The sequence below is a fragment of the Clostridium algidicarnis DSM 15099 genome (assembly GCF_002934235.1).
Classification (GTDB): Bacteria; Bacillota; Clostridia; order Clostridiales; family Clostridiaceae; genus Clostridium_L; species Clostridium_L algidicarnis.
Window position 1 is genome coordinate 57,672 of the sequence record NZ_PTIS01000009.1, and the last position, 51,292, is coordinate 108,963.

49 protein-coding genes, 1 riboswitch and 1 other annotated feature (1 of these 51 running past the window's edge) are annotated in these 51,292 nt (G+C 29.7%); of the genes, 39 read left to right on the top strand and 10 right to left on the bottom strand.

The window, feature by feature from the left end; translation table 11 throughout:
- The 18 genes from BD821_RS07700 to ymfI form a co-directional block, all read left to right on the top strand.
- On the top strand, positions 1-513 hold the 3' portion of the coding sequence (locus BD821_RS07700; RefSeq protein ID WP_104409982.1) for a cobyric acid synthase. The gene continues 972 nt to the left of window position 1, outside the view; 513 of the gene's 1,485 nt are visible here — the last part of the coding sequence; the start codon falls outside the window, past its left edge; it ends in the stop codon at positions 511-513.
- A 13-nt stretch (positions 514-526) separates the two neighbouring features.
- On the top strand, positions 527-1,486 hold the full coding sequence (gene cbiB, locus BD821_RS07705) for an adenosylcobinamide-phosphate synthase CbiB (RefSeq protein ID WP_104409983.1): 960 nt from the start codon (positions 527-529) through the stop codon (positions 1,484-1,486).
- 92 nt (positions 1,487-1,578) lie between these two features.
- Positions 1,579-2,682 (top strand): pyridoxal phosphate-dependent aminotransferase, encoded by a 1,104-nt coding sequence (locus BD821_RS07710; protein ID WP_242971476.1) that lies wholly within the window; start codon positions 1,579-1,581, stop codon positions 2,680-2,682.
- Positions 2,683-2,686: 4 nt separating this feature from the next.
- Positions 2,687-4,024, top strand: a complete 1,338-nt coding sequence (locus tag BD821_RS07715; protein WP_104409984.1) for a cobyrinic acid a,c-diamide synthase CobB — start codon at positions 2,687-2,689, stop codon at positions 4,022-4,024.
- A gap of 68 nt (positions 4,025-4,092) precedes the next feature.
- Positions 4,093-4,716 carry a precorrin-8X methylmutase gene (locus tag BD821_RS07720; RefSeq protein WP_104409985.1) on the top strand — a complete coding sequence of 208 codons (624 nt, stop codon included), beginning with the start codon at positions 4,093-4,095 and terminating at the stop codon, positions 4,714-4,716.
- A gap of 58 nt (positions 4,717-4,774) precedes the next feature.
- The gene (gene cbiD, locus BD821_RS07725; protein WP_104409986.1) at positions 4,775-5,863 is read left to right on the top strand and encodes a cobalt-precorrin-5B (C(1))-methyltransferase CbiD; all 1,089 of its coding nucleotides are present in this window, start codon (positions 4,775-4,777) and stop codon (positions 5,861-5,863) included.
- Positions 5,864-5,875: 12 nt separating this feature from the next.
- Positions 5,876-6,478, top strand: a complete 603-nt coding sequence (gene cbiE, locus BD821_RS07730) for a precorrin-6y C5,15-methyltransferase (decarboxylating) subunit CbiE (protein ID WP_104409987.1) — start codon at positions 5,876-5,878, stop codon at positions 6,476-6,478.
- A 12-nt stretch (positions 6,479-6,490) separates the two neighbouring features.
- Entirely contained in the window at positions 6,491-7,051 is a 561-nt protein-coding gene (cbiT, locus tag BD821_RS07735) for a precorrin-6Y C5,15-methyltransferase (decarboxylating) subunit CbiT (protein WP_104409988.1), read from the top strand.
- A gap of 31 nt (positions 7,052-7,082) precedes the next feature.
- Entirely contained in the window at positions 7,083-7,748 is a 666-nt protein-coding gene (locus BD821_RS07740) for a cobalt-factor II C(20)-methyltransferase (protein ID WP_104409989.1), read from the top strand.
- A gap of 19 nt (positions 7,749-7,767) precedes the next feature.
- Entirely contained in the window at positions 7,768-8,520 is a 753-nt protein-coding gene (gene cobM / locus BD821_RS07745) for a precorrin-4 C(11)-methyltransferase (RefSeq protein WP_029452975.1), read from the top strand.
- Positions 8,520-9,503 carry a cobalt-precorrin 5A hydrolase gene (gene cbiG, locus BD821_RS07750; protein ID WP_104409990.1) on the top strand — a complete coding sequence of 328 codons (984 nt, stop codon included), beginning with the start codon at positions 8,520-8,522 and terminating at the stop codon, positions 9,501-9,503. The genes cobM and cbiG overlap by 1 nt, the downstream gene beginning before the upstream one ends.
- A gap of 4 nt (positions 9,504-9,507) precedes the next feature.
- Positions 9,508-10,272 carry a cobalt-precorrin-6A reductase gene (locus tag BD821_RS07755; protein WP_104409991.1) on the top strand — a complete coding sequence of 255 codons (765 nt, stop codon included), beginning with the start codon at positions 9,508-9,510 and terminating at the stop codon, positions 10,270-10,272.
- Between the two features lie 8 nt (positions 10,273-10,280).
- Positions 10,281-11,132, top strand: a complete 852-nt coding sequence (locus tag BD821_RS07760; protein ID WP_104409992.1) for a GHMP family kinase ATP-binding protein — start codon at positions 10,281-10,283, stop codon at positions 11,130-11,132.
- Positions 11,133-11,134: 2 nt separating this feature from the next.
- On the top strand, positions 11,135-11,863 hold the full coding sequence (gene cobJ / locus BD821_RS07765; RefSeq protein ID WP_029452979.1) for a precorrin-3B C(17)-methyltransferase: 729 nt from the start codon (positions 11,135-11,137) through the stop codon (positions 11,861-11,863).
- A 27-nt stretch (positions 11,864-11,890) separates the two neighbouring features.
- Positions 11,891-12,071, top strand: a riboswitch (cobalamin riboswitch).
- A gap of 111 nt (positions 12,072-12,182) precedes the next feature.
- On the top strand, positions 12,183-12,905 hold the full coding sequence (locus BD821_RS07770; protein ID WP_029452980.1) for an energy-coupling factor ABC transporter permease: 723 nt from the start codon (positions 12,183-12,185) through the stop codon (positions 12,903-12,905).
- A 1-nt stretch (position 12,906) separates the two neighbouring features.
- The gene (locus BD821_RS07775; protein ID WP_029452981.1) at positions 12,907-13,179 is read left to right on the top strand and encodes an energy-coupling factor ABC transporter substrate-binding protein; all 273 of its coding nucleotides are present in this window, start codon (positions 12,907-12,909) and stop codon (positions 13,177-13,179) included.
- The gene (locus BD821_RS07780) at positions 13,164-13,859 is read left to right on the top strand and encodes a CbiQ family ECF transporter T component (RefSeq protein WP_104409993.1); all 696 of its coding nucleotides are present in this window, start codon (positions 13,164-13,166) and stop codon (positions 13,857-13,859) included. Before BD821_RS07775 ends, BD821_RS07780 begins: the two co-directional genes overlap by 16 nt.
- A gap of 211 nt (positions 13,860-14,070) precedes the next feature.
- On the top strand, positions 14,071-14,814 hold the full coding sequence (gene ymfI, locus BD821_RS07785; protein WP_104409994.1) for an elongation factor P 5-aminopentanone reductase: 744 nt from the start codon (positions 14,071-14,073) through the stop codon (positions 14,812-14,814).
- Between the two features lie 132 nt (positions 14,815-14,946).
- On the opposite strand, the gene BD821_RS07790 is transcribed toward ymfI, so the two are convergent.
- The 3 genes from BD821_RS07790 to BD821_RS07800 all read right to left on the bottom strand — a co-directional run bounded on the left by BD821_RS07790 (position 14,947) and on the right by BD821_RS07800 (position 17,822).
- A complete protein-coding gene (locus BD821_RS07790; RefSeq protein ID WP_104409995.1) occupies positions 14,947-15,492 on the bottom strand; it encodes an NADH peroxidase in 546 nt (181 codons plus the stop codon).
- A gap of 108 nt (positions 15,493-15,600) precedes the next feature.
- Positions 15,601-17,139 (bottom strand): sensor histidine kinase, encoded by a 1,539-nt coding sequence (locus BD821_RS07795; RefSeq protein ID WP_104409996.1) that lies wholly within the window; start codon positions 17,137-17,139, stop codon positions 15,601-15,603.
- On the bottom strand, positions 17,136-17,822 hold the full coding sequence (locus BD821_RS07800; protein WP_104409997.1) for a response regulator transcription factor: 687 nt from the start codon (positions 17,820-17,822) through the stop codon (positions 17,136-17,138). Before BD821_RS07800 ends, BD821_RS07795 begins: the two co-directional genes overlap by 4 nt.
- A gap of 228 nt (positions 17,823-18,050) precedes the next feature.
- Between BD821_RS07800 and cobT the strand changes: the two genes are divergently transcribed.
- Genes cobT through cobS form a run of 3 tightly spaced genes read left to right on the top strand, consistent with a single transcriptional unit; the run spans position 18,051 to position 20,471 of the window.
- Positions 18,051-19,124: a nicotinate-nucleotide--dimethylbenzimidazole phosphoribosyltransferase gene (cobT, locus tag BD821_RS07805; RefSeq protein ID WP_104409998.1), complete on the top strand. Its 1,074-nt coding sequence runs from the start codon at positions 18,051-18,053 to the stop codon at positions 19,122-19,124.
- An 18-nt stretch (positions 19,125-19,142) separates the two neighbouring features.
- The gene (gene cobU, locus BD821_RS07810) at positions 19,143-19,694 is read left to right on the top strand and encodes a bifunctional adenosylcobinamide kinase/adenosylcobinamide-phosphate guanylyltransferase (RefSeq protein ID WP_104409999.1); all 552 of its coding nucleotides are present in this window, start codon (positions 19,143-19,145) and stop codon (positions 19,692-19,694) included.
- A 21-nt stretch (positions 19,695-19,715) separates the two neighbouring features.
- On the top strand, positions 19,716-20,471 hold the full coding sequence (gene cobS, locus BD821_RS07815; protein WP_104410000.1) for an adenosylcobinamide-GDP ribazoletransferase: 756 nt from the start codon (positions 19,716-19,718) through the stop codon (positions 20,469-20,471).
- 125 nt (positions 20,472-20,596) lie between these two features.
- Here cobS and BD821_RS07820 read toward each other — a convergent pair whose 3' ends face one another.
- Positions 20,597-21,970 carry an aminotransferase-like domain-containing protein gene (locus tag BD821_RS07820; protein WP_104410001.1) on the bottom strand — a complete coding sequence of 458 codons (1,374 nt, stop codon included), beginning with the start codon at positions 21,968-21,970 and terminating at the stop codon, positions 20,597-20,599.
- Between the two features lie 541 nt (positions 21,971-22,511).
- Between BD821_RS07820 and BD821_RS07825 the strand changes: the two genes are divergently transcribed.
- The 3 genes from BD821_RS07825 to BD821_RS07835 are packed head-to-tail and all read left to right on the top strand — an operon-like array spanning position 22,512 to position 25,584.
- Positions 22,512-23,759, top strand: a complete 1,248-nt coding sequence (locus tag BD821_RS07825; protein WP_104410002.1) for a M16 family metallopeptidase — start codon at positions 22,512-22,514, stop codon at positions 23,757-23,759.
- 14 nt (positions 23,760-23,773) lie between these two features.
- Positions 23,774-24,415 carry a recombination regulator RecX gene (gene recX / locus BD821_RS07830; protein WP_104410003.1) on the top strand — a complete coding sequence of 214 codons (642 nt, stop codon included), beginning with the start codon at positions 23,774-23,776 and terminating at the stop codon, positions 24,413-24,415.
- 14 nt (positions 24,416-24,429) lie between these two features.
- A complete protein-coding gene (locus BD821_RS07835; RefSeq protein WP_104410004.1) occupies positions 24,430-25,584 on the top strand; it encodes a transglutaminase domain-containing protein in 1,155 nt (384 codons plus the stop codon).
- 59 nt (positions 25,585-25,643) lie between these two features.
- Here the strand turns inward: BD821_RS07835 and BD821_RS07840 are convergent, their stop codons facing one another.
- The gene (locus BD821_RS07840) at positions 25,644-25,994 is read right to left on the bottom strand and encodes a tetratricopeptide repeat protein (RefSeq protein ID WP_029452995.1); all 351 of its coding nucleotides are present in this window, start codon (positions 25,992-25,994) and stop codon (positions 25,644-25,646) included.
- 297 nt (positions 25,995-26,291) lie between these two features.
- Here BD821_RS07840 and BD821_RS07845 point away from each other — a divergent pair, with 297 nt between their 5' ends.
- The 3 genes from BD821_RS07845 (at position 26,292) to BD821_RS07855 (ending at position 35,079) form a co-directional block, all read left to right on the top strand.
- On the top strand, positions 26,292-30,584 hold the full coding sequence (locus BD821_RS07845) for a 2-hydroxyacyl-CoA dehydratase (RefSeq protein WP_104410005.1): 4,293 nt from the start codon (positions 26,292-26,294) through the stop codon (positions 30,582-30,584).
- 48 nt (positions 30,585-30,632) lie between these two features.
- Positions 30,633-30,853: a binding site (T-box leader), on the top strand.
- A 97-nt stretch (positions 30,854-30,950) separates the two neighbouring features.
- Positions 30,951-33,593 (top strand): valine--tRNA ligase, encoded by a 2,643-nt coding sequence (locus tag BD821_RS07850; RefSeq protein ID WP_104410006.1) that lies wholly within the window; start codon positions 30,951-30,953, stop codon positions 33,591-33,593.
- Between the two features lie 175 nt (positions 33,594-33,768).
- Positions 33,769-35,079, top strand: coding sequence for a bifunctional folylpolyglutamate synthase/dihydrofolate synthase (locus tag BD821_RS07855; RefSeq protein WP_104410018.1), 1,311 nt, complete (start codon positions 33,769-33,771; stop codon positions 35,077-35,079).
- A gap of 79 nt (positions 35,080-35,158) precedes the next feature.
- On the opposite strand, the gene BD821_RS07860 is transcribed toward BD821_RS07855, so the two are convergent.
- Complete coding sequence (locus BD821_RS07860) at positions 35,159-35,401, bottom strand: TIGR03905 family TSCPD domain-containing protein (protein ID WP_104410007.1); 243 nt, start codon at positions 35,399-35,401, stop codon at positions 35,159-35,161.
- A gap of 154 nt (positions 35,402-35,555) precedes the next feature.
- Between BD821_RS07860 and BD821_RS07865 the strand changes: the two genes are divergently transcribed.
- Positions 35,556-36,443, top strand: coding sequence for a YncE family protein (locus BD821_RS07865; protein WP_104410008.1), 888 nt, complete (start codon positions 35,556-35,558; stop codon positions 36,441-36,443).
- 2 nt (positions 36,444-36,445) lie between these two features.
- Here BD821_RS07865 and BD821_RS07870 read toward each other — a convergent pair whose 3' ends face one another.
- On the bottom strand, positions 36,446-36,973 hold the full coding sequence (locus tag BD821_RS07870) for a DUF4364 family protein (RefSeq protein WP_029453000.1): 528 nt from the start codon (positions 36,971-36,973) through the stop codon (positions 36,446-36,448).
- 189 nt (positions 36,974-37,162) lie between these two features.
- On the opposite strand from BD821_RS07870, the gene pdaB reads away from it, so the two are divergent.
- Together pdaB and BD821_RS07880 are read left to right on the top strand one after the other, a co-directional pair.
- Positions 37,163-37,930 (top strand): polysaccharide deacetylase family sporulation protein PdaB, encoded by a 768-nt coding sequence (pdaB, locus tag BD821_RS07875; RefSeq protein ID WP_104410019.1) that lies wholly within the window; start codon positions 37,163-37,165, stop codon positions 37,928-37,930.
- A 134-nt stretch (positions 37,931-38,064) separates the two neighbouring features.
- On the top strand, positions 38,065-38,730 hold the full coding sequence (locus BD821_RS07880) for a single-stranded DNA-binding protein (RefSeq protein ID WP_029453002.1): 666 nt from the start codon (positions 38,065-38,067) through the stop codon (positions 38,728-38,730).
- Positions 38,731-38,795: 65 nt separating this feature from the next.
- Here the strand turns inward: BD821_RS07880 and dapD are convergent, their stop codons facing one another.
- On the bottom strand, positions 38,796-39,503 hold the full coding sequence (dapD, locus tag BD821_RS07885) for a 2,3,4,5-tetrahydropyridine-2,6-dicarboxylate N-acetyltransferase (RefSeq protein WP_029453003.1): 708 nt from the start codon (positions 39,501-39,503) through the stop codon (positions 38,796-38,798).
- Between the two features lie 117 nt (positions 39,504-39,620).
- On the opposite strand from dapD, the gene BD821_RS07890 reads away from it, so the two are divergent.
- The 6 genes from BD821_RS07890 (at position 39,621) to BD821_RS07915 (ending at position 46,890) form a co-directional block, all read left to right on the top strand.
- Positions 39,621-40,769 carry a pyridoxal phosphate-dependent aminotransferase gene (locus BD821_RS07890; RefSeq protein ID WP_104410009.1) on the top strand — a complete coding sequence of 383 codons (1,149 nt, stop codon included), beginning with the start codon at positions 39,621-39,623 and terminating at the stop codon, positions 40,767-40,769.
- 480 nt (positions 40,770-41,249) lie between these two features.
- Entirely contained in the window at positions 41,250-42,182 is a 933-nt protein-coding gene (locus tag BD821_RS07895) for an ABC transporter permease (RefSeq protein ID WP_104410010.1), read from the top strand.
- A 17-nt stretch (positions 42,183-42,199) separates the two neighbouring features.
- Positions 42,200-43,126 (top strand): ABC transporter permease, encoded by a 927-nt coding sequence (locus BD821_RS07900; protein WP_029453006.1) that lies wholly within the window; start codon positions 42,200-42,202, stop codon positions 43,124-43,126.
- Positions 43,127-43,147: 21 nt separating this feature from the next.
- A complete protein-coding gene (locus BD821_RS07905) occupies positions 43,148-44,167 on the top strand; it encodes an ABC transporter ATP-binding protein (protein WP_029453007.1) in 1,020 nt (339 codons plus the stop codon).
- Positions 44,160-45,140, top strand: a complete 981-nt coding sequence (locus tag BD821_RS07910; RefSeq protein WP_104410011.1) for an ABC transporter ATP-binding protein — start codon at positions 44,160-44,162, stop codon at positions 45,138-45,140. The genes BD821_RS07905 and BD821_RS07910 overlap by 8 nt, the downstream gene beginning before the upstream one ends.
- Positions 45,141-45,216: 76 nt before the next feature.
- Entirely contained in the window at positions 45,217-46,890 is a 1,674-nt protein-coding gene (locus BD821_RS07915) for a peptide ABC transporter substrate-binding protein (RefSeq protein ID WP_104410012.1), read from the top strand.
- A gap of 100 nt (positions 46,891-46,990) precedes the next feature.
- Here the strand turns inward: BD821_RS07915 and dapB are convergent, their stop codons facing one another.
- Together dapB and dapA are read right to left on the bottom strand one after the other, a co-directional pair.
- Positions 46,991-47,740, bottom strand: coding sequence for a 4-hydroxy-tetrahydrodipicolinate reductase (gene dapB, locus BD821_RS07920; RefSeq protein WP_104410013.1), 750 nt, complete (start codon positions 47,738-47,740; stop codon positions 46,991-46,993).
- Between the two features lie 11 nt (positions 47,741-47,751).
- On the bottom strand, positions 47,752-48,633 hold the full coding sequence (gene dapA / locus BD821_RS07925) for a 4-hydroxy-tetrahydrodipicolinate synthase (RefSeq protein WP_104410014.1): 882 nt from the start codon (positions 48,631-48,633) through the stop codon (positions 47,752-47,754).
- A gap of 248 nt (positions 48,634-48,881) precedes the next feature.
- Here dapA and BD821_RS07930 point away from each other — a divergent pair, with 248 nt between their 5' ends.
- The 3 genes from BD821_RS07930 (at position 48,882) to hslO (ending at position 51,025) form a co-directional block, all read left to right on the top strand.
- Positions 48,882-49,166 carry an alpha/beta-type small acid-soluble spore protein gene (locus tag BD821_RS07930; protein WP_104410015.1) on the top strand — a complete coding sequence of 95 codons (285 nt, stop codon included), beginning with the start codon at positions 48,882-48,884 and terminating at the stop codon, positions 49,164-49,166.
- 247 nt (positions 49,167-49,413) lie between these two features.
- Entirely contained in the window at positions 49,414-50,157 is a 744-nt protein-coding gene (locus tag BD821_RS07935) for a class I SAM-dependent DNA methyltransferase (protein WP_226104258.1), read from the top strand.
- On the top strand, positions 50,147-51,025 hold the full coding sequence (gene hslO, locus BD821_RS07940) for an Hsp33 family molecular chaperone HslO (protein ID WP_029453014.1): 879 nt from the start codon (positions 50,147-50,149) through the stop codon (positions 51,023-51,025). Before BD821_RS07935 ends, hslO begins: the two co-directional genes overlap by 11 nt.
- The last annotated feature ends 267 nt before the right edge of the window (positions 51,026-51,292 follow it).

A 51,292-nucleotide genomic window follows, 5' to 3' on the forward strand; every position in this document is an offset into this window, starting at 1 on the left:
ATATGTGGTGGTTATCAAATGCTTGGAAACACTATAAAAGATCCTTATTGTATAGAAACTGATGAAAAAGAAGTTAAAGCTTTAGAGCTTTTAGATATAGAAACTATATTTGAAAAAGAAAAAACTATGACTAGGGTAGAAGGATCTTTGATTAATACCTCTAAAAGTAAAAACAATATATATGGCTATGAAATACATCTTGGGAAAACTATAAAATCTCCACAAATCAAACCTATAATAAAGATAAATAAAGTTAATGATAAAGAAGAGGTAGGGTATGATGGAGGAGTTAACTTAAAAGGGAATATAATGGGTACTTATATCCATGGTATATTTGATGCTCCAACCTTTAGACAATATATATTAAACCCTATAAGGAAAAAGAAATTATTACAAGAAAAAGAATCTCCAAGCTATGAAAGCCTTCGTGAAAAAGAATTAGATAAGTTGGCTAAAATAGTAAGAGAAAGTTTAGATATGAATAAGATATATAAAATAATAAATCTTAAATAGCGGAGGTAAAAAGTTGATTTTAATAGATTTAGCTTTGGCTATAATAATAGATTGGATAATAGGTGACCCATATTCATTTCCTCATCCAACCATATATATGGGGAAGGTTATAAAGTTTTTAGAAAACAAAGGGAGAAAAGTAATTAAGGACGAAAAGAAATTAAAAGGTTATGGGTTATTTATAGTAATTGTATTATGTCTTTTAAGCTTTGGAATTCCATATATCATTCTAAGATTAATAAGCAATTACAAGATAATATATCATATAATTAATATATTTTTCCTTTGGACAACGATAGCCGCTAGGTGTCTTCATAAAGAAGGTAAAAAGATACATGATGATTTAATAAAGGATGATATTGAAGCTTCAAGACTTCACCTATCTTATATAGTAGGAAGAAATACAGAAGGTTTAAATGAAAAAGAAATTATAAGAGCAGATATAGAGACAGTAGCAGAAAATACTGCTGATGGAGTGATTGCACCACTGTTTTATGCAGTTCTTGGTGGAGCTCCTTTAGCTATGTTATATAAGGCTATAAATACAATGGACTCTATGCTTGGGTATATGAACGATAGATATAGGTATATAGGATATTTTCCAGCAAAGATTGATGATGTGTTTAACTATATACCTGCAAGAATTACAGGAGTGCTAATGTGTCTTGTATCGCCATTAGTTAATGGAAATATTAAACATTCATTTAAAATAATGATAAGAGATAGAAAAAATCATAAGAGTCCTAATTGTGCTTATCCTGAAGGTGCTGTGGCAGGAGCATTAAATATTAAATTAGGTGGCGCTAACAATTATTTTGGTAAGATTGTAGAAAAGCCTACTATTGGAGATGCAAAAATAGAACTTGAATCAGTACATATAATAGATACTATTAAAATTATGTATTTTAGTGAAGTGCTTTTTTATCTCTTTTACTTAATAATTTATGGATCCTACATTAAGTTCAATTTTTAATTTTAATCAATGTACAATAGTTATAATTACAAAATATTAAGTGGATATGTATTAAGAACTCATTAGTTTTTAGGTAGTAGGAGAGGATAAATTTGAAAATAGATAAACCTGTAGCAAAGCACGGTGGAGATATATATACAGAAGGGTTATTTAAAAACAGAAAGCTTTTAGATTTTAGTTCTAATGTAAATCCTTTAGGGGTGCCAAAGTCGTTTATAAAAAATATGGATAAGGCTATAAACGCAATTGAAAGATATCCTGATATACATTACAGGGAATCAAAAAGGTCAATAAAAGAATATCTAAAAGGTTTAGTAGAAGAGGAAGAAATAATACTTGGTAATGGGGCAGCAGAAATAATACAGCTAGCACTTAGCAATTTTGATAAAATTCTAATAGTTGTTCCATCTTTTATAGAATATGAAGAATGTGCAGAAAAGTCTTCTTCTAAAATAGGATATTCTTATTTAGATAGTAATATGGAGTTAGATTATAAAGATATTAAAAGAAGTGTATTAAATTATGATGCTTTAATACTTGGAAATCCTAATAATCCTAATGGAGGGTTAATAGATAAAAGAAGCTTTTATGAAATATTAGATATTTGTGAGAAAAACTCAATAACAGTTATTGTTGATGAGGCATTTATTGAATTTGCAGGTAATGAATCCTTAAGTTTTGTAGAAGATATTAAAAGTTATAACTGTCTATTTATAATAAGAGCTTTAACTAAGTTTTTTGCACTACCTGGTTTAAGGGTAGGATATGGAGTAAGTAAGAATAAAAAATTAATAGATACATTGAAAAATAAGCAAATTCCTTGGAATATAAATTGTTTTGGAGAACTGGCTATTTTAGAAGTATTAAAAGATGAAGATTATATTAAAGATAGCTTAAATTGGATAGAGTCTTCTAGAGAAATACTTGTAAGATCACTAAAGGATATAGATTTCATAGAGGTTATTTATAAATCTTCAGGAAATTTTTTGTTGTGTAGATTAAAGGGTATAACAGGAAAAAGGCTTTACGAATACTGTTTAAAAAAAGATATACTAATAAGAGTTTGTGATAATTACAAGGGTCTTGACGAATATAATGTAAGATTTGCAGTAAAGGATAGTTATAAAAATTCTATTTTAGTAAAAGAGTTAAAGGCCATAGAAAAAGAGCTAAAAGTTATAGAAAAAGAGGTGTAAGAATATGAAAAGTATAATATTCTCATCTAATAAAAGTGGTGGAGGTAAGACTACAGTAACCTTAGGTATAATAAGTAGTCTTATAAGAAAAGGATACAAGGTTCAGCCATATAAGGTGGGACCAGACTATATAGATACAGCCTTTCATAGTTATATAACTGGAAATAAATCTAGAAACCTAGATTTGTTTTTAACAGGAGAAGACGCAGTAAAACAAATATATGATGAAAATTCCAAAGAAAAAGATTTAGGCATAATAGAAGGAGTTATGGGGCTATATGATGGTAAAGGAATAGATAATATATATTCTACAGCTCATGTAGCAAAAACCTTAAATTTACCTGTGGTTCTTATAATATCTTCTAGTGGGCAAAGTCTTACTCTTTGTGCAGAAATAAATGGTATAAAGAACTTTGATGATGTAAATATAGCAGGCATAATACTTAATAATATAACCGAAAGTTATTATCAAATATTAAAGCTTGCCATAGAAAGGCATTGTGATTTAAAAGTATTTGGATATATACCAAAGGATGAAAATATTAACCTTGACAGTAGACACTTAGGACTTGTTCAAAGCAGCGAAATACATGATCTTAAGGAAAAGATAGATTATATAAGCGATCTTGCTTATAAGCATATAGATATGGAATCTTTACTAGAAAGTTTTAAGGAAGTAACCTTAAGCTACGAACCAATAAGAGATATAAAATATAGTAATATTAATGTATCTATAGCTAGAGATAAGGCATTTTCTTTTTATTATGAAGAAAACATTGAAATATTAAAAAAGGCTTCAAATGTTAAGTTTTTTAGTCCTCTTAATGATGAGTGTATACCAAAGGATACGGACCTTTTATATATAGGTGGTGGATATCCAGAAATATTTAAAGAAGAATTAAGTAAAAATGAGTCTATGAGGATTAGTATAAATAAAGCACTAAAATCTGGAACATTTTGTTATGCTGAATGTGGAGGTCTTATGTATCTTTGTGATTCTATAGAAGGCAGTGAAATGGTTGGTTTCTTTAAGGGCGATGCAGTTATGAACAAAAGACTTCAAAATTTTGGGTATGCTACCCTTAAAGTTACTGAAGGTAATGAATTATTACCAAAAGGATTTACAATGAATTGTCACGAGTTTCATAAGTCTTCTGTAAACTTAGAGGAAGAAAAGATTTATGAATTAAAAAAGATTCTTTACAATGGTAATACAAAGGTATGGAATTGTGGTTATTATAAAAATAATACATTAGGATCTTATGCTCACTTACACTTTTATAACAATATAGATTTTATAGACAATTTATTAAAAAGGGTAAAAATTAAGAAGGATACATAATAAAACTTAAATATGGTAAAGGTAGATTTTTAAATAACTTTTACTAAAAATATAAAGGAAGTGATTAAATGGATTATATAAAGATACCAATGGATATAGAAAAAAAGAGTTTTGAGATAATAGGCAGTGAAATGGGAGAAAGTAGTTTTTCAAAGGAAGAACTATTAATAGTAAAAAGAGTTATACATACTACAGCAGATTTCGAATATAAGGATTTAATATATATAAGAGAAGGTTCTATAGAGAAGGCAAAAGAATTATTAAAAAAGGGCATAACAATATATACTGACACTAATATGGCTTTATCTGGAATTAATAAAAAGGCTTTAGAACAACTAGGTTGTAAGGTAATATGCTATGTAAATAAAGAAGAAACCTTTAAGTTAGCTAAGGAAAAAGGAATAACAAGATCTATGGCTGCGGTAGAAACAGCTTTAGACGAGGGAGTAGAATTCTTTGTTTTTGGGAATGCACCTACAGCCCTATTTAAACTTAAAGAACTTACAGAAAGTGGAATTGGAAAAGCAGCATTTATTATAGGAGCACCTGTAGGGTTTGTAGGGGCTAGTGAATCAAAGGAAGAAATAGAAAAAATGGATCTACCTATGATAACTATAAGAGGTAGGAAAGGTGGAAGCGGTGTGGCTGCATCCATAGTAAATGCACTCTTATATATGATAACGGAAAGATAATGTTATCTTATCTAATATAGAAGTGGTATAAAATGAGACATTTAAAGAGGTGAAAAGATTGCTTGACCTATATGTTAATTTTAATGGAAAGAGTCTAAGGTGTGGATATACAACAGGTTCCTGTGCTGCAGCTGCAGCTAAGGCTGCAACTTTGATGTTATTTAACAATAAAGACAATATTTCTATTATAAATATTGATACACCAAGATCTATGAAGCTTAATATACCAATTGAAAAGTTTAATAGAGGAGAAAATTATGTAGAGTGTTGTGTTTTAAAGGATGGTGGAGATGATCCAGATGCCACAAATGGAATGGAAATTTGGGCTAGGGCTACTTTAAAAGACAGTGGTTACATTTTAAAGGCTGGAAAAGGTGTCGGTGTAGTTACTGAAATAGGTCTACCTATAGAAAAAGGTGGCTTTGCTATAAATCCAATACCAAGAACTATGATAGAAAAAGAAGTTAAAGCTGTACTTCCGAAAGGTTCTGGTGTTGAGATAACTATATTTGTGCCAAAGGGAGAAGAAATATCACAAAGAACATTTAATCCAAGGCTTGGAATAGTAGGTGGTATATCTATATTAGGTACCACGGGTATAGTAACACCTATGTCAGAGGATGCTATAAAAGAATCTATAAAGATTGAGCTAGAACAAAAAATTAAAAAGGGAAGCAAAGTTTTGGTTTTAGTTTTTGGTAACATAGGGGAAGAAGAAGCACTAAGTGAAGGATATTCCTTGGAAGATATAGTTATAATATCAAATTATATAGGTTTTGCCTTAGACATATGCATGGAACATTCTGTGAAAAACGTATTAATAGTAGGACATATAGGGAAGCTTTCCAAGATATCTGCTGGATGTTTTCAAACTCACAGCAGGGTTTGCGATGTAAGGCTTGAGGTTTTAGCTCTAGAACTTGCATTAATTGGAGCAAATAAAGACTTAGTAAATCTTATATATTCTCAAAAGACCACAGATGGTGCTATTAAGTTAATTCCAGATGAATATAATGAAGTTTATTATAACATAGGTAAAAAGATTAAAAATAGAGTAGAAACTTATTGTTATAAAACATTAAAAGCAGAAGTTATAATGTTTTGTGATACAAAAAATAGAAAAGTATTGTGTAAAATTCATGATTAGTGAGGTGAAATAATGGTTTATGTAGTAGGCATTGGACCAGGTCATAAGGATTATATATTACCAAAGGCCATAAAGGTTTTAAATGAAAGTGATATTATAATAGGCTTTAGTAGGGCATTAGACGGTATAGATGTTTCAAAAGATAAAAAGATTGGTATAAAGTCTTTAAGTGAAGTTTTAGATGTTTTAGAAAAGTATCATGGCAAAAACATATCTATAATTGCCTCAGGAGACCCTTCTTTTTATGGAATAAGTGACTTTATAAATAGAAACTATAAAGGAGAAACTAATATAATTACTGGCATTAGCTCAATTCAATACTTTGCATCAAAAATTAATAAAGCCTTAGACCGCGCATACTTAGGAAGCGTTCATGGAAGGGAAGAGGACTTTATAAATAAAGTTAAAGAAAATAGTCGTTCTTTTTGGTTAACAGATAGGAATAATACTCCTTCTAGTTTATGTAAGAAACTTAATGACAATAATATTAAAGCAAAGGTTTATGTAGGTGAGGATCTTTCCTATGATAATGAAATTATAACTATAGATTATAATTATAATTTATTAGATAAAGAGTTTTCTTCTCTATGTGTGATAATGGTAGAATCATTTTAGGAGGATTTAAATATGGCATTTATAAAAGATGAAGAATTTTTAAGAGGCGATTGCCCTATGACAAAAGAAGAGATAAGAATATTAAGCATAGCAAAACTAGATATTAACGAAGAACATAGGGTTTTAGATATAGGGGCTGGTACAGGTAGTGTTACTATTCAAGCAGCTAAAATGTGCCTAAAAGGACAAGTTATAGGCATAGAGAAAGATCCAGCAGCTCTAGAGGTTATATATAAGAATATAGATAAATTTAAAGCTTCAAATATAAAAATTGTAGAAGGTGAAGCTCTTAAGGTTTTTAATGATATAAAAGGAGAATTCAATAGAATATTTATAGGTGGTAGTGGCGGAAACATTGAAGAGATTATAATAAATTATTCAGCATTACTTAAAGAAGATGGTAAGATGGTTTTAAACTTTATAACTATAGATAATTTATACAAATCAATGAATACATTAAAATCTTTAGGCTTTAAGGTAGAATGTAGTCAAATATCCGTAAGTAAGACTAAGGGAAAAGCTTCTATGTTATTTGCAAATAATCCTATTTTCATATTAGAGGCTACAAGATAAAGTATAATTAGGATTTTTAGGAGGAAAGAGTATGGCTAAATTGTATGGGGTTGGAGTAGGACCTGGAGATAAAGAGCTACTTACTATAAAGGCTATGAATATTATTAAAAATGCAAAAGTTATTGTAGTTCCAAGTGCTATGTCTGGTGGTAAGAGCATAGCTCATGAAGTTGCTGAAGATTACATAAGTGAAGATGCAGAAGTTTTGGTAAAACATTTTCCTATGGGATCAAAGGATCAAGAAGAAAAGATTTATGAGGCATTTAAATCGATTGAAGAAAAGCTTATAGAAGGTAAGGACGTAGTTTTTTTAACTATAGGGGACCCTTTTGTATATAGCACTTATATATATTTATTAAAGTATGTAGAAGAAAAGGGGTATGAAACTGAGACTGTACCTGGAATAACATCTTTTTGTGCTTGTGCAAGCATTGCAAAACAGCCTTTGGTAATTGGTGATGAGCCACTTTTAATATTACCGGCCAATAGATTAGACGCTATAAAAGATGAAAAGTATATAGTTATAATGAAGGTTTATAAGATAGAAGAAGAAGTTATAAACCTTTTAGAAGAAAAAGGTTATGATTATGTATACATAAAAAGAGCTGGAAGAGAAGGGCAAACTGTTCTTAAAGATAAGGCTGAGATATTAAAACAAAAAGAATATATGTCATTAATAATTGCAAACAAAATATAATTTAAAAGGAGAAAATAATATGGTTTATTTTATTGGCGCAGGCCCTGGAGATGTAGATCTTATAACTGTAAAGGGAAGAGAAATACTTTCAAAAGCAGATGTGGTAATATATGCAGGATCTCTTGTGAATTCCGAGCACTTAAAATTTTGCAAGGAAGGTTCGAAGATATATAACTCAGCTTCTATGACCTTACCTGAGGTTATTGAAGTTATTAGAGAGTTTCATGGAGAGGATAAAACAATCGTAAGGCTTCATACAGGGGACCCAGCTATATATGGAGCTATAAAAGAGCAGATGGATGAGCTTGAAAAGTATGATATTGAGTATAAAGTTATACCAGGAGTAAGCTCTTTTTCAGCGGCAGCCGCAGCTATAAAAAAAGAATTTACATTACCATCTGTAAGTCAAACCGTTATATTAACAAGGGTTGAGGGAAGGACTCCAGTTCCAGCTAACCAAGACTTAGAAATACTTGCAAGGACTAATGCTTCTATGGCAATATTCCTTTCTATATCTATGATAGATAAGGTAGTAGCTAAACTTAAGAAAGGTTATGGCAGGGGAGATGTGCCTATTGCAGTAGTGGAAAGAGCTACATGGGAAGATGAAAGAATTTTGCTTGGAACGTTAGACAATATATCAGAAAAGGTTAAAGAAGCTAATATAGTTAAATGTGCACAAATTTTAGTTGGTGATTTTATAGATTGTGATTATGAAAAGAGTCTTCTTTATGATGAGAGTTTTTCTCATATGTATAGAAAGGGAAAATAATGAAGCTTGCTATAATAACTTTTACATCTAAGGGAAAAGCTATTGTAAATAAGTTGAAAGATCATATATCATTAGATCATTATTATAAAAAAGATGAAGAAGATTTTGATGTTTATAAATTAACTAAAACATTGATGCAAGATTATGAAGGTATAGTATTTATAGGTGCTATAGGTATTGCAGTAAGGGCAATAGCACCTAATATTAAAACTAAGGATAAGGATCCAGCGGTGGTGGTAGTAGATAACGCAGGTAAATATGTAATAAGTGTTTTAAGTGGACACTTAGGTGGAGCTAATGATCTTTGTATAACACTTGCAGAAATATTAAAAGCAGAACCTATAATAACTACAGCCACTGATAACTTAGGAAAAGTAGCTCCTGACACCATTGCTAAAAATAACAACTTAGTTATTGAAGATTTAGACAAAGCTAAGGTTATATCCTCCTTGTTAGTAGAGGATAAGAAGATATACTTTAAAGATGAAAGATCTTTTATAGATATACCTAAAGGATACACAAAAGATTTATTACAAAGCCTAGGGTCTGTTATTATAACTAATAAAAATAAAGTGGAATCTTATAATAAGCCTTGTTTAAAGCTTATTAGACGGGATATAGTTTTAGGAATTGGCTGTAAAAAGGATTATGATCCTAAAGAGATGATGGATAAGGTTTTAGAAAAATTAGAGCATTATAATATTGATAAAAGAGCAGTAAGATATATATCTACAGTGGAAGTGAAAAAGGATGAATTTGCAATAAATCATTTAGGTAAAGAGCTAAAATGTGATATTAAAATATTTACCTTAGAGGAAATAAAAAAGGTTCATCATAAATATCCAGGTAGTGATTTTGTAGAAAAAACAATTGGAGTTAGATCTGTAGCGGAACCTGTGGTAGAGCTTACAGGAGCTACAGCCTTTACAAAAAGATTATCCTTAGAGGGTATGACCTTATGCATAGGAGAATTGGAGGGATAGTGTAATGATAGGATTAATTTTAGGTACTTCTGAAGGAAAGAAATTATTATCTTTAATAAATAAGTATACGGAAGATATATTTGTGTCTACGGCTACTGAATATGGTGGCGAATTATTAAAGGAATATAAGTATAAACATATAAACACTAAACCTTTAGATAAAGATAAGCTTGAAGCTATGATGATAAAATATAATATAAAAATATTAATAGATGCTTCACATCCTTATGCTGAGGTAGTTACGAAAAATGCTATGGAAGTTTGTGAAAAGCAAAATATAACTTATATAAGGTATGAGAGAAAATCTACAATAGATAAATATAAAGATTATCATAAGCTTATATTAGTAGAGGACTATCAAATATTAGAAGAAGAACTAAAGTATTTAAAGGGAAACATATTAAATACAACGGGAAGTAGAAATATAAATAAGTTTACCTCAATGAATATAGAAAATAGAATAATTCATAGAGTGCTACCTACTACAGAATCCATAGATATTTGTTTAAAGTCAGGAGCTACTGTAGAGAATATAATTGCTATAAAAGGACCCTTAGATAAAGCTTTAAATAAAGCTTTTATAGAGGCTTTTGATGCTAAAATTATAGTTATGAAGGATAGCGGAGTTCAAGGTGGAACTATAGAAAAGATAGAAGCTGCAATAGAACTAGATTTATGGGTTGTTGTTATAGGGCGTAAAGACAAACCAAATTGTATTTGTTTTAATGATGAGACTAAGCTTTCAGAGTACCTAAGCTCTATTCTATAGGAGTATTTATGAATTATGTAAGCAAATATCCTGGTAGTCTTGGGGAAATATTTCAAGGAAAGATGAAAGATAGGGATTTGCTCTTATCCTTTCCTTGTGATATTTATACTGAGGTTACCTTAAAAGAAGAAAAAAGAAAAGATTTAGATAATAATAATAATAAATGCTATGAATTTTTAAAAGCTGCCCTTAAAATTTGGGGATATGAAAGGTTTTATGAAGACTTTATAATAGACATTAAATCAGATATACCAAGAGGAAAAGGATTTGCTAGTAGCACTGCAGATATATGTGCCTTATATAATTCTTTGTTAAAGTGTTTTAACAAAAGTTTTTCAGAGGAAGAACTTATAAAGTTAGCTGTAGCTATAGAGCCTACAGATAGTATAATATTTAAAAAGGCTACATTATTTCAATATAAAGATGGTAAATTTTCTTTAGAACTTGGGAATTATATGGAGTTTTATGTTATGGTATATGAAGGGAAAAGATTAATAAATACCATAGATTTTAATAAAACATCAATAGGTGATTTAGCTAAATTAGATTATTTAGAAAAAGACCTAATGGAAGCTTTTAATAAGAAAAGTATTAGAAAGTTAGCAAAAGTAAGTACAGATAGTATTGTTTTAAATGAAGGAAGACTTCATTACTCCATTTTAAATGATGTTATTAAAATATGTGAAGACACTAAAGGCCTTGGGATAATAGGGGGTCATAGTGGAGACATTTTAGGTATAATATATGAAGATGAAGAAGGTCTTAAAAAAGGTTTAGACTTAAATATAAAGATTATAGATTATAGATGTTATGGAATAAAGACGTTAGATTCTATTGATAGATATAGAAAGAAGGGATAAGTATGAAAAAGTTATATGTAATTGGAATGGGCCCAGGGGGAATTGAACATATGTCAATAAAGGCACGAAAATCCTTAGAGGAAAGTGAAGTTATTGTAGGTTATGTAAAATACATAGATATGATTAAGTCCTTAATTGAAGGTAAAGAAGTTTATGCAACAGGAATGAAGGGCGAAGAGGAAAGATGTAAGCAAGCATTAAGTATGGCAGAAAGTAAGACTGTGTCTATAGTTAGTACTGGAGATGCCGGAATATATGGTATGGCTGGACTTATACTAGAGTTATGTAAAGAAGAAGATATGGATAGTGTAGAGGTTGTACCAGGTATAACAGCGGCTTCAGCTGCTGCATCTATGGTAGGCGCACCTTTAATGCATGATAATTGCAATATTAGTTTAAGTGATCTTATGACACCATATTCACTAATTAAAAAAAGAGTAGAACTTGCTGCAAATGCAGACTTTGTAATTTCATTATATAATCCTAAAAGTAAGGGGAGACCAAATTATCTAAGAGAATGTATAGATATAATAAAGACTTTTAGAAAAGGAAGTACACCTGTAGCTATTGTGAAAAATGCTCTTAGAGATGGTGAAGAAAAGGAGATATTTACCTTAGATACTTTCGAAGATACTAATGTAGATATGTTTACTATTGTAATTATAGGAAATAGTGAAAGTTATATAAAGGGAGATAAGTTTCTTACACCTAGAGGATATCTGAGTAGATAGGTAGAATAGTTTATAGGATATAATTAAAAATTTAATAAAAGTTTAGGTGCTTTTTTTAGTAAAGGTGAAAAGGGAATGTGGTAAAAGCCACAGCAGCCCCCGCTACTGTATTTGAGTACAAACCTTACATGCCACTTCTTTAAATGAGGGAAGGGTAAGGGGAGGATGATTCATAAGCCAGGAGACCTGCCTAAACCAATAAACAAACTTTCGGAGGGAAGGTATTAGAAAAATCAGAGTAATTAATGATTTTGTATACTAATGACGCCCTTAGGGCGTCATTTTTTGTATAAATATAAATTTAATAGGAGGAAAAGAAATGAAGAAAAAGAGTGTTTTTATCTTATCGTTACTAATGTTTTTGGGAGGTACCTATATGGCAAATGCAATGCATATTGTAGAAGGATTTTTAAGTCCTTTATGGTGTGTGGTTTACTTTGCATTAAGTGCACCATTTTTCATACTAGGGCTCAGGGATATAAAAAGTAAAACAAAAGATAACAAAGATTTAAAGATGTTATTAGCCTTAGTTGCAGCCTATGCATTTGTACTGTCAGCAATGAAGCTACCGTCAGTTAGTGGTAGTAGTTCTCATCCTACAGGTACAGGACTTGGAGCTATCTTATTTGGACCTTATGTTATGAGTGTTGTTGGAAGTATAGTATTACTGTTCCAAGCAATATTTTTAGCACATGGTGGTATTACAACTTTAGGTGCTAACGTATTTTCTATGGGTATTGTAGGACCTATAATATCTTATGTTATTTATAGAGCACTAAAAAATAAGAATAAAAGATTAGCTGTGTTTTTAGCAGCAGCCTTAGGAGATTTAGTCACATATATAGTTACCTCATTACAACTAGGACTAGCATTCCCAGCCACAGATGGCGGAGTTTTAGCCTCTTTTATAAAGTTTATAGGAATATTTGCTATAACACAAATTCCACTTGCTGTAATAGAAGGAATTTTAACTGTTGGTATATTTGAATTCATTGAAAAGCATTCTAAAGAAGAATTAATATCATTAGGCGGGGTGAAATAATATGAAAAAGAAAATGATAACTATGATAGTTTTATGCTTCATCATAATAGTAGGAGCACTTGTAATTGGAAGAAATGGTGAATTTGAAGGGGCTGATTCTATGGCTGAAGAGGCTATAATGGAAATAGATGCTTCTTATGAACCATGGTTTAGCCATATATGGGAGCCACCATCAGGGGAAATAGAAAGCTTCTTATTTGCATTACAAGCAGCTGCAGGTGCTGGATTCATAGGTTACTATATTGGTAGAAAAACTGTATGCTCAAAGAAGTAATACTTCTTTCTAAAGTCAATGATAAATCAATAGTAAATCCTTTAGAAAAGATATTTATATCATTAGGTGCTATTATAATTTTAGGATTTAGCAAAAGCTATTTACCAATAATAATAAACATAATATTTTTTGGATTTATGCATTTTAAAAATAAGCATTATTTTAATATAGTAATGAAATTTTCATTAGGTACAGCAGCATTTGCTTTAATTTCGTCCATAACCTTTTTCTTTGATTATGGGGCTAAAGCTACCTTTTTAATAATAGCTAAGTCTTTTTCTGGTGGGCTTTGTGTAGGTTATTTATCACTTACCACCCCTATGGATGATATTTTGAATCTGCTTCATAAATCTAAATACTTACAGGACTTTTGTGATATAGCAAAAAGTATGGAAAGATTTATATTACTTTTAGAAGAGGAACTTATTATAATGACTAGTTCAGTTAAAAGTAGAAATGGATTTGATACCTTTAATCTTAAAATTAAAAATAGCGCTAAAATAGCTGGATTACTTTTTGTAAACACACTTAGAAGGTGGGATAATATAAAGGATGCTATAAATAGCAGATGTTATAATGGAACTTTAAATTATACCGCAAATTACAATAAGATTAATGTGAGGCATATGTTATTTATAAGTATGTATTTACTTTTTGTAAGTGTAATTATGATTATTTAATATTAAAAGGCTTAAAAGATATAATATATTTTTTAAGCCTTTTAGTTTTTTAAAAAGGGTTTTGTATAATTATAACTATGTAAAAATATTTTTTTCTGATATACTAAACAGAATATAGTATAAATGTATTAAATATAATGAAGACTTTTAGTATTAATCTTAAATTAAGATTGATATTAAAAGTTATTATTCTGAGAGAAAAGGTGAATTAATGAATATACTTAAGGGCAAAATAGCAGTAGTAACAGGATCTTCAAAAGGTATAGGAAGAGCTATAGCTAAAAAACTTGCTACAGAAGGGGCCTTAGTTGTAGTGAATTATAAGAGTGATGATGCTTCAGCTATGAATGTGGTAGATGAAATAAAATATGCAGGTGGGTATGCAATTAAATATAAGGCAGATGTATCAAAATATGATGATGCTAAGATACTTATAGAAGATACTGTTAAGACTTTCGGAAAGATAGATATACTAGTAAATAATGCTGGAATTTCTAAGGTGGGATTATTTACTGATATGGAAGAATGTGACTGGGATTCTTTAATAAATACAAATCTAAAAGGAATGTTTAATACTTGTCATACAGCTGTAAAGTATATGATAGGTGAAAAGTCTGGTAGTATTATAAATATATCTTCTATATGGGGAAATGTTGGGGCATCTTGTGAAGTTATTTACTCAGCTTCAAAGGGTGGTGTTAACTCTTTTACTAAAGCATTAGCTAAGGAACTTGCACCATCTAATATAAGGATAAATGCTATATCACCAGGGGTTATAAAGACTACAATGAATAATTGGCTTACAGAAGAAGAAATAATTGCTTTAAAAGAGGATATACCAATGGGTGAATTTGGAGAACAAGAAGATGTAGCTAATCTAGCATGTTTTTTATGTTCTGATGAATCAAAATATATTACAGGTCAAATAATAACCCTAGATGGAGGACTTGTATAAATTTATATAAGCAATGGCTGATATTTATATAAATATGTATGATTATGATAAAAGATAAGAAGCCTTTAGTAAAATAAGGCTCCTTATCTTTTATTTTTAATATTCACTTTATGTGGTATATACTAATTTATCTTATTTAAAATATCTATTTAATAATCCTTTGAAAGCCATTCCATGTCTAGCTTCATCCTTACACATTTCATGAACTGTGTCATGTATTGCATCTAGATTAAGTTTTTTTGCAAGAGTTGCTAAGTCTTTTTTGCCTTGGCAAGCACCGTGTTCTGCATCTACTCTTACTTGAAGATTAGTTTTTGTATCAGCAACAACAACTTCTCCCAATAATTCAGCAAATTTAGCAGCATGTTCTGCTTCTTCAAAAGCTATTCTTTTGTATGCTTCTGCAACTTCAGGAAATCCTTCTCTGTCAGCTTGACGACTCATAGCAAGGTACATTCCAACTTCGGTACATTCTCCAGTAAAGTTAGCTCTTAAACCTTCTATTATTTCTTGGTCTACATCTTTAGCAATTCCAATTCTATGCTCATCTGCCCAGGACATTTCACCTTCAACTTTTTCTACAAACTTTGAAGCTGGAGCTCCACATTGAGGGCATTTTTCTGGTGCAGTTTCACCTTCGTAAACAAATCCACAAATTGTACAGACAAATTTTTTCATAAAACCATCCTCCTATATTATGTTAATTAATATTATGTCAATATGTTGACAATTATTATTATATAATAGTTACTATATAAAATCAAGATATTTTTGTTAAAACATTAATTAACATTTCATAGAATCTATTTCTAAAGAAAAATAAAAACAAACCCCATCTAATTTATTAAAAGCACCATATACACTGTTATGCTTTTCTAATATATTTTTCACTATGTTAAGACCAAGTCCTGTACCACCTTTAGATCTATCTCTTGACTTGTCAATTTTATAAAATTTATCCCATATATTATTTAGTTCTTCCTTTGGAATATTAGAATTTGTATTAAATACTTCAACAAATAAATAATCCTTAGTCTTATAATCATTATCAATATTCGAGTTGTAAGGTTTTTGCTCTATTCTTGAACATATACTTATACTACCTTTTTCAATAGTGTTTTTTATGGCATTAGATATAAAGTTATTTAAAACTTGTTCAATTCTTATTTTATCACCAATTACTAAATTATCACTAACGTCTACTGCAACATTAATGTTTTTAGTTTCCATTAATCCTTTGAACTTTTTTAAAGCATGATTTATTAAAGGCTTAATATTAAAGGAATCTATATGTAGATTAAAGGAACCAGATTCTAGTTGAGAAAGATCTAGCATGTCATTTAGAAGACTTTCCATATTGTGAGCTTCATCTATTATCACATCAACATAAAAGTCTTTTTGATCTTCTTTTGCTATATTATCTTTTAAACCTTCAGCATACCCTTCTATAAGGCTTATTGGGGTTTTTAGTTCATGAGATACATTAGCTATAAAATCTTTACGCATATTTTCAATACGCTTTTCTTTTTCAATGTCATCTTTAAGTTTATTATTATACTTTTTTAAAGCATTTAATGAATTATTAAGGTTTAAAGATAAAAAGTTTAAAGTTTTTGCAAGATTTCCTATTTCATCTTCCCTATCTACTGTACATTGTTCAGAAAAATCTAAGTTAGCCATTTTAAAGGCAGTTTTATTAATATCTTTTAAAGGTTTTGATATTAAATTTGAATATATAATAGATAGAAATACTATGCCTAAGACACCTAGAAAAAGTGCATAGGGATAAAAGTCCTTTATTACTAAAGAAGCTTCTTTAATGGTTTGAAGAGGTGACACAGAAATTATTATATTATCATTAATACTTTCAAGTGATATTGGGGCTAAGCATACAATATTTTTAATATCCTTATTCTCACTAGCAAATATATTTGCTGTAACCTTACCTTCATTAAGAGTAGAAGAAAAATCTGTGGTCTTAGATGATTTTTTAAAGGCTTCTTTTAGCATCTGAAGGACTATATCATCCATTTGTTTATTAGGATCAGATAAAAACATAATTTCACCCTTATTTGAAAATATAGCAATTTTAGCATTGTTATTTATCTCAAAATCTTGCATACTTTTAAATAATTCTGGCTTATTATCATAATTATAGGAATAGGCTATTTTAAATTTAGTTATTTCTGATTTTAGGGTATTCATTTTTTTATTTATATAAAACTTTTCAAAAAATATAGATTGCAAGGAAAGTATAAGTATTAAAATAATACTTATAAATATAGAGGTTATAACAAATAATCTTAAAGTTAAATTTTTTTTCATATTTTCACCTCAAATTTGTATCCACTTCCTCTTACAGTAGAAATAAAAGAAGATTTTTCTTTTAATTTTTCCCTAAGCCTTTTAATAGTTGTATCTACAGTTCGAGGATCTCCATAATAATCTATGCCCCAAACATTATCTAATATTTTATCTCTACTTAAGGATATACCTTGATTTTGCATTAAATATAACAATAGATTATATTCATTTGGTGTTAGATAAATTTCTTCTTCATTTACATAAACTTCATGTGAAGCTGTATTTATTACTAATCCATGTATGTTCTTATAAGTGATATTATTGTTTTCTAAAGATGTGCTTCTTTTTAATAATGATTTGGCCTTAGCTACTAATATCTTGGGGTTAAAGGGTTTAGTTACATAATCATCCGCACCAAGATCATAGCCAAGAAGCTTATCATCATCACTAGATCTTGCAGTTAAAATTATTATAGGTATATAGGATATATCCCGAATAGACTTACAAAGGGTAAATCCGTCCATTAGAGGCATCATTAAATCTAAGATAATTAATGAGATATTCTTTTCATCTTTTTTAAAAATATTAAGGGCAGTAATTCCGTTATCAGCTTCTAGTATATTAAAATCCTCTTTCTCGAAATAATCTTTTAAAAGCATTCTCATTCTAATTTCATCTTCAACTATTAAAATTTGTTTTTTCAAAATGGCTCCTCCTTTACAGTAGTATTAACATATATTATTATTATACTGTTAACTTAATCTACCTACAAGAATAATGAATTTAATGATAAGTGAGCTTTTTATGTTAAATAAACATGAAATTATAGAGAATTTATAATTTTAATATTCATTCATTATCATTACAAAGAATAATCTTTGCATTACGAAGATAAAAATGAGATAATTTAATTTGACTATAGGAGGTATGCTATGAATAAAGCAAAATTAAATCAAATAATAACGTCTATTGAATCCGCAGATAAATTAGCTTTTAGAGATGCTATGACATATATAGATAATTTAACAAAGCCAATTGGAAGTCTTGGATATATGGAGCTTATGGCTTCTAAAATAGCAAGTATAAAGGGATTTATGCCAAAAGAACTAAAAAATAAAAAAATAATAATTATGTGTTCTGATAATGGTGTTGTAGAAGAAAATATAAGCTCTTGCCCAGAAAAGACCACAGCTTTAGTTACTGAAAATTTTACAAAAGAAATTACAGGAGTTAAAGTTCTCTCAAATTATTATGGGTCAGAACTCACTGTAGTGGATGTTGGAGTAAATCATGATTTTAACAATCCTAAGATAATTAATAAAAAGATAGGTTATGGAACTAAAAATATGATGAAGGGAAGAGCTATGTCTATTGATGAAACTTTAAAAGCTATAGAAATAGGCATGGAAATAGTTGAAGATTTAAAAGATAAGAATGTAGATATAATAGGTACAGGTGAAATGGGTATATGCAATACTGCTACTAGTGCAGCTGTATTTTGTGCATTAACAGATTCAAATGTTGATAAAATAGTTGGTAAGGGTGGCGGGGTTACAGAACTTCAGTATGAAAATAAAAAGAGAGTAATAAAAAAGGCAATAGAAATAAATGATCCCAATAAAGAAGATGTAATAGATGTATTAAGCAAGGTTGGTGGATATGATATTGCGGCATTGTGTGGATGCTTCTTAGCTGCAGCAAGATATAAGATACCAATAGTTATTGATGGCTTCATATCTTCTGTTGCAGCACTTTGCGCTTATAGGTTAAATCCTTTTTGTAAGGATTATATGTTTCCGTCCCACCTATCAGCAGAACCAGGAGCTTCTTATATAATGCAGGAACTTGGACTTTCACCTATATTGAATTTGAATATGAGACTTGGAGAAGGATCTGCCTGTCCTATAGCTTTTAGCATAATAGAAGCATCTTTATACACAATGAATAATATGGGGACTTTTGAGGCGGCAAATTTAGATAAAAAAAACTATGTAGATATAAGATAGTATTATAAGGAGGTAAATATGGGAAAGGTAACTTTAGTAACTGGAGGCAGTAGAAGCGGAAAAAGTACATTTGCAGAAGATATTTTAAAAGAAGAAGATGAAGTATTATATATTGCTACGGCTATAGTAACAGATGATGAGATGAAAGAAAGGATAGATAGGCATCGAGAGTCTAGAAATCATAAATGGACAACTTACGAAGGGTTTAAAGATTTACATATAGCAGTTAAAGAAAACAATAAGCCTTATATACTTTTAGATTGCGTAACAGTAATGATGACAAATTTACTTTTTAATAGAGAAGAAAATTTAGAAGAAGATATTTCAAGAGAAACCTTAGATCTAATATATAAGAATATAGAAAATGAATTTAAAATGCTCCTAGATGAAGTAAAAAAAGGAAATAGTAATTTAATTATGGTAACTAATGAAGTTGGTATGGGTCTTGTACCAGAATATAAATTAGGAAGAATATTTAGAGATTTTGCTGGCTGGATAAATCAATTTTTAGCTAAAAATAGTGAAGAGGTTTATTTAGTTACTTGTGGAATACCTTTAAAAATAAAATAATAATAGGATGTGTATGACTTTATGGAAGAAGTAAAAAGCTTTTTACTTATGATACAATTTATGACAAGGATACCTATAAATAAAGCTCTTCCTTGTGAAAATAAAAATTTTAAGAAGGCTTCAGCTTATATACCTTTGATTGGTATAATAGTTGGAATGTCACAATTTATAGTTTATAAGTTGTTATTTAATTTAATACCTGCAGAGTTTCTATCCGTAATTATGATAATAGTATATGTATTTATAACAGGTGGATTTCATTTAGATGGCCTTGGAGATACCTGTGATGGCTTTTTTGCATTTAAAGGTGGAAAAGATAAGATAATAGAAATAATGAAGGACAGTAGGGTTGGTACCTATTCTACTATAGCAGTAATTATAGATATTTTAATTAGATATATTGCTTATGTTAAAATAATAAATATAAACTCTGGATATATAATAATTTTAGCACCATTTGTGGGAAGGGTATCTCTTGCACTCTTAGCATATGTAGGCAAGGGTGCTAAAGAAGAAGGATCAGGAAATCTTATTATAAATAATATTTCAAATAGGGAGATGGGCATAATATTTATAATAGTTGCTATATTTTCTTATGTGACTAGTGGATATTTGCATGTGACTTATGAAATCTTACTTTTTGGTATATCCTGTATAGTTACTTTATTATTTTATAAGCTATGTAAAGATAAAATTGAGGGTATAACGGGAGATAATTTAGGTGCCATTAACGAGATAGTAGAACTAGTAGCTCTAATATTTTTGCTGTCCATATAAAAATGAGGATATTCTGCATTAGAATATCCTCATTTTTATATTTTATGTATCAATGGATTTCAATATTTTTATAATATATGTTTCCAAAAACTATTAAAAAAGATTAAGTAAATACAGATATCTTATTATAGTTCTAATTGCTGGCAAGAATTTAAAGGAGAATTATATTGGAAATTTTTTAGTTCCTGAAATATATAGTTCATACCTTTAATTATCTTATCCTCATTTACATTACACAGGCTTATTCTTAGAGAAGGTACGTGGTTGAATTCTTTAAGATAAAAGTGGGAACCATCTCTAATAGATATATCTTTTGTACTCATTATATTTATAAATTCTTCTATATTAGTATTAGGTAATTTTATTAGAGAGAACATTCCATTGTTTGGAACCCTGTGTTCTAGATTAAAATCTAAAAAGCCTTCTAATTCATGCTTAAGAAGCCTCATTCTACTGCCATAAAAGCTCTTAAGTTTATAAATATAGTTATTATAGTGTCCACTATCTATAAAAGAACTTAACGCTCCTTGCATTGGTACTGTGGAAACTAAATCAAAGCTTACCTTATAATTACTAAACTCATTTATAATTTTTTGAGGTATTATGCAAGCGGCTAATCTTATGCCAGGTATTAAGGTTTTTGAGAAACTTTTAATATATATGACTTTTTCATTTTTATCATATTTATATAGAGCATGACAAGAATCATCATTTAAATCGCTTAAGTAATCATCTTCAACTATATAAACATCATACTTATTTGCAAGATATACAATTTGCTTTTTATCATCCTCAGATAAAGAAGTACCTAATGGATTGTGCATACGGGGCATAGTGTAGAAAAATTTAATTTTTTTAGTTTTAAATATGTACTCTAGTTTATTTAAATCTATACCATTAAAATCTCGCTCTATTCCAATAACATTAAATTTATTAATATCAAGCCATTTTAAAAATATATTATATGTAGGTTGTTCTACTAAAATAGACTCTTTATCTTGGCCTAAATTTAAAACAGATAATATTGAAAGAGCTTGCTGGGCTCCAGAGGTAATAAAAATTTTATCAAGAGAGCAGTCTAAGTTAGATTGTTTAAATAGTGAAAGAACACTTTCTTTTAAAGGTGTAAAACCAGAGGATAAAGAATATCCAAAAATATTATATTTATATTCCCCTATTGCCTTTTCAAATGACTTTTGAAAAGTTTCATAAGGTAAAATTTTGCTATCTGGCTCTCCAGAAGAAAAATCTATATTGTTTGATTCGTTTGTATTATAATATTTCAACTTGTTGTCTACTACAAAGTATCCGCTTTTAGGTAAGGCATATATAAGGTTTTGCTTTTCAAGCTCAGAATAAGCTCTTATAACTGTAGAGTTACTACAACTAAATTTTATAGCAAGAGCTCTTATAGAAGGTAATTTACCATTAAAGTTGCCAATTTCTATTTCATGATTTACGTAATTTATAATAATTTCGTATTTTGTAATAATACTCACCCATTTCTGTTTATATAAATATTTTGGAATATAAATATTTTAAAACATATACAGTTTTAAACATGAAAATACAGTTTTTATTATTTATAAAGTATATCATATAAAAACAAAGTTTTGTACTAGTTTATAATAGATTTGTATAGCTACAAACCTTTTTATATAAAAAATAGGTTTTATTAAATTTATTTTAAGTAGTTATATATACTTCTAGAAGCTTTATATATTTTTTAAAACTTAAAAGAAGAATTATTACTAAAATCTAGCCAGATATATTATAATAAGATAATATGTATATAAAATTAATAATAATAAATGTATTTAAAAAAATAATAAGTTTTATATCAGTTAAGGAGGCACATTATGAGTTCTTACGAAGAATTAAGTAATTATTACGATACGATATTTGAAAAAAGTGATATTACGTTAAAATTTTTATGGTGGCTTTAATAAGTCGGCGTATACTTATGATTCCTATGCTACAGTAGTAAGAGCAATTAAAGACTAAATATAATAATGATAATAGGGATGGGGAGATATTTTAATGAAAAAACCATTTTTTGATGCTAAAGATACCTTACTTCAAAATGGACTAAGGGTGATTACAATAAAAAAGGATACCCAAATTATGTCTATACAAGTAGGAGTAAAAATTGGGTCCATGTATGAAACTATAGAAGAAAAAGGCATCTCTCATTTTATTGAGCACATGCTATTTAAAGGAACTAAATTTAGAGATAACGAAACACTAAATAATGACTTAGAGTTCTTAGGTGGAGAATATAATGCTTATACTGATTATAAATCTACAGTTTATAGTATAAGTGCTTTAGAAGAAGAAATTACAAATTCTTTAGATTTATTATCAGATATGGTTATGAATTCTACATTTCCTTTAGATGAAATAGAAAGAGAAAGAGGAGTAATACTATCTGAGATTAAAGGTTCATTAGATGATGTTGAAAATTTATCCTTCAAAAAGTTAAATGAAATAGCATTTGATAATAGTCCACTTAAGTGGGAAGTTAGTGGTGATGAAAAAAACATTAATTCTTTTAATAGAGAGAATCTTATAGACTTTTATAATAAATTTTATACACCTAAAAATGCTATTATAGTTATGGTGTCATCTTTGCCCCATGAAGAAGCATTAGAAAAGATAGCTAATAAATTTTTAGATTGGGAAGGGATTAATGTAGAAAAAAAAGTTATATTAGTAGAAAATAATAAGCCTATAATAAAGACAACTATTAAAAAGGATTTAGAACAAAGTTCTATAGCTTACTTATATACATTTCATGATTTACCAAAGGAAAAAGAACTTTCTTTAAAAATATTAAATCATAAACTTGGTGAAAGTTCTAATTCTATTTTATTTAGAGAGCTTAGAGAAAAACTTGGATTAGCCTATGATGCATATACGGACTTAGATATGACGTCAAAGATAAGAACTATGTGCATTTATACCTCAGTATCAGAAGAAAATATTGATAAGGCTATAACAACAATTGATAAATGTATAGAAGATATTAAAAATAAAAGGATAAAAATTAATGACAATACCGTAAAACTTATGAGTAAAGTTCATAAAACAGCAGTAGTGTCTACAATAGAGGATTCTATGGATCTTGGAAGCTATGTACTGTTTCAAGCGCTAGAAGAAGATAATATACAAAGATATTTAGAAGATATGGATGCTTTAGAGAAGATAAATAAAGAAAGCATATATGAGGTAGCTAATATAGTATTAAAAAATCCGACTATACACATATTAAAAAATGAAAAAGAATAAGGTGAATTAAACAAATGGAAGGTAAAATAACTTCGATTCAAGTGCAAAGTAGAAATAAAGATAGGGTTAATATATTTGTAGATGAAGAATTTGCATTAGCCTGCTTTGCAGAGGTTGTATATAAACAAAACATAAAAAAAGGTGATAGAATTAACCTAGAACAGTTAAATGAAATATTATTTAAAGAAGAGTTTTCTAAGGCTAAAAACTATGCATTAAGGCTAGTAGAAAAAGGATTAAAACCAGAAAAGGCTGTAAGAGACAAACTTTTCAAAAAGGAATATAGTAAAGAAACAATAGATAAGGTAATAGAATTTTTAAAAGATTATACACTTATTGATGATAAAAGATATGCACAGGGGTATGCAAAAGAAAAGATAAAGTCTAACGGAAAAAATAAAATAAAGTATGGGCTTTTAAGTAAAGGAATTAAAAAAGATGTAATAGAAGTTGTTCTTGAAGATATTTATGATGAAGATAAAGATAGAGAAATAGCAGAAAAGATTGCAATTAAAAAGTTTAATTTAATATCCAAAAGAGAAACTGATAAATATAAAATCAAAGGAAAGCTATACCAGTTCCTAATAGGAAAAGGATACTCAAGTGAATGTATTAAATTTGTAATAGAAAAGATATTTAAGGATAATAGTTTATAAAAGGAGATAACCTTATGTTGAAAAATCCAATTACACTGCTAATTGTCCTAATATTTTTATATCCTGTTGTAAAAGGGGTAATATTTAAGGTCAATTACGAAAATTTAAAATCTGATTTAAAAAACATGGAAAAGACAATATCCTTTTTGCTTTGTTTTCCTATTTGGGTGAATGTTAGAGATATTATAAATAAATTTATGAATACAGTAATTACAAAGCTACCTTATAATATGACTTACTATATTGATAAATATAGTAAGTTATATTCCATAATAGTTTTTCTGATTAGTATATTTTTAATTTATAAGTTTCAAATGCTTATTTATAATATTATAAATAAAATAATATTTAATCCTATAATTATATCTTTAAAAGATAAGGAAGGCTATAGAAAGTCATGGGTTAATAGATTGATAGCTATGATAATATCAATACCTAAAGGTGTTTTTTATGCTCTTTTAATTACAAGTACTATACATGTTTTATCTTATTTTTATCAAGAGGATAAGTTTCAAGATTATGTACAAAGTTCAAAGTTATATAATGATATAAATGAAAAAACATTAGAACCTGTTATAAATTCAAAGTTTTTAGGTAAGATTCCAAACACAATAAAGAATTCCTTTAAAGTAGAGGTTAAATATGATGAACCTAATCTTACAAAAGAAAAAGGCGGTAAACCTAATACCTTGGTTTACTATAATGGGGTTACATTAAAAGATGGAATAAAATCTAACGATGCTATAGATGAGTTTTCTGTAAACCTTACTAAAGGACACACTTCAGATAAAGCTAAAGCAAAAGTTATATATAATTTTATTGGGACCAATATAGATTATGATTATGAAAAAGCTGATAAAATATATACTAATAATTTTAAAATAGAATCTGGAGCAATACCTACTTATGATACTAAAAAGGGGATATGTTTTGATTTTTCTTGTCTTTTTGTAGCTATGTGTAGAGCTAATAATTTAAAGGTTAGGCTAGTGACTGGGGAAGGCTACAATGGAGTAAATTGGGTAAGCCATTCTTGGAATGAGGTATATATTAAGGAAGAAGATAAGTGGATAAATATAGATACTACTTTTTATAAAGGTGGAAATTATTTTAATAGTAAAAAGTTTGACTTAGACCATAGAGGAGAAAATATAATAGGTGAATGGTAGGGTGCCTTTAGTTATAAAGGCACCCTTGGTTAATCAATATACTTTTTTAAAACACAAGATCATTTAAAGTGGGTATTTAAAATTAAGTTTATGGCTTTATTACAATCTTCATCTTCGTGATTCATGGCCCAAGAGGTATTAAAATATAACAAGGATTTAGGGGTATTGCCAATCATAGAATAGCAATAGGCAAGATTAAAATAATATTTACTATCTTGCTTTAAAGTAAGGGCGGACTTTAGGTGTAATATTGCTTTTTCGTATTCTTTTAATTTAATAAGACAAACCGCTGAATTATAATGAGCACAAGCCTCATTTTCTTTGTTTTCAATAGCCTTCTTATATAGATTTATTGCTTGCTTGTAGGAGTGGCTGTTGTATAATTCATTTGCTTTTTGAAAATAACTCATTTTAATCCTCCAAAATATATATTTTAGTGTATATAATAAATTAAAGATTATATTTACATTCTTAACTAATAAATCATATAATATACAAGAAAAAAGCTTTATTAAATTTGTAGTGAAAATTACATTATAATATAATGAACTATTCTAGAAATAAAAGCGAAAATAATATATAAAAAAAGGCAAATAATAACCTAAGATAATTGACTAGGTTATTGCGTAATGATATGATTTCTAGATAGAGTTATTTAGTGTATGCATACAGTTTTATAATTATTTAAGGAAAGAGTTGATATAGATATGAAAGATGTATTACACATTGGTCTAGATGTAGGATCTACTACAGTAAAAGTAGCAATTATGGATAAAAACTATAATTTAATATATGGTGATTACAGAAGGCACTATTCAGATATTAAAAATTCAATCAAAGAAATTTTGACTAGTATAAAAGATGAGTATAAAGATAGCTTTGTTACTATAAATGTTACAGGATCTGGTGGACTTTCAGTTTCAAAGTGGTTAGATATAGATTTTGTTCAAGAAGTTGTTGCATCAACAACAACAGTAGAAAGATTGATTCCAGAAACTGATGTAGCTATAGAACTTGGTGGAGAAGATGCAAAAATCACCTACTTTAAAGGCGGAATAGAACAAAGAATGAATGGAACTTGTGCAGGGGGTACTGGTGCTTTTATAGACCAAATGGCTTCACTTTTGCAAACAGATGCTACAGGATTGAATGAATTATCCAAAAATCATCAACTCATATATCCCATAGCAGCTAGGTGTGGAGTATTTGCAAAGACAGATATTCAACCACTTTTAAATGAAGGTGCTAGAAAAGAAGATTTAGCAACTTCAATTTTTCAAGCAGTAGTAAACCAAACTATAAGCGGACTTGCTTGCGGTAAACCTATAAGGGGAAATATAGCATTTTTAGGCGGACCTTTATATTTTTTATCTGAATTAAGAGACAGATTTAAAGAAACATTAAAACTAGAAGATAATCAGGTTATATTCCCTGAAAATTCACAGCTATTTGTAGCTATGGGAGCAGCTTTATATTCTGGTAAATCTAAAATAATTAGTTTTTCTAAGATTATAAAAGGATTAGATGTGTTAGATACAAATCAAAGTCATGAAGTTGAAAGGTTGATGCCTCTTTTTAAAGATAAAGATGAAAAAAAAGCTTTTGATGAAAGACATAATTTAGCAGCTACCAAAAGAGGGGACCTTTCTAAATACAAAGGAAACTGCTATTTAGGAATAGATGCAGGATCTACAACAACTAAGCTTGTATTAATGGGGGAAGATAAAGAAATATTATATTCTTTTTATGGAAGTAATAAAGGAAATCCATTAAAACTTATTACAGAGATATTAAAAGATATATATACTAAAATCCCAAAAGAGGCTAAAATTATAAATTCAGCAGTTACTGGATATGGTGAAGGCTTAATGAAGTCTGCATTTAAAATAGATATTGGAGAAATAGAAACTATTGCTCACTATAAAGCAGCAAATAATTTTCTACCAGGTGTAGAATTTATATTAGATATTGGTGGACAAGACATGAAATGCCTAAAAGTTAAGGACGGGGTTATAGAGAGTATACTTCTAAATGAAGCTTGCTCTTCTGGTTGCGGATCCTTCATTGAAACTTTTGCAAAATCATTAGGACTTACAGTAGAAGAATTTGCAAAGGAAGCACTTGAATCAAGAGCGCCTGTAGATTTAGGATCTAGATGTACTGTGTTCATGAATTCTAGAGTGAAACAAGCTCAAAAGGAAGGGGCTACTATAGCAGATATTTCTGCAGGACTTTCCTATTCTGTTATAAAAAATGCTATTTTTAAGGTAATAAAGATTAGAGACCCTAAAGATATGGGTGAAAAGATAATTGTTCAAGGTGGTACTTTTTATAATGACTCAGTTTTAAGAAGTTTTGAGTTAATTTCTAATAGAGAAGTTATAAGACCGGATATAGCAGGTCTTATGGGAGCTTATGGAGCCTCTATAATAGCTAAGGAAAGACATATAGAAAATCAAGAAAGTACTTTGTTAAAAGAAGAAGAACTTTTAAACTTTAAAGTGGAAAGTACTATGAGAAGATGTGGACTTTGTGCAAATAATTGTTTGCTTACAATAAATAGTTTTCCAAATAACGAAAAATTCATATCGGGTAATAGGTGTGAAAGAGGGGCAGGAAAAGAGAGTTTAAGTACAGAACTTCCTAATTTATATGAATATAAATATAAAAGATTATTTGATTACAAATCGCTACCACTAGAAGAAGCAAAAAGGGGAAGAGTGGGGATACCGAGAGTTCTTAATGTTTATGAAAATTATCCATTTTGGCATAAATTCTTTACGGAACTTAAGTTTAGAGTAGAATTATCTCCAAGATCTTCTAAAAACATACTAGATTTAGGAATGGAAACTATACCATCAGAATCAGTTTGTTATCCAGCAAAATTAGTACATGGACATGTTATGAGCCTTATAAATAAAGGGATTGATTTTATATTTTATCCATGTATAGCTTATGAAAGAAATGAAATTAAAGAGGCTAATAACCATTATAATTGCCCTATAGTTACATCTTATGGTGAAGTAATAAAAAACAATATGGATGTAATAAAAGAAAAAAATATAAATTTCAAAAATCCATTTTTATCTCTTGAAAACAAAAAACGACTTGCAAAAAGGCTTTATGATGAATTAAAAGAGTTTTCTATAAGTTATGCAGAAGTTATATCTGCAGTGGACAAGGCCTGGGATGAAATGGACAACTTTAAGCAAGATATAAGAATAAAATCGGCAGAAGCACTAGAATATATAAAAAGAACAGGCAAAAAGGGTATTGTTTTAAGTGGAAGGCCTTATCATATAGATCCAGAAATAAATCATGGTATAGCTGAACTTATAAATACCTATGATATGGCAGTGTTTACAGAGGACAGTGTAAGTCATCTAGGAGAGGTAGAAAGGCCACTAAGAGTAGTAGATCAATGGATGTATCATAGCAGGTTATATGCAGCAGCTAGTTTTGTTGCAACACAGGACTCATTAGAACTTGTTCAATTAACTTCCTTTGGATGTGGACTTGATGCAGTTACAACAGATCAAGTGCAAGAAATATTAGCTAAAAAAGGCAAGATATATACATTACTTAAAATAGATGAAGGAAACAATCTAGGAGCTGTAAAAATAAGATTAAGATCTCTGAAAGCTTCTATGGAAGAAAGGGAAAGATCCGGATACGTACCAGTAATTAGCAATGAAACTCAAGAGAGAATACCATTTACAAAGGAAATGAGAAAAAATCATACTATATTAGCACCGGAAATGTCACCTATCCATTTTCAATTTATAGAAACAGCCTTTAGGGCTAGTGGGTATAATCTTGTAATACTACCGACAGTAGATAGTGCAGCTGTAGAAGAAGGCTTAAAATATATAAACAATGATGCTTGTTATCCTTCTATAATTGTTGTAGGTCAGTTAATACAGGCCCTTAAGTCCGGAAAATATGATATTAACAATACATCTATTATTTTAAGCCAAACTGGGGGAGGATGTAGGGCAACTAATTATATCGGATTTTTAAGAAAAGCTCTTAAAGAAGCTGGATTTAAAAATGTTCCTGTAATTTCATTAAATGCAGGAGGGCTAGAAAAGAATCCTGGTTTTTCTTTAACTCCAGGGTTAATTAACAAAGGCATTATGGGTATAGTTTATGGAGACTTATTAATGAGAGTTTTATATAAAGTAAGACCTTATGAGAAAATCAAGGGGTCTTCTAATGAGTTATACAATAATTGGGTAAAAAAGATTAACATTAATGTATCAAATGGAAATCATAAAGAGTTTAGACAAAATATTAAAGATATAGTATATGACTTTGATAATTTAGAAATAAATCATGTAGTGAAGCCTAAGGTTGGTCTTGTAGGTGAAATATTAGTTAAGTTCCATCCTTCAGCAAACAATAATGTGGTAGAACTTATTGAAAAAGAAGGTGCTGAGGCTGTTATGCCAGACTTGTTAGATTTCTTTTTGTATTCTTCCTATGATCAAGATTATAAATATAAATATCTTTCAGGGAGTAAAATATCTCAAGTACTAGGGAATGCTGCTATAAAAGCTATGGAATATTACAGAAAAACCTTAAGAGAAGCATTAGAGGAAAGTAAAAGATTTGAACCGCCAAAACATATAAAAGAACTAGCTTTTAAAGCTTCAAAGATAATATCTTTAGGTAATCAAACAGGAGAAGGTTGGTTTTTAACAGCAGAGATGATAGAACTTATAGAAGGTGGAACACAAAATATAATTTGTATGCAGCCTTTTGCATGTCTACCTAATCATGTAACTGGTAAGGGAATGATAAAAGCACTTAAAGCAAATTATCCAAAAGCTAATATAGTGGCTGTGGATTATGATCCGGGAGCTAGCGAAGTAAATCAACTAAATAGAATAAAATTAATGCTTTCTGCAGCTTTTAAGAATCTTGAAAAACCAATTAAACCAAAGGAAATAGAGGAAATAGAAGAAAAGCAATTAGCAGATCAATGTAATAAATTATAAAGCTTGACACTAGAGGTATAAGTAAGATAATATAATTATTAAAATGAATATGTTGCAGTGATAAAGAGGAGTAAAGAATATAGTGCTTTAAGAGAGAAAGACTCATAGGTTGAAAAGTCTTTTATGTTACTTATTCTTGAAGGTAGCTTTTGAGCATTTTTGCTGAAAATTTAGTAAGCAAAAACGGTGCTTTGCCGTTATTATTTAAGAGCCATTTAGTTAACTGCTAAATGGGAAAAAAGGTGGTACCACGAGTCTTCGTCCTTTTATAGGAGGAGGCTCTTTTTTTGTATTCAAAAACAATTAAAATCAGATTTTATCTATTACACAAAATATTAGTTTGGAATTTAAAAGGAGGATATAATTATGGATGAGAAGAAAAACTTAGAGACGAAATATAGTCCAAAAGATTTTGAAGAAAAGATATATAAAAACTGGGAAGAAAAAGGATACTTTACTCCTAAGGTGGATCTTAACAAAAAGGCTTATACTGTAATAATGCCACCACCTAATATTACAGGAAGGCTGCATCTAGGTCACGCATTAGATAATACACTTCAAGATATGATTATAAGATTTAAAAGAATGCAAGGGTACAATGCTCTATGGCTTCCAGGAGAGGACCATGCAAGTATAGCAACTGAAGTTAAGGTGGAAAATGAATTATTAAAAAAAGGTATCAAAAAGAAAGAGATTGGTAGAGACGCTTTTTTAGAAAAGGTTTGGGAATGGACCGATGAGTATAGAGATAATATTAGATCACAAATTAAGAAAATGGGATGTTCTGTAGATTTTACTAGAGAAAGTTTTACCATGGATGAAAGACTAGATAAAGCTGTAAAACATGTTTTTGTAAAACTTTATAATGAAGGTCTTATATATCAAGGAAATAGAATTACTAACTGGTGCCCAAAATGTGTTACTGCTATTTCAGATGCTGAAATTGAACATAAGGAACAACAAGGTAACTTCTGGCACATAAAATATCCTTTAGTTGGAACAGATAGATTTTTAGAAATAGCCACTACAAGACCTGAAACAATGCTTGGAGATACTGCTGTTGCTGTAAACCCAAAGGATAAAAGATATAAAGATATAGTAGGGAAAATGTTATTATTACCTTTAGTAAATAGAGAAATTCCTATCATAGCTGATGAATATGTAGATATGGAATTTGGAACTGGAGCTGTTAAAATAACACCAGCACATGATCCAAATGATTATGAGGTAGGTAAAAGGCATAGCTTAAAAGAAATAAGGATAATGGATGATAAGGGTAATATAAATGAGTTCGGAGGAAAATACGAGGGCCTTGAAAGATATGAAGCTAGAAAGGCTATAGTAGAGGATTTGAAAAAAGAAGGATACCTAGTTAAGATAAAGGAACATGTACACAATGTAGGATTTCATGATAGATGTGGTACAGTGGTTGAACCTATAATATCAAAACAGTGGTATGTAAAGATGGAAAGTTTAGCAGCGCCTGCTATAAAGGCTGTAAAGGATGGCGAAACTAAATTCATACCAGAAAGATTTGAAAAGACATATTATAACTGGATGGAAAATATACAGGATTGGTGTATATCAAGGCAACTTTGGTGGGGTCATAGAATTCCAGTTTGGTACTGTGAGTGTGGCGAGATAACAGTTAGTGAAAAAACTGTAAATTGCTGTCCTAAATGTGGAAGCCATAATTTAAAGCAGGACTCTGATGTTCTAGATACTTGGTTTAGTTCAGCCCTTTGGCCTTTTTCAACACTTGGATGGCCAGAAAAGACTGAAGACTTAGAGTACTTTTACCCTACAGACACCTTAGTTACAGGATATGATATTATATTCTTCTGGGTAGCTAGAATGGTGTTTTCAGGAATACACAACCTTGGAGAGGTACCTTTTAAAAATGTATTCATCCATGGTATGGTAAGAGATTCAGAAGGTAGAAAAATGTCTAAATCTCTTGGAAATGGTGTGGACCCTTTAGAAGTTATAGATGAGTATGGTGCAGATGCATTAAGATTTATGCTTGTTACAGGAAATGCTCCAGGAAATGACATAAGATTTTATCCTGAAAGAGTTGAGTCTGCAAGAAACTTTGCAAATAAAATTTGGAATGCATCAAGGTTTGTTATGATGAACTTAGATGAAGAGTTAATGAATGAATATAAAGATTCTAAAGAATATACTTTAGCTGACAGATGGATATTATCTAAAATGAATTCGCTTATAAAAGAAGTAACAGAAAATATGGATAAGTTTGAACTTGGAATTGCTCTTCAAAAGGTATATGATTTTATATGGATAGAATTTTGTGATTGGTATATTGAGCTTGTGAAGCCTATACTTTATGGTGAAGATAAAAAACAAAAGGCTACCACATTAAATGTATTAAAGAAAGTTTTAACTGTTTCATTACAACTACTTCATCCTGTAATGCCTTTTATTACAGAAGAGATATATATTCACTTAGATAGTGAGTATGAGTCTATAACTATATCTCCCTTTCCTGAGTATCAGGAAAGCTTAGTAGATGATAAGGCTGAAACTCAAATGACTTATATAGTAGAGGGTATAAAGTCCTTAAGAAATGTAAGGGCTGAGATGAATGTTATACCATCAAGAAAGACTAAAGTTCTTGCTTATGTATTAGACGAAGCTAAGGAGGCCTTTGATAAGGGTAAGACTTACTTTGAAAAGTTAGCTTCTGTAAGTGAAGTTGAAATAATAAAAGATAAGGAAAATCTTCCTGAAAACTTAGTTTCATTAGTAGTTAAAGGTGGAGAACTATTCATACCTTTACTAGATTTAGTTGATAAAGAAAAAGAACTAGAAAGATTAAATAAGGAAAAAGATAAACTTAAATCTGAAATAGAAAGAGTTCAAAAGAAACTTTCAAATGAAAAATTTGTGTCTAAGGCTCCAGAATCTGTAGTTGAGGAAGAAAAAGCTAAGGGAGAAAAATATAAATCTATGTTAGAGGCTATTTTACTTAGAATTGAAAGTTTAAACTAAAATTATAAAGGACTTAAGTATAGGTTCATATAAAGACATTTTAAAAGTTAACAAAACTTTTAAAGGTAAGAAAATGAAAAAACATTTTCTTACCTTAGGTCTTTAATTAATATAAATATTTTACATAAGCTTAAAGGAGTTGAGATAGTTGACTTGGAATAATGCAGTAGATTTTATGAGTTATGAAGAAGCTAGAAGTTATATAGATGACACAGCGAAGTTTGGAAACAACTATGGATTATCGCGAACAGAAAAGATTTTAGAACTTCTTGGAAATCCTCATAAAAAGATAAAATGTATACATGTAGCAGGTACTAATGGAAAAGGATCTACTACAGCAATGATAAATGAAATGCTTTTCAAAGCTGGGTATAAAGTAGGAATGTACACATCCCCATACCTAGAGGAATTTGAAGAAAGGATGCAAATTAATAAAGAAAATATTTCAAAAGATAATTTAAGAAAAATAATATCAAAATTAGCGAAAGTAGTAAATGAAGTTATTAAATTAGGTTATGAGCATCCTACAGAATTTGAGATAATAACTTGTGCTATGTATTTATATTTTTATTTAGAAAAGGTTGATTATGCTGTAATTGAGGTAGGACTTGGAGGAAGACTTGATTCTACTAATGTTATAACACCCTTAATATCAGTTATAACATCTATAAGTTATGATCATATGGATATATTAGGATCAACTTTAACAGAAATTGCCACAGAAAAAGCAGGTATAATTAAAAAAGGAATACCTGTAGTATGTTATCCTCAAAATGAGGAAGCTTTAGAAGTGATAAAAAACAAATGTAAAAAAGAGGGATCGGAACTTGTATTAATTAAAGAAGATTCAGCTAAATTAATAGAGGTTATAGAAAAAGAAAATTCATTGACTCAAGCTTTGGAAATAAGTACTAAAAAGGATACTTATTTTATAGAATTATCTCTTTTAGGACAACATCAGATATTAAATGCTTCACTTGCTGTTTCGGTTATAGAAGAACTTTGTAGCATTGAAAATATTGAAATAGAAAGTAATACTATAATTAAGTCTCTAAAAGATGTTAAGTGGCCAGCTAGGCTTGAAGTTGTAAAGTATGATAAAGGTAAGGTAATTATAGATGGAGCTCATAACATAGATGGGATTATGAAGCTTAAAGAGAGCATAACCACCTATTTTAAATACGACAAAATGATTTTAATATTAGGAATCCTTGCGGACAAGCAAGTTGATGAAATGCTAAGTGTCATAGCACCTATGAGCAAAAAGATCATAACAGTAACTCCACATAGCAAAAGGGCAGAACTAGCCTTAGAATTAAAAAATCATGTAAAAAGGTACAATGAAAATTGTGAGTCAATAGAAGATTATAAAAAGGCCTACGAAAAGGCTTTAACATATGCATCTCCAAAGGATATTATAGTAATTTCGGGATCCCTTTATATGGTTGGAGATATGAGAAAGATAATAAAAGATAAACATTTATAAAGGCAATTAGTATTAAAATTTAAAAATAAAGATGTGGTTATATTCGCCTAGATAAGAATATAACCACATCTTTTTATCTTTATAAAACTAATGTTTCTATTGCGTTAGAAAGTTGATCAGGGCAAGAAGTGCTTTTTTTACCACATTTTATTCCCTTTAGTTTTTCTATTACCTCAATAGGTGTCATACCTGAAACTAAACTAGAAATTCCAAGAGCGTTACCAGCACAACCACCTTCAAAATTAACATTAGTAATTTTATTATTTACTATCTCAAAAGATATGCTTTTTGAGCAAACACCGCTAGTCTTATATTTATACATAATTATAAATCCCCCTAATTATATCTAATGTAGTAGTTATTAAATTAAATTATTTTTGAATACTACCCAATTGTTATAAAGCACATATAATAACTATTATATCAAAAAGATAAGGCGATGAAAACTATTACTATAGGAAAGGAGTGGTGCTATTATGGATTATCTCTATATATGCAATACAGGATCTGATTCTGTTTCTAAAGTATGTCTAAAAGACTTAAAGGAAAGAAAAATTAATATTAAAAGGCAAAGTGAACTAGTTGGACCACATGGGATATGTCCATGGAAAAGCTATGTAATAGTAGCTAATAATTACAACGATACAATATCTATATTAGATATTACAGAAGATAAAGAGGTGGCAAACTATTATATAGGGTCTCATTGTAATGATTTAAAGGTATTTAAGGAATATGCTTATGTGATTTGTGGGGAATCTAATACTTTAGTTATATTTGATTTAATAAGTAGAAAAGTTATAAGAGAACTTCCTTGTGGAAACATGCCTCATAGTATTGATATATGTAAAAACAGTGGTGTAGCTGCGGTGGCTAATATGGCGGGGCATGAAATATCTATTATAGATTGTAATAAAAATGAGGTGATAAAAACCATAAATCTTTTTGAATCTTATCCAACAAAAGTAATACTTAGTGAGGATGGAGAAAATATAATAGTATGTGAAAGTAATATGGGCATTGATAGAAATGGAAGAATAAACATTTTAGCTATAAATCAAGGCAAATCTGTAGCTACTGTTGAAACCGGCAGATGTCCTGTAGATATGTCAGTAGACTTTAAAAAGAATTTAGGATTTGTATCTAATTTTTCTGAAGGAACTATAAGTATTTTAGATTTAAAGCATATGGAAGAGATAAAAAGGGTATATCTAGGTGGAACACCAAGGGGAATATTGCAACATAAGAAATTTTTATATGTAGGAGACAACTATAATAATGTGCTTATTAAATATGACATATATAAGGGCAATAAAAATGCCATTACCATAGATAAAGAACCTAATGGAATGGCATTAGTATAAACTTAACTGTTTATAAGAAGTTGCATTATTTTATTATATATTTCAGAAGAATTTGATTTCCATTTATCACAAAGTGACATAGCTTGCTTATTTGAAGTAACATTTATTTTTAAATCCATAAGCATAAAGTCGTTTTCTATAGCTTTTAAGTCTACTATAAAGTTACCATTGTCGTCAATGGTATAGTCAGAAGTTAGGGTAAGTTCTCTTTTTATGGTGTCTAATCTTTCTTTTATATAAGCCTCTATAACTTCTGTTTTAGAAGGAGATATTCTATCTTGAAACATAGATAGTACCTTTTCTCCTTTAGCAGACAATACTAAGACTTTTTTCTCATTTTTTTTATCGTAGCTAATAAAAGACGATGAAATTAATTCTGTTATATATTGTTGTAGTGTAAAGTAGTTTATAAAACCATTTTCTAGAATCATTTCTGTTAATTGACTATTAGATATAGGTATCTTTATACTTTTCAATATATATAGCACCATTAATTTGTTTTCCGCTAGTTCTAAAGTGCTTTCATACATTACTATTCCCACCCTCCCTTTATAAATGAAAGTGTACTTATATATTATAGCATAAAAAGCATTTAAAATCTTTATCCCTTTATTATTTTAAAATTAAAAAAGATATTTTAAACTTCTGAATATATGTGAGTTAACATTAATATTAATTAATATAGAGAGGGGTAGGGGAGGTTTAATATGGAGAAGGTTATTAAGAAAAAAATAATTAAGAAAGGGATAATTTCTTTGATTTTAGTAACTGTAGTAATTTTCACTTATATTACTTTAGGTAATGGAAATTTTTTAGTTGATTCAAAAGTTCAGAAAAAGGTGCCTATATATTCAGTAGAAACCAGTGAGAAAAAGATTTCTTTCACCTTTGATATAAGTTGGGGGTTAGACAATGTGGAAGAAATACTAGATGTATTAGATGAATATAATGTAAAGGCCACATTTTTTGTTGTAGGTGGATGGATTGATTATGATTTAAAAAATGCAGAAATGGTGAAAGAAATACATAAAAGAGGTCATGAAATAGGAAATCATAGTAACATGCATCCAGATATGAGTAAAATATCTAAAGATAGAATTATAAAAGAGTTAGAAGCTACTAGTGCTAAGATAAAAAATATAACTAATGAAGATGTAAAACTTTTTAGATGTCCTAGTGGAGCGTATAATAATCTTCTAATTGATACAGCGCAAGGGCTTAATTATTATGTTATTCAGTGGGATGTAGATAGTATAGATTGGAAGTCAGAGGGGTCTGAGATTGAATATAATAGAGTTATAGATAAAACTAAAGCTGGATCTATACTTTTATTCCATAATGATGCAAAATATACACCTAAAAATATTCCAAGGATTATTCAATACTTTAAATCTAAAGGTTATGAAATAGTGAAGGTTGGGGACCTTATATATAAAGAAAATTATAAGATTGATAGTTTAGGAGTGCAAAAGCTAATGAATCAGTAAAATAATTAAGATGAAGATTTAAGTAAATGTAATATAAATGAATGTGTATTGTAGAAAATAGTAATAATTGTATGCGTAGTAGAATATTTTAGTTATATAAGATGATAAAAAAACAAAGGGAGAGAGGGGCTAATATGGATAATTTGATGTTGAACAATAAGATTTATTTAGAGGGGAAGATTGTTTCGGATCTAGAGTTTAGTCATGAAATGTATGGAGAAGGGTTTTATATATTTTATTTAGAGTCTACAAGACTAAGTGATGCAAGTGATATTTTGTCTATAACTATATCAGAAAGACTAATGGGTGGTATAAAATTTGAAATTGGTACAGAAGTGGCATTAGAAGGACAACTAAGGTCTTATAATAAATTTATAGATGGATGCAATAGACTTATATTGACGGTATTTGCAAGGAATATAGAGCTTTGTCTTGAAAAAAGTAAAAATCCTAATGAAATATTCTTAGATGGATTTATATGCAAGGAACCAGTATATAGAACCACTCCTTTTGGTCGTGAAATAGCAGATATATTAATAGCGGTTAATAGACCCTATAATAAATCTGACTATATACCAACAATAGCTTGGGGAAGAAACTCAAGATTTTGCCAAACCTTGAGTGTTGGAGATAACATAAGGATTTGGGGAAGACTTCAGAGTAGGGAATATCAAAAAAAAGTATCTGAAAATGAATATGTGAAGAAGGTAGCCTATGAAGTATCCACATCTAAAATGGAGAAGGTTGTTAAAGAGGATTCGGACGTGGATGAATCAAATCATGATGAAAAAGTAGTTTAAAAAATCACTGCTAAGGTAATTCTTATATGTTTACCCTAGCAGTGATTTTTATTTGTGAAAATTAATTATTTTCTAAGATCATCTAAAAGTTTGGTTTTATCTTTAGTTTTATCATCAACAACTTTTATAATTTTAGCTGGAGTGCCTGCAACAACTACATTTTCAGGAACATCTTCAACTACAACTGAACCAGCTGCAACTACAGATCCTTTGCCTATTTTAACGCCTTCTAAGATAACAGCATTTGCTCCTATTAATACATTATCTCCAATTTCACAAGGTGTTTTACTTGGTGGCTCTAAGACACCTGCAACTATAGCTCCAGCTCCAAGGTGGACACTTTTACCAAGCTTTCCACGGGCTCCTACTACAGCATTCATATCTACCATAGAACCTTCGCCTATTTCTGCGCCTATGTTAATAATTGCGCCCATCATTATAACTGAATTTTTGCCTATAGAAACTTTATCTCTTATAACTGCACCTGGTTCTATCCTTGCATCAACTTCTAAAAGGTTTATAAGAGGAATTGCAGAGTTTCTTCTATCGTTTTCCATTCTAAAGTGTTTAATTGTTTCTTTATTGTTTAATATGAAATTGGAAATCTCATCACTTTCACCAAAAAGTATATAAATTCCCTCAGAGCCATACCATTCTATAGTTTCAGGAAATGTGCCAAGGGTACCATTTACATAAGTTTTTACCGGCGTAGATTTTTTTGATTCTTTTATGTATCTTGCAATTTCATAAGGGTCAGTTAAATCATAGTTCATATAATTAAATCATCCTTTCAAACTTTGATGTATTTTTTTCTTTAATATAATATAATAGATTATATCATATTATATCATATTATATAATTATTATTCTGAGAAAAGAGGGTAATCTACATGAATGAAAACCTTAAAAATGTTGAAGTTTCGGGTATAAGGAAGTTTTTTGATAAGGTAACAAAAGTTGAAGGAGCAATATCTTTAACATTAGGGCAACCTGACTTCGCGGTTCCAGTGCCTATAAAAGAGGGCATAATAAAGGCCTTAAATGAAAATAAAACTAAATATACACCTAATAATGGAATTCCAGAGCTTAGAGAAAAGATAAGTAAGTATTTATCTACAATGAATATTCATTACGATAAACAGGAAATTTGTGTTACAGCTGGAGGAAGCGAAGGCTTATTTTGTCTTTTTACAGCTATATTAAATAAGGGTGATAAAGTACTTATACCATCAATAGCGTATCCCTCTTATGAAGCCATATCAAAAATACTAGGAGCAGATGTTAGCTATTACAATTTAAAAGAAGATTTATCTATAGATATAGAAGACATCAAAGAAAAATTAAAAAAAGATAATATAAAGGCCATGGTATTATCTTTCCCATCTAATCCAACAGGTACAGTTTTAAGTAAGAAAGATTTAAAAGAGTTGCATGATACATTAAAGAAAAGTTCAACTATAATAATTTCCGATGAAATATATAGTTCTATAAATTTTGAGGGAAATTATTATTCTATATCTCAATATGAAGATATTTTGGATAGAGTTATTTTAATAAGTGGATTTTCTAAAATGTTTTCTATGACAGGCCTTAGAATAGGCTATGTATGTGCAAAAGAAAAATACATTAAAGAAATTACTAAGATTCATCAATATAATGCATCTTCTGCACCGTCAATTGTACAGTGGGGTGTATATGAAGGATTTGAAGAGGGTATGGAATATGTAAAGATTATGAGAGATGAATTTAAAAAAAGATCTGAATATGTATATGATAGACTGATATCTATGGGGGTTGAAAGTAATCTACCAAAAGGAGCCTTTTATATATTTCCTTCAATAAAAAAATATGGACTAAGTAGTGAAGATTTTTGCTTAAGGTTACTGAAAGAATCAAAGGTAGCATTGGTTCCGGGGTCTGCATTTGGACCAGCTGGAGAGGGCTATGTAAGAATTTCTTATTCATATAGTATGGATACCTTAAAAAAGTCTTTAGATTTATTAGAAGTGTGGCTAAAAAATAATTTTAAACACATTTAAAAGGTGAGTAAAGGAGATAACCTTACTATTCTAGATTTGTTTCTAGGTAGTAAGGTTATTTGCTTTATATTAACAAAATGTATATGAGCATACTTTTTAGTATTTATATAAAAGAATATAGAATAATTTGCAAATTAAGTGAGTATATAATTAATAGAATTTAAAAGTATATAAGAAATGTAATTGACATAAAAAATAAGTTGTGGTAATATTATAAAAAATGAAACGCACATTTAATTATTAATCAATTATCAGTAAACTAAATCAAACCTATAGATTAAACCTATAATTAAAAAAATCAATGAAATTACCTTTCAAAAATAAGTGTAGTATACTTCAGCCTATGTATACGTCAATAAATTACCTAACATGCTATTTAAGTATTTACTATATATAATCCTACAAAGATTAGTCTGAATATTGTGACATATGAGAGGGGGCGCAACATTAGATTTAAACTTAAAGAAGGGGGGAAATATCTTGATAAAGTATATTTTAAAAAGGTTATTTGCAAGTATTATAACTATTTGGATCGTTATTACGTTAACTTTCTTTTTAATGAGATTAATGCCAGGAGGACCCTTTGATGGGGAAAAAAAGGTACCACCACAAATTAAAGCTAACTTAGAAGCAAAATTTGGGATGGATAAGCCTCTTGGGACGCAGTATGTAATATATATGAAAAATCTTTTAAAAGGAGATCTTGGTCCATCTATGAAATATGAGGGTAGAACCGTTAGATGGGTTATTGGTTATTCATTTCCAACCTCAGCTAAGCTAGGTATTGTTGTAGTTATAGTAGCTTTGGCTTTGGGGGTTTATATGGGGGTAATCTCAGCTTTGAATCAAGGGAAATGGCCTGATTATCTTTGTATGATTTTAGCTACCTTGGGTGTTACTGTGCCAAGTTTTGTAATGGCCACATTGCTCATACTGGTGTTTTCAGTTAAATTAGGGCTTTTACCAGTAATAGGGTTTGGAAGTGCTAAAAACTATATAATGCCTGTAATAGCACTGGGTGGATACTCCATAGCATTTATAGCAAGGCTTACAAGGTCTAGACTAATAGAGGTGGTGCAGCAAGATTATGTGAGAACAGCTAAAGCTAAAGGATTAAGTAGAAATACTGTTATATACAAGCATGCTTTAAGAAATTCATTAATACCTATTGTTACTTATTTAGGACCACTAGTTGCTGGAATACTTACAGGAAGTTTTGTTGTTGAAAGAATATTTGGTATACCAGGACTTGGTGGAGAATTCGTAAATTCCATTAATAATAGGGATTACACCACTCTTTTGGGAGTTACAGTTTTTTATAGTGTCTTATTAGTTGTATGTAATTTTATTGTTGATATTTTATATGTAATCATAGATCCAAGGATTAAGCTTGATAATTTAAAGACTGAATAGTTGGGGGGGTGACTAATATGGAGATTAATGAAAAAATAGATATAGAAATGTTCAATAAGGTTTCTGATGAAGAAAAGATAAAAGATGAGATAGTAAGGCCAAGTGTTACCTATTGGCAAGATGCGTGGAGAAGACTAAAAGCAAATAAACTTGCAATAGTATCTTTAGGTTTTATTATAGCAATTACCCTAGGAGCAATTTTTGTACCTATGTTTTCTAAGTTTGATTATTTCAGTAATGATTTTAGCGTGGCTAATCAAAGATCTAGTTCAATTCATTGGTTTGGAACAGATCAATTTGGAAGAGATTTATTTGTGAGAATTATGTATGGAGCTAGATATTCTTTAACTATAGCTTATGTAGCCTCTTTTCTTAATTTTGTTATAGGAGTTTTATACGGAGGTATTGCAGGATATGTGGGGGGAACTGTAGACAGTGTAATGATGAGAATTGTAGATATTATATATTCTATACCAATGATGATATATGTAATATTGCTTATGGTTATTATTGGACCTGGACTTAAAAGTATAATAGTGGCGCTTGCTATTTCGTATTGGCTTTCAATGGCTCGTATTGTAAGAGGAGAAATATTACAGCTTAAGGAACAAGAATTTGTTCTTGCAGCTAGAGTTCTAGGAGCTAATGGGAAGCGTATATTATTAAGACACCTAATACCTAATAGTATGGGATCTATAATTGTAACACTAACCTTGTTAATTCCTTCAGCAATATTTACTGAGGCCTTTCTAAGCTTTGTGGGACTCGGAATTCCAGCACCAAAAGCATCTTGGGGAACTTTAACTTCTGAAGCACTTCAAGGGTATACCATATATCCTTATCAGTTAATATTTCCGTCACTAGCCATCTGTTTTACTATATTAGCTTTTAACCTTTTAGGAGATGGACTTAGAGATGCTTTGGATCCAAAATTAAGAAAATAAGCTGATTAAGGGGTGATATATATGGAAAACTTATTAGAAATAAGGGACTTAAAAACTAGCTTCTTCACCCATGTGGGCGAGGTTAAAGCTGTGGGGGGCATATCTTTTAGTTTGAAAAAAGGTCAGGCAGTAGGGATAGTAGGTGAGTCTGGCAGTGGAAAAAGTGTAAGTATGATGTCCTTAATGAGACTTTTGTCTGATAACGGAAAGATTATAAATGGTGAAATAATATTTGATAATAAAGATTTAGTGAAACTAAAAGAAAAGGATATGGAAAAAATAAGAGGAAATGATATAGGGATGATATTTCAGGACCCGATGACTTCCTTAAATCCTGTTTATACCATAGGAAAACAGGTAATTGAACCTTTAATGAAGCATAAATCAATGACTAAAACTGAAGCTTACAATACTGCATTAAAGATGTTATCAATTGTTGGAATACCAAGTCCTGAAAAAAGAATGACACAGTATCCTCATGAGTTTTCAGGTGGAATGAGACAAAGAGTTATGATAGCTATGGCCATGGTGTGTGATCCAAAATTATTGATTGCAGACGAGCCTACAACAGCTCTCGATGTAACTATACAAGCTCAAATACTTGAACTTATGAAAGATCTTAAAGAAAAGATTAATACATCAATTATATTGATAACTCATGACCTTGGAGTAGTTGCTGATGTGTGTGATGATATAAATGTAATGTATGGAGGACTTATTATTGAAAAGGGCAGCAAAGAGGATATTTTTTATCATCCAAAGCATCCATACACTTGGGGATTACTTAGGAGCATTCCAAATCCTAAAGCTCAGTTAAAGGAAAGGTTAAAACCTATTGATGGTCAGCCGCCAGATTTATTAAAGCCTCCTGTAGGATGTCCTTTTGCCCCTAGATGTGAATATGCCATGAAAATATGTTTAGCTAAAAGGCCTCCATTTTTTAAGATTAACGAATATCATACTTCGGCCTGTTGGTTAAATCATCCAAACTCTATTAAAGTAATGGCACCAGTTGGTAGGGAGGCGATCAAAAATGTCTGAAAAAAAAGAAGTGTTATTAGAAGTAAATAATTTAACCAAATTCTTTCCAGTTAAGAAAGGAAGTTTTTTAGGAAGTAAAAGCTATGTTAAGGCTGTAGATAGGGTAAGCTTTAAAATTAATAGAGGAGAAACTTTAGGTCTTGTAGGAGAATCAGGTTGTGGAAAAACTACTCTAGGGAGGACTGCAGTTAGGCTTTATGATACTACAGCAGGAGAAATAATATATAAGGGAGTAGATTTAGCTAAATATAGTCAAAAACAGATGTTACCATATAGAAGAAAATTGCAAATGATATTTCAAGATCCTTATGCCTCCTTGGATTCAAGAATGACAGTAGGAGATATAATAGGTGAAGCTATAGATATACACAACCTTGGAAAGGGAAAAGAAAGGTTGGATAAGATCAGAAGTCTTTTAGATAAGGTTGGGTTAAATGGAGATCATATAAGTAGGTATCCACATGAATTTTCAGGAGGGCAAAGACAAAGAATTGGTATTGCAAGAGCTCTTGCAGTAGAACCAGAATTTATAGTTTGTGACGAACCTATTTCAGCATTGGATGTATCTATACAAGCACAGGTTGTAAACATGCTAGAGGATTTACAAAAGGACTTAGGCTTAACCTATCTTTTTATTGCTCACGATTTATCTATGGTTAAGCATATATCTAATAATATAGGAGTAATGTACTTAGGAAGACTTGTAGAGGTTGGAGAAAGTAATGAACTTTATGATCATCCTCTTCATCCATATACTCAGGCTCTTCTTTCTGCAATACCTATACCTGATCCAAAAGCATCTGCAGCACAAAGGAGAATTGTTTTAAAGGGAGAAATCCCATCGCCAATAGATCCGCCTCCAGGATGTAGATTTAAAGGAAGATGTAAATATGCAAAACCAATATGTTCTGAAGAGGACCCAGATTTAAAAGAAGTCCAAAACAACCACTTTGTTGCATGCCATCTATATTAATCTCTATTAATTTTAGGAGGTGACGTTAAGAAGGGTTAATGGATTATATAAAATTTATTATAAAGGGGGAAGGAAAATGTTAAAAAGGAATACTAAAATAATAGGTTTATTACTAGCTTTTGCTGTAGGTTCAACTATATTTGCAGGATGTTCTAAAAAAGAAGAAGGGGGCGTAGATAAGAAAGCAGATCAAGTAATAGTTTATAACCTAGGAGCGGATCCTAAAACTTTAGATCCAGCTTTGAATGCCGCAGTAGATGGTGCTACTGTATTGTCAAACGCCTTTGAAGGATTAACTAAATTAGATGATAAAGATGCTCCGGTAGCTGGAGTAGCTGAAAAGTGGGATGTTTCTAAGGATGAGTTAGAATATACATTTCATCTTAGAAAAGATGCAAAATGGTCTGATGGAGAGCCAGTAAAAGCTTCTGATTTTGAATATGCATGGAAGAGAGCATTAGACCCTAATACTGCAGCAGAATATGCGTATCAGTTATATTACCTAAAAAATGCTGAGTCTTATAATAGTAAAGAAGCTAAAGATGGCAAGGCAAAGGCTACTGTAGATGAAATAGGGGTAAAAGCTGTAGATGATAGTACCCTTAAAGTTACACTTGAATATCCAACAAAATACTTTTTATCACTAACAGCTTTTCCTACTTATTTCCCAGTAAGAAAAGATATAGTAGATAAAAACCCAACAGCCTGGGCTAACGAAGTAAGTAGTTATATTTCCAACGGGCCATTTAAAATGTCAGAATGGAAACCTAAAGATACTATAACTTTTGTAAAGAACGAAAATTACTGGAATGCAAGTAAAATTAAATTAGATAAAATAGAGTATAAAATGATTGATGAGGCTACAGCAGCGTTGTCAGCATTTAAGACTGGCCAATTTGATATAATAGAATCACCGCCAGCTCAAGAACTACCTAACCTTTTAAAAGATGGCACAGCTAAGATATATCCTAGTCTTGGAACTTATTTCTACTGTTTAAACTTGTCTGATAAGGCTGAAGGCGTAGATAAAGAAGCAGCTAAAGCTTTAAAAGATCCTAAGGTTAGAAAAGCTTTAACATTAGCTATAAATAGAAAAGACATAGTTGAAAATGTAACTAAAGGTGAACAAATACCTGCAGTTAGTTTTGTACCTAAGGGTATAAAAGAAAGTGGAGATAAAGATTTCCAAAACAAAGAATATTACAAACCAGAAGGAAATATAGAAGAGGCTAAAAAGTTATTAGCTGAAGCTGGATATCCAGAAGGAAAGGGATTCCCTACAATACCTCTATCATACAATACTAATCAAGGGCATCAAAATATAGCTCAAGCAGTTCAAGATATGTGGAGAAAAAATTTAGGTATAGAAGTAGAATTAAAGAATGAGGAATGGAAGGTTTTCCAAGAATCTAGAAACAATAAAGATTATATAATTGCAAGACATGGTTGGATAGGAGATTACTCAGATCCTATGACATTTTTAGATATGTGGTCATCAACTTCTGGAAATAATGATGCAGCTTATAATAATCCAGACTATGATAAAGCATTAAATAATGCGAAAAATGAATTAGATCCAGCTAAAAGAATGGCATTTTTACATGAAGCAGAGGATATATTAATGAATGATATGCCTATAGTACCTATTTATTACTACACAAATATTATATGCCAAAAAGATTATGTTAAAGGTGTAGTAAAATCACCTCTAGGTTTTGTATTCTTTGAAAATGCTTATGTAGAAAAATAAAAGATAATAAAAATATAAAGAGCACTAAAAAGTGCTCTTTATATTTTTATTCTTTTCATTATAATAAATTAGCTGGGAATTTTACTACAAAATCATGAATTTAAAGATCTATCATATCATCCATATTATATAAACCTTTATACTTATTAGAAATAAACTCACAAGCTCTTAATGCTCCAAAAGCGAAGACATCTCTTGAAATTGCTTTGTGATTAATTTCTATTACCTCGCCAGAACCAGCAAAAATAACATCGTGATCTCCTACAATATTTCCACCTCTTATAGAATGCATACCTATTTCTTTAGGATCTCTTTTTTTATTGCCTTCTCTACCATGAATAAGTTCTGTTGAATCTTTAATTGATTCTTGTATGGTATGAGCTAATAAAAGGGCTGTGCCACTAGGGGAATCAACCTTTTGATTATGGTGCTTTTCTATAATTTCAATATCAAAATTTTCATATAAAAAAGGAGCAATATTTTTTAGAATATTATTTATTACATTTATGCCTATACTCATATTAGCAGATCTAAATATAGGAATATAGTTACTATATTCATTTATTAAATCAATATCTTCCTTTGAGTATCCTGTAGTGCATAAAACTAAAGCCATTTTTTTTGACCTTGAATATTTAAGAATAGACTTTAAGGCTTCTTTCCTAGAAAAGTCTAGTATTACATCGGCAGTAATATTACAATCCTCAATACTAGAAAATACAGGATAAGAACACTTAGAATCATTTTTATCTATACCTGCAACGAGATCAATATTTTTAAAGTCGCTTAGGCAGCTAGTAACCACTTTGCCCATTTTGCCATTACAACCATTTAGTATTAATTTAACCATAAAATCTCTCCTTATTTCAACAAACCATATTTATGCATTTCATTTTCTAAAGTTTTTAAATTATTGTCATCCATAGAACATAGAGGTAATCTTAAATCTCCTACATTCAGGCCCATTAAATTAAGGGCAGTTTTTACTGGAATAGGGTTTGTTTCTATAAATAAAGAATTAGTTAAATCTAATGATTTAAGCTGAACATCTAAAGCTTCATCTACCTTGCCATCAAGGTATAGATGACACATATCATGTACATCTTTTGGAATTATATTAGCTAAAACTGATATTACACCTATGCCTCCTAATGACAATATAGGTATTATTTGATCGTCATTTCCAGAATAAATATCTATTTTATCTTTGCAAAGAGCCTTATATTTAGCTACTTGAGAAATATCACCACTAGCTTCTTTAACTGCAACCACATTTTTAAGTTTTGCAAGTTCTAATAATGTAGTAGGTGAGATATTCATACCAGTCCTGCTAGGAACGTTATAAAGTATTATAGGTGTATTCACCGCATTGGAAATAGCAGTGAAATGAGCTATAAGACCTTTGTTATTAGTTTTGTTGTAATAAGGTGTTATAACCAAAAGGCCATCTACACCTATTGATTCAGCCCATTTACTCATTTCCATGGAAGCTTTTGTATCGTTAGTACCTGTACCTGCAATAACAGGAATTCTCTTATTTATAGTATCTACTGTAAATTTTATAACTTCTTTTTTTTCTAAGGTAGACATAGTCGAAGCTTCACCAGTAGTGCCACAAATAATTATGGCATCTGTATTAGAATCTACATGCCATTCTAGTAATTCCTTTAATTTATCAAAATCTACGCCTTTTTCATTAAATGGTGTAACAATAGCTACTCCAGAGCCTTTGAATAACGCCATAAAGATCCCTCACTTTTTATATTTATTAGTATAAAAGATATATCTTTTATACTTTCTTTATATTACATTATATAGTTAATAGTGATAAAAATATATACTTTCTTTTGATTTTAATGCTATTTGTACACTTTGACAGTTAATTTTAGTAGCATATAAAGTATAGGTTAAGGTAAATTCCGTTATGAATATATTTTTTGTATTGGGAAAAGCTAATATAGAAAATATATACTTAAAAGGGGAGAAATCATATGGGAAAACCTGAATTGAAAAAGGTTATAAAATCAAAAATAAAATCTAACAAAGAACTTAGCACTGCAGAAAAGTTAAGAGAAGAATTAAAATACGAAATAGCAGAAGAGTTAGGTCTTAAAAATAAAGTTACATCATTAGGCTGGTCATCACTTACCTCAGAAGAAACTGGTAGAATAGGTGGTATAATGACTAAAAGAAAAAAAGAAATGAAAATACCCACTAATAAAGAAATACTGGAAAACCTAGAAAAGGATAGGATATTGGAAAGGTTGAAGAAATAAAAAGATAAAATATTAAAATGTAGTTGACTAAATAACAAATTATATATGATAATGATTAATATGATTTTATATAATACAGATGATAAGACTTACTTAAATAAATTGTTTGTAGTATTGATTAAATATAAAAAGATAGATGGGGAGGAGTTATAATAAAACCTAGATTATATAATAATTAGAATAAGTATTAATTTTTATATATTATATAAGTTTTAAATAACGCATGAATATGGAGAGTTACACAAAGATGTCCGAAGTTTATGATAAACTTATAAAGGAAGATGTAGACTATAACTTATTTTCGGATAAAATAATGGAAGTGGTAGAAAAATTAAATATAAACAAAGGGGATTATCTTGATGTGGGTTGCGGAACAGGCAATTTATCACTGATTATATCCCCTAAATTTAAATATACCTGGCTTGTTGACTACTCATCATCTATGTTATCGGAAACTTTTAACAAGTTTAAAGATAAAAACTTGAAGCCAACGATAATATGTCAAGATATGTGTGATCTAAACCTTAAGCATAAATTTGATCTTATTACCTGCACCTTAGATGCAGTGAACTATATTATAGAAGAGGGAGATCTTCAAAGGTTCTTTAATAACATATATAAGCATCTTAATGAAGGCGGAATATTTATTTTTGACATAAATTCGTATTATAAGTTAAGTAATGTTTTAGGAAACAATACATTTGTATATGATGAAGAAGATATATTTTATACATGGGAAAATAGTTTTGAAGAAGACATACTAGATATGTACCTTACATTTTTCTTAAAAAAGGATAATTTTTATGAAAGATTTGAGGAAACTCATTTTGAAAGGGCTTATAGCGATTCAAAAATAGAAGAGATGCTTCATAATGCTAATTTAATGGTAAAGGACAAGCTAGATTGTTATTCAACAAAAAAAATAGATGACTACACAGAAAGAATAGTATATGTAGTTAAAAAGAATATGGAGGAACAAAATGGAAGATAGATTGATTAGAGGTATAGCAAAAGATGGTATGATAAGAATAATAGCTGCAAGTACTACGAATCTTGTAGATGAGGCTACAAAAATACATAATTGTACGCCTACAGCAGCAGCAGCCCTTGGAAGACTTTTAACAGCAGGGACACTTATGGGGGTAATGTCAAAATCAAAGGAAGATAAATTAACTCTTCAAATGTCAGGAGGGGGACCTGCTGAAAGTTTAACAGTTACAGCCTATAGTGATGGAACTGTTAAAGGATATATAGGTAACCCTAATATTGATATCCCTCTTAACGATAAAGGAAAATTAGATGTAGGGTCAGCTATAGGTAAAAATGGTAATCTTACAGTAATAAGAGACCTAGGGCTTAAAGAACCCTATGTAGGACAAGTGCCTATATACACAGGTGAGGTAGGAGATGACCTAGCTTATTACTTTACAGTTTCAGAACAAACACCCTCTGCTGTGGCTTTAGGCGTATTAGTAGATACTGACTACAGTATAAAAGCTTCCGGTGGATTTATAATACAAATGATGCCAGGGGCGGATGAACTTGTAGCGGACCTTCTAACATATAGGTTAGAAGAAATAGATTCAATAACAGAAATGTTATCAAAAGGGATGAACATTGAAGAGATAATTAAATATATATTTGAAGACATGGATTTAAAAATTATTGATTCTCTTACACCAAAATTTAATTGTGATTGCTCTAGAGAAAGAGTGGAAAAAGCATTGATTAGTATTGGAAGGAAAGACTTAGAAGAAATATATGATGATGGAAAAACAGAAGAGCTTAAATGTCACTTTTGTAATAAAACATATTTATTCAAACATGAAGATATAGGAGAATTACTACAAAATATATAATCACAAAAGCAGTTATGTTTCATATATATAAGATATAAATATATTTATATCTTATATATATGTACAAAACAATAAACTTATAAAGTTATCATAATTTATACATAAATATAGAACGTGAATCTATAAATATATCCATAAATACAAAAATAGATCAGAAATAGAAAACTGTAAAGTTAGAGTATAATTTTAGTAGGCAGAACTAGTATAAAAAACTATATAAATAAAAGGAGATGCAAAAACATCTCCCCAATACATAAATTATCCATT

Coding starts and splice junctions, on each gene's coding strand:
- BD821_RS07740 (WP_104409989.1), top strand. CDS start 7,083: ATGGCTAAATTGTATGGGGTTGGAGTAGGACCTGGAGATAAAGAGCTA.
- dapD (WP_029453003.1), bottom strand. CDS start 39,503: ATGAACTATGATTTAACTGACCCTTATGAAATTGCAAGATACATAAAA.
- dapA (WP_104410014.1), bottom strand. CDS start 48,633: ATGGCGTTATTCAAAGGCTCTGGAGTAGCTATTGTTACACCATTTAAT.
- hslO (WP_029453014.1), top strand. CDS start 50,147: ATGGAAGATAGATTGATTAGAGGTATAGCAAAAGATGGTATGATAAGA.
- cobU (WP_104409999.1), top strand. CDS start 19,143: ATGGGAAAGGTAACTTTAGTAACTGGAGGCAGTAGAAGCGGAAAAAGT.
- BD821_RS07795 (WP_104409996.1), bottom strand. CDS start 17,139: ATGAAAAAAAATTTAACTTTAAGATTATTTGTTATAACCTCTATATTT.
- ymfI (WP_104409994.1), top strand. CDS start 14,071: ATGAATATACTTAAGGGCAAAATAGCAGTAGTAACAGGATCTTCAAAA.
- BD821_RS07880 (WP_029453002.1), top strand. CDS start 38,065: ATGGATAATTTGATGTTGAACAATAAGATTTATTTAGAGGGGAAGATT.
- cbiT (WP_104409988.1), top strand. CDS start 6,491: ATGGCATTTATAAAAGATGAAGAATTTTTAAGAGGCGATTGCCCTATG.
- BD821_RS07890 (WP_104410009.1), top strand. CDS start 39,621: ATGAATGAAAACCTTAAAAATGTTGAAGTTTCGGGTATAAGGAAGTTT.
- cobM (WP_029452975.1), top strand. CDS start 7,768: ATGGTTTATTTTATTGGCGCAGGCCCTGGAGATGTAGATCTTATAACT.
- cobS (WP_104410000.1), top strand. CDS start 19,716: ATGGAAGAAGTAAAAAGCTTTTTACTTATGATACAATTTATGACAAGG.
- BD821_RS07855 (WP_104410018.1), top strand. CDS start 33,769: ATGAGTTATGAAGAAGCTAGAAGTTATATAGATGACACAGCGAAGTTT.
- recX (WP_104410003.1), top strand. CDS start 23,774: ATGGAAGGTAAAATAACTTCGATTCAAGTGCAAAGTAGAAATAAAGAT.
- cobT (WP_104409998.1), top strand. CDS start 18,051: ATGAATAAAGCAAAATTAAATCAAATAATAACGTCTATTGAATCCGCA.
- BD821_RS07780 (WP_104409993.1), top strand. CDS start 13,164: ATGCTCAAAGAAGTAATACTTCTTTCTAAAGTCAATGATAAATCAATA.
- BD821_RS07910 (WP_104410011.1), top strand. CDS start 44,160: ATGTCTGAAAAAAAAGAAGTGTTATTAGAAGTAAATAATTTAACCAAA.
- BD821_RS07790 (WP_104409995.1), bottom strand. CDS start 15,492: ATGAAAAAATTTGTCTGTACAATTTGTGGATTTGTTTACGAAGGTGAA.
- BD821_RS07715 (WP_104409984.1), top strand. CDS start 2,687: ATGAAAAGTATAATATTCTCATCTAATAAAAGTGGTGGAGGTAAGACT.
- BD821_RS07930 (WP_104410015.1), top strand. CDS start 48,882: ATGGGAAAACCTGAATTGAAAAAGGTTATAAAATCAAAAATAAAATCT.
- BD821_RS07905 (WP_029453007.1), top strand. CDS start 43,148: ATGGAAAACTTATTAGAAATAAGGGACTTAAAAACTAGCTTCTTCACC.
- BD821_RS07775 (WP_029452981.1), top strand. CDS start 12,907: ATGAAAAAGAAAATGATAACTATGATAGTTTTATGCTTCATCATAATA.
- BD821_RS07900 (WP_029453006.1), top strand. CDS start 42,200: ATGGAGATTAATGAAAAAATAGATATAGAAATGTTCAATAAGGTTTCT.
- BD821_RS07720 (WP_104409985.1), top strand. CDS start 4,093: ATGGATTATATAAAGATACCAATGGATATAGAAAAAAAGAGTTTTGAG.
- BD821_RS07860 (WP_104410007.1), bottom strand. CDS start 35,401: ATGTATAAATATAAGACTAGCGGTGTTTGCTCAAAAAGCATATCTTTT.
- BD821_RS07915 (WP_104410012.1), top strand. CDS start 45,217: ATGTTAAAAAGGAATACTAAAATAATAGGTTTATTACTAGCTTTTGCT.
- BD821_RS07825 (WP_104410002.1), top strand. CDS start 22,512: ATGAAAAAACCATTTTTTGATGCTAAAGATACCTTACTTCAAAATGGA.
- cbiG (WP_104409990.1), top strand. CDS start 8,520: ATGAAGCTTGCTATAATAACTTTTACATCTAAGGGAAAAGCTATTGTA.
- BD821_RS07770 (WP_029452980.1), top strand. CDS start 12,183: ATGAAGAAAAAGAGTGTTTTTATCTTATCGTTACTAATGTTTTTGGGA.
- dapB (WP_104410013.1), bottom strand. CDS start 47,740: ATGGTTAAATTAATACTAAATGGTTGTAATGGCAAAATGGGCAAAGTG.
- BD821_RS07835 (WP_104410004.1), top strand. CDS start 24,430: ATGTTGAAAAATCCAATTACACTGCTAATTGTCCTAATATTTTTATAT.
- BD821_RS07870 (WP_029453000.1), bottom strand. CDS start 36,973: ATGTATGAAAGCACTTTAGAACTAGCGGAAAACAAATTAATGGTGCTA.
- BD821_RS07935 (WP_226104258.1), top strand. CDS start 49,414: ATGTCCGAAGTTTATGATAAACTTATAAAGGAAGATGTAGACTATAAC.
- BD821_RS07850 (WP_104410006.1), top strand. CDS start 30,951: ATGGATGAGAAGAAAAACTTAGAGACGAAATATAGTCCAAAAGATTTT.
- cobJ (WP_029452979.1), top strand. CDS start 11,135: ATGAAAAAGTTATATGTAATTGGAATGGGCCCAGGGGGAATTGAACAT.
- BD821_RS07845 (WP_104410005.1), top strand. CDS start 26,292: ATGAAAGATGTATTACACATTGGTCTAGATGTAGGATCTACTACAGTA.
- BD821_RS07755 (WP_104409991.1), top strand. CDS start 9,508: ATGATAGGATTAATTTTAGGTACTTCTGAAGGAAAGAAATTATTATCT.
- BD821_RS07865 (WP_104410008.1), top strand. CDS start 35,556: ATGGATTATCTCTATATATGCAATACAGGATCTGATTCTGTTTCTAAA.
- BD821_RS07760 (WP_104409992.1), top strand. CDS start 10,281: ATGAATTATGTAAGCAAATATCCTGGTAGTCTTGGGGAAATATTTCAA.
- cbiE (WP_104409987.1), top strand. CDS start 5,876: ATGGTTTATGTAGTAGGCATTGGACCAGGTCATAAGGATTATATATTA.
- BD821_RS07840 (WP_029452995.1), bottom strand. CDS start 25,994: ATGAGTTATTTTCAAAAAGCAAATGAATTATACAACAGCCACTCCTAC.